At 71.6% G+C, this 57671-nt stretch carries 43 protein-coding genes, 1 tRNA gene and 1 rRNA gene (1 of these 45 running past the window's edge); 28 read left to right on the top strand and 17 right to left on the bottom strand.

Annotation, left to right across the window (positions count from 1 at the left end; translation table 11 throughout):
• From rrf to ACZ516_RS31830, 3 genes are all read left to right on the top strand, one after another.
• Window positions 1-88 (top strand): 5S ribosomal RNA (gene rrf, locus ACZ516_RS31820); the annotation flags it as partial.
• Between the two features lie 115 nt (window positions 89-203).
• Window positions 204-866: a DegT/DnrJ/EryC1/StrS family aminotransferase gene (locus tag ACZ516_RS31825; RefSeq protein ID WP_469013238.1), complete on the top strand. Its 663-nt coding sequence runs from the start codon at window positions 204-206 to the stop codon at window positions 864-866.
• A gap of 95 nt (window positions 867-961) precedes the next feature.
• A tRNA-Thr gene (locus tag ACZ516_RS31830) sits at window positions 962-1034 on the top strand.
• A gap of 68 nt (window positions 1035-1102) precedes the next feature.
• Here the strand turns inward: ACZ516_RS31830 and ACZ516_RS31835 are convergent.
• Window positions 1103-3724, bottom strand: a complete 2622-nt coding sequence (locus ACZ516_RS31835) for a SpoIIE family protein phosphatase (protein ID WP_469013065.1) — start codon at window positions 3722-3724, stop codon at window positions 1103-1105.
• Between the two features lie 334 nt (window positions 3725-4058).
• Between ACZ516_RS31835 and ACZ516_RS31840 the strand changes: the two genes are divergently transcribed.
• The 9 genes from ACZ516_RS31840 (at window position 4059) to ACZ516_RS31880 (ending at window position 18562) form a co-directional block, all read left to right on the top strand.
• A complete protein-coding gene (locus ACZ516_RS31840) occupies window positions 4059-9566 on the top strand; it encodes a HAMP domain-containing protein (RefSeq protein ID WP_361088083.1) in 5508 nt (1835 codons plus the stop codon).
• 244 nt (window positions 9567-9810) lie between these two features.
• Window positions 9811-10494 (top strand): response regulator, encoded by a 684-nt coding sequence (locus tag ACZ516_RS31845; RefSeq protein WP_358700445.1) that lies wholly within the window; start codon window positions 9811-9813, stop codon window positions 10492-10494.
• Between the two features lie 125 nt (window positions 10495-10619).
• A complete protein-coding gene (locus ACZ516_RS31850; RefSeq protein ID WP_361088087.1) occupies window positions 10620-13406 on the top strand; it encodes a DNA translocase FtsK in 2787 nt (928 codons plus the stop codon).
• Between the two features lie 243 nt (window positions 13407-13649).
• A complete protein-coding gene (locus tag ACZ516_RS31855; RefSeq protein WP_467466757.1) occupies window positions 13650-14495 on the top strand; it encodes a helix-turn-helix domain-containing protein in 846 nt (281 codons plus the stop codon).
• A 137-nt stretch (window positions 14496-14632) separates the two neighbouring features.
• Window positions 14633-16105 carry a 30S ribosomal protein S12 methylthiotransferase RimO gene (rimO, locus tag ACZ516_RS31860; RefSeq protein ID WP_358581980.1) on the top strand — a complete coding sequence of 491 codons (1473 nt, stop codon included), beginning with the start codon at window positions 14633-14635 and terminating at the stop codon, window positions 16103-16105.
• The gene (gene pgsA / locus ACZ516_RS31865) at window positions 16102-16803 is read left to right on the top strand and encodes a CDP-diacylglycerol--glycerol-3-phosphate 3-phosphatidyltransferase (protein WP_358699840.1); all 702 of its coding nucleotides are present in this window, start codon (window positions 16102-16104) and stop codon (window positions 16801-16803) included. Before rimO ends, pgsA begins: the two co-directional genes overlap by 4 nt.
• Window positions 16800-17381, top strand: coding sequence for a CinA family protein (locus ACZ516_RS31870; protein ID WP_361088091.1), 582 nt, complete (start codon window positions 16800-16802; stop codon window positions 17379-17381). The genes pgsA and ACZ516_RS31870 overlap by 4 nt, the downstream gene beginning before the upstream one ends.
• Before the next feature lie 109 nt (window positions 17382-17490).
• On the top strand, window positions 17491-17865 hold the full coding sequence (locus ACZ516_RS31875) for a helix-turn-helix domain-containing protein (RefSeq protein ID WP_358581988.1): 375 nt from the start codon (window positions 17491-17493) through the stop codon (window positions 17863-17865).
• Between the two features lie 226 nt (window positions 17866-18091).
• Window positions 18092-18562, top strand: coding sequence for a Dps family protein (locus tag ACZ516_RS31880; protein ID WP_358581991.1), 471 nt, complete (start codon window positions 18092-18094; stop codon window positions 18560-18562).
• Between the two features lie 411 nt (window positions 18563-18973).
• Here the strand turns inward: ACZ516_RS31880 and ACZ516_RS31885 are convergent, their stop codons facing one another.
• The 4 genes from ACZ516_RS31885 to ACZ516_RS31900 all read right to left on the bottom strand — a co-directional run bounded on the left by ACZ516_RS31885 (window position 18974) and on the right by ACZ516_RS31900 (window position 26978).
• On the bottom strand, window positions 18974-19807 hold the full coding sequence (locus tag ACZ516_RS31885; protein WP_469013068.1) for an SDR family NAD(P)-dependent oxidoreductase: 834 nt from the start codon (window positions 19805-19807) through the stop codon (window positions 18974-18976).
• A 118-nt stretch (window positions 19808-19925) separates the two neighbouring features.
• Complete coding sequence (locus ACZ516_RS31890; RefSeq protein ID WP_358581997.1) at window positions 19926-20726, bottom strand: Fpg/Nei family DNA glycosylase; 801 nt, start codon at window positions 20724-20726, stop codon at window positions 19926-19928.
• 397 nt (window positions 20727-21123) lie between these two features.
• Window positions 21124-25800: an ATP-dependent helicase gene (locus ACZ516_RS31895; RefSeq protein ID WP_469013071.1), complete on the bottom strand. Its 4677-nt coding sequence runs from the start codon at window positions 25798-25800 to the stop codon at window positions 21124-21126.
• Window positions 25801-25946: 146 nt separating this feature from the next.
• On the bottom strand, window positions 25947-26978 hold the full coding sequence (locus tag ACZ516_RS31900) for a hypothetical protein (protein ID WP_469013074.1): 1032 nt from the start codon (window positions 26976-26978) through the stop codon (window positions 25947-25949).
• Between the two features lie 79 nt (window positions 26979-27057).
• Here ACZ516_RS31900 and ACZ516_RS31905 point away from each other — a divergent pair, with 79 nt between their 5' ends.
• The 6 genes from ACZ516_RS31905 to ACZ516_RS31930 all read left to right on the top strand — a co-directional run bounded on the left by ACZ516_RS31905 (window position 27058) and on the right by ACZ516_RS31930 (window position 34695).
• The gene (locus ACZ516_RS31905; protein WP_358582006.1) at window positions 27058-27252 is read left to right on the top strand and encodes a DUF3046 domain-containing protein; all 195 of its coding nucleotides are present in this window, start codon (window positions 27058-27060) and stop codon (window positions 27250-27252) included.
• Between the two features lie 152 nt (window positions 27253-27404).
• Entirely contained in the window at window positions 27405-28679 is a 1275-nt protein-coding gene (locus ACZ516_RS31910; RefSeq protein WP_469013076.1) for an AI-2E family transporter, read from the top strand.
• A gap of 602 nt (window positions 28680-29281) precedes the next feature.
• The gene (gene recA / locus ACZ516_RS31915) at window positions 29282-30406 is read left to right on the top strand and encodes a recombinase RecA (RefSeq protein ID WP_361088106.1); all 1125 of its coding nucleotides are present in this window, start codon (window positions 29282-29284) and stop codon (window positions 30404-30406) included.
• A 3-nt stretch (window positions 30407-30409) separates the two neighbouring features.
• On the top strand, window positions 30410-31192 hold the full coding sequence (gene recX, locus ACZ516_RS31920; protein ID WP_469013077.1) for a recombination regulator RecX: 783 nt from the start codon (window positions 30410-30412) through the stop codon (window positions 31190-31192).
• Window positions 31193-31336: 144 nt separating this feature from the next.
• Window positions 31337-32152 (top strand): helix-turn-helix domain-containing protein, encoded by an 816-nt coding sequence (locus ACZ516_RS31925; protein ID WP_469013079.1) that lies wholly within the window; start codon window positions 31337-31339, stop codon window positions 32150-32152.
• Window positions 32149-34695 carry an FtsX-like permease family protein gene (locus tag ACZ516_RS31930; RefSeq protein ID WP_469013081.1) on the top strand — a complete coding sequence of 849 codons (2547 nt, stop codon included), beginning with the start codon at window positions 32149-32151 and terminating at the stop codon, window positions 34693-34695. Before ACZ516_RS31925 ends, ACZ516_RS31930 begins: the two co-directional genes overlap by 4 nt.
• A 70-nt stretch (window positions 34696-34765) precedes the next feature.
• On the opposite strand, the gene ACZ516_RS31935 is transcribed toward ACZ516_RS31930, so the two are convergent.
• The 8 genes from ACZ516_RS31935 to ACZ516_RS31970 all read right to left on the bottom strand — a co-directional run bounded on the left by ACZ516_RS31935 (window position 34766) and on the right by ACZ516_RS31970 (window position 41563).
• Window positions 34766-35161, bottom strand: coding sequence for a rhodanese-like domain-containing protein (locus ACZ516_RS31935; protein WP_467466755.1), 396 nt, complete (start codon window positions 35159-35161; stop codon window positions 34766-34768).
• The gene (locus ACZ516_RS31940; protein ID WP_358582018.1) at window positions 35152-35691 is read right to left on the bottom strand and encodes a cupin domain-containing protein; all 540 of its coding nucleotides are present in this window, start codon (window positions 35689-35691) and stop codon (window positions 35152-35154) included. Before ACZ516_RS31940 ends, ACZ516_RS31935 begins: the two co-directional genes overlap by 10 nt.
• 81 nt (window positions 35692-35772) lie before the next feature.
• Window positions 35773-36030: a putative leader peptide gene (locus ACZ516_RS31945; protein ID WP_469013083.1), complete on the bottom strand. Its 258-nt coding sequence runs from the start codon at window positions 36028-36030 to the stop codon at window positions 35773-35775.
• A 112-nt stretch (window positions 36031-36142) separates the two neighbouring features.
• Window positions 36143-37861, bottom strand: a complete 1719-nt coding sequence (locus ACZ516_RS31950; protein WP_469013084.1) for an FAD-dependent monooxygenase — start codon at window positions 37859-37861, stop codon at window positions 36143-36145.
• A 265-nt stretch (window positions 37862-38126) separates the two neighbouring features.
• On the bottom strand, window positions 38127-39077 hold the full coding sequence (locus ACZ516_RS31955; protein WP_358582026.1) for an amino acid ABC transporter permease: 951 nt from the start codon (window positions 39075-39077) through the stop codon (window positions 38127-38129).
• Window positions 39074-39721, bottom strand: coding sequence for an amino acid ABC transporter permease (locus ACZ516_RS31960; protein WP_361076488.1), 648 nt, complete (start codon window positions 39719-39721; stop codon window positions 39074-39076). Before ACZ516_RS31960 ends, ACZ516_RS31955 begins: the two co-directional genes overlap by 4 nt.
• A gap of 96 nt (window positions 39722-39817) precedes the next feature.
• Window positions 39818-40738: a glutamate ABC transporter substrate-binding protein gene (locus ACZ516_RS31965; RefSeq protein ID WP_358582032.1), complete on the bottom strand. Its 921-nt coding sequence runs from the start codon at window positions 40736-40738 to the stop codon at window positions 39818-39820.
• A gap of 45 nt (window positions 40739-40783) precedes the next feature.
• On the bottom strand, window positions 40784-41563 hold the full coding sequence (locus ACZ516_RS31970) for an amino acid ABC transporter ATP-binding protein (protein ID WP_358582035.1): 780 nt from the start codon (window positions 41561-41563) through the stop codon (window positions 40784-40786).
• Window positions 41564-41837: 274 nt separating this feature from the next.
• Between ACZ516_RS31970 and ACZ516_RS31975 the strand changes: the two genes are divergently transcribed.
• Both ACZ516_RS31975 and ACZ516_RS31980 read left to right on the top strand, forming a co-directional pair.
• Window positions 41838-42527, top strand: a complete 690-nt coding sequence (locus ACZ516_RS31975) for a response regulator transcription factor (RefSeq protein ID WP_358582038.1) — start codon at window positions 41838-41840, stop codon at window positions 42525-42527.
• 15 nt (window positions 42528-42542) lie between these two features.
• A complete protein-coding gene (locus tag ACZ516_RS31980; protein ID WP_358582040.1) occupies window positions 42543-43958 on the top strand; it encodes a HAMP domain-containing sensor histidine kinase in 1416 nt (471 codons plus the stop codon).
• Between the two features lie 33 nt (window positions 43959-43991).
• Here the strand turns inward: ACZ516_RS31980 and ACZ516_RS31985 are convergent, their stop codons facing one another.
• A complete protein-coding gene (locus tag ACZ516_RS31985) occupies window positions 43992-44987 on the bottom strand; it encodes a TAXI family TRAP transporter solute-binding subunit (protein ID WP_469013088.1) in 996 nt (331 codons plus the stop codon).
• A gap of 180 nt (window positions 44988-45167) precedes the next feature.
• On the opposite strand from ACZ516_RS31985, the gene miaB reads away from it, so the two are divergent.
• Together miaB and ACZ516_RS31995 are read left to right on the top strand one after the other, a co-directional pair.
• Window positions 45168-46616, top strand: coding sequence for a tRNA (N6-isopentenyl adenosine(37)-C2)-methylthiotransferase MiaB (miaB, locus tag ACZ516_RS31990; protein ID WP_469013241.1), 1449 nt, complete (start codon window positions 45168-45170; stop codon window positions 46614-46616).
• Between the two features lie 44 nt (window positions 46617-46660).
• On the top strand, window positions 46661-47383 hold the full coding sequence (locus tag ACZ516_RS31995) for a class III extradiol dioxygenase subunit B-like domain-containing protein (RefSeq protein WP_469013090.1): 723 nt from the start codon (window positions 46661-46663) through the stop codon (window positions 47381-47383).
• A 109-nt stretch (window positions 47384-47492) separates the two neighbouring features.
• On the opposite strand, the gene ACZ516_RS32000 is transcribed toward ACZ516_RS31995, so the two are convergent.
• Together ACZ516_RS32000 and ACZ516_RS32005 are read right to left on the bottom strand one after the other, a co-directional pair.
• On the bottom strand, window positions 47493-47783 hold the full coding sequence (locus ACZ516_RS32000; protein WP_358582048.1) for an antitoxin: 291 nt from the start codon (window positions 47781-47783) through the stop codon (window positions 47493-47495).
• Window positions 47784-47819: 36 nt separating this feature from the next.
• Window positions 47820-48155, bottom strand: a complete 336-nt coding sequence (locus ACZ516_RS32005) for a hypothetical protein (RefSeq protein WP_469013091.1) — start codon at window positions 48153-48155, stop codon at window positions 47820-47822.
• A 181-nt stretch (window positions 48156-48336) separates the two neighbouring features.
• Between ACZ516_RS32005 and miaA the strand changes: the two genes are divergently transcribed.
• The 6 genes from miaA to hflX all read left to right on the top strand — a co-directional run bounded on the left by miaA (window position 48337) and on the right by hflX (window position 56498).
• Window positions 48337-49275, top strand: a complete 939-nt coding sequence (gene miaA / locus ACZ516_RS32010; protein WP_361076508.1) for a tRNA (adenosine(37)-N6)-dimethylallyltransferase MiaA — start codon at window positions 48337-48339, stop codon at window positions 49273-49275.
• 107 nt (window positions 49276-49382) lie between these two features.
• A complete protein-coding gene (locus ACZ516_RS32015; RefSeq protein WP_358582067.1) occupies window positions 49383-49844 on the top strand; it encodes a hypothetical protein in 462 nt (153 codons plus the stop codon).
• Between the two features lie 96 nt (window positions 49845-49940).
• Window positions 49941-50819: a diaminopimelate epimerase gene (dapF, locus tag ACZ516_RS32020; RefSeq protein ID WP_358912388.1), complete on the top strand. Its 879-nt coding sequence runs from the start codon at window positions 49941-49943 to the stop codon at window positions 50817-50819.
• A gap of 142 nt (window positions 50820-50961) precedes the next feature.
• The gene (locus ACZ516_RS32025; protein WP_469013093.1) at window positions 50962-53115 is read left to right on the top strand and encodes a RelA/SpoT family protein; all 2154 of its coding nucleotides are present in this window, start codon (window positions 50962-50964) and stop codon (window positions 53113-53115) included.
• 120 nt (window positions 53116-53235) lie between these two features.
• Window positions 53236-54753, top strand: a complete 1518-nt coding sequence (locus tag ACZ516_RS32030) for a M1 family metallopeptidase (RefSeq protein ID WP_469013094.1) — start codon at window positions 53236-53238, stop codon at window positions 54751-54753.
• A gap of 254 nt (window positions 54754-55007) precedes the next feature.
• Entirely contained in the window at window positions 55008-56498 is a 1491-nt protein-coding gene (gene hflX / locus ACZ516_RS32035; protein WP_469013097.1) for a GTPase HflX, read from the top strand.
• 103 nt (window positions 56499-56601) lie between these two features.
• On the opposite strand, the gene ACZ516_RS32040 is transcribed toward hflX, so the two are convergent.
• A protein-coding gene (locus tag ACZ516_RS32040; protein WP_469013098.1) for a trypsin-like serine peptidase crosses the window boundary here: on the bottom strand, window positions 56602-57671 show its 3' portion. 151 nt of this gene lie beyond the right edge of the window; 1070 of the gene's 1221 nt are visible here — the last part of the coding sequence; the start codon falls outside the window, past its right edge — the gene reads right to left on this strand; the stop codon is at window positions 56602-56604.

The raw sequence follows: 57671 nt of genomic DNA on the forward strand, positions 1-57671 counted from the left end.
CGGTTACATTCCGAACCCGGAAGCTAAGCCTCACAGCGCCGATGGTACTGCAGGGGGGACCCTGTGGGAGAGTAGGACGCCGCCGAACTCCTTTTGATAGAGCTGGTCCCTGAACTTCGGTTCAGGGACCAGCTCTTTTTTGTTTCGCGTAACTTGCTGTTCACGTTGTGCGACCAACATCCGCAGACATGGGGACAGTTGGAATGTTGCGCGCCGCCGGCGTCGGTACCGGCGACGAGGTCGTCGTGCCCGCCTACGGGAACACCGAGGTGGCCGAAGCGGTGATCCTCGCCGGAGCGCTGCCGGTCTTCGCCGACATAGAGCCGGCGTCGTACTGCCTCGCCCCGGACGCCGTCGCCGCCGCGGTGACCCCGCGGACAGCCGCCGTCATCGTCGTACACCGCTTCGGCCACCAGGCCGACGTACGGCGACTTCGCGACGTGGGGCAGCGGCACGGGCTGCTCGTCCTGGAGCACGGTGAGGCGCAGGCCGCGGACGACGGCGTCGAGCGCCGGCGGGCCCACGCCGCGTACCTCAGCGGGCGGCTCAGTGGAGTCGTGACGCCGGACGGCGCGGACGGGCACAGTTACCAGCAGTACGTGGTGCGCGTGCCCGGCAACGGGCGGCCCGACCGGGACGCGTTCGCACACGCCGTACGCGCCAGGGGAGTCAACTGCTGGGTGCCCGTGAAGACGCCGGCGCACCGGCTGCCGCGGTTCCGGCGCGACGTGTGCCTGCCCGAGACGGAGCGGGCCGCGGACGAGACCCTGGCACTGCCGGTCGACGCGTCGATGACCCGGCGCGACCTCCAGCGCGTCGTCTCCGCGTGCAATGCGTTGGGCGGCCTTCTGCAGCCCGCCTTCTGACAGGAGTCAGAAGAAGGAAGCGGCGGTTCGGAGCACCCTCGTTTTCAGGTATGATCTATTCCGTTGCCGCGGGGAAAACCCCCAAAGCGCAGCAGGCCCCTATAGCTCAGTCGGTAGAGCGTCTCCATGGTAAGGAGAAGGTCAGCGGTTCGATTCCGCTTGGGGGCTCAGATAAAGAAGGCCTCCGTCCTGTGGGACGGAGGCCTTCTTTGTGTTCGGTCCTTCTGGGGACGTGTTCAGTCCTTCTGGAGACCAGGGACGCGCATCGCGAGGATCGCCATGTCGTCCGAGGGCGCGTCCGAGGCGAAGCGCTCCACCGCGCGCATGATGCGGGCCGCCACCGCGCCCGCCGTAAGGCCCGTGCAGGTCGTCAGGACATCCGCGAGGCCGTCGTCGCCGAGCATGCGGGTGCCCTCACGGCGCTCGGTGACGCCGTCCGTCACGCACAGCAGGACGTCACCGGGGTCGAGCGTCATCGTCTCCTCGTACAGTTCGAGGTCGTCCATGACGCCGAGCAGCGGCTGCGGTTCCGCGAACGGTTCGACCGTGCCGTCCTGGCGCAGACGCAGCGGCAGCGGGTGACCGGCACAGACGATCTTCAGGACCGCCGAACCGTCCTCCTGCGGCCACAGCTCGCCGTACAGCAGGGTCAGGAAGCGGCTGCGGGCGCCCTCGTCGAGGATCGCCGCGTTCAGGCGCTCCAGGACGGCGGGGCCGCCGAAGCCCTCGCGGGCGAGCAGGCGCAGGGCGTGCCGGGCCAGGCCCGTGACGGCCGCGGCCTCGGGGCCCGTGCCGCAGACGTCGCCGATCGCGAAGCCGTACGCGCCGTCGCGGATCGGGAAGAGGTCGTAGAAGTCGCCGCCGACCTCGTTGCCCTCGCCGGCCGCGCGGTAGATGACCTCGACCTCCACGCCCGGGATCTGGGGGAGGCCGGGCGGCAGCAGGCTGCGCTGGAGGGACTGGCTGATGGCCGTGCGCTCGGAGTACAGGCGGGCGTTGTCCAGGGCCAGGGCGGCTCGGCGGGAGAGATCTTCGGCCAATTCCAGGATCTCTTGGCGGAAGTGCTCGTCGGACGGCTTACCGAGAGTGAGCATGCCGATGACGCGGTTGCGCGCGACCAGGGGCAGGACCACCGTCTCGCCGCCCACCGCGGAGGCGGTGGAGAGCGTCGTACCGATGCCGGAGCCAAGCGTCGGCGATTCGCCGAGGCCCAGGCTCCGCATGGAGGTGCGCAGGGCCGCCTGATGCGCCGCCTCGGAAGGGGCGGACCAGATGCGTGCGCCCGGGGTGGGGACCGGGTCGGGCGGGGAGATCTTGGACAGCAGCGCCTTCAGCCCGTCGATGCGCTCCTCGTCCTCGTGCAGGACGTACGAGAGGTAGGGCTCGGCGGACTGGTCGGCGATGGTGTAGACGGCGCACCAGGTGGCGAGCGTGGGGACGGTCATCTGGGCCATGAGCGCCAGTGTCTGGTCGCGGTCCAGCGTGCCCGCGAGGAGGTCGGAGGCCTCGACGAGGAAGGAGAGCGAGCCGCGGCGGAGCCTCTCCAGCTCACCGAGGCGCGCGGACTCCACGGCGAGGGCGATCCGGTCGGCGGCGAACTGCAGGCGCAGGGCCTCCTCGTTCGAGTACCGGTCGGGGGCCTCGGCGGCGACGCCCAGGGAGCCGGTGAGGCGGCCCTCGACCTTGAGGGGGACCGTGACGACGGAGCGCATGCCCGTACCGCCCAGGAGCGGGACGGCGCCGGGGACGACCGTGAGGTCCTCGTGGACGGCCGGCATGCGGGCCGAGCCGTAGCGGCCGGGGCCCGCCTCGACGGGGACGCGGGCGAAGCGCTGGCGGGCCGAGGGCAGGCCGGTGGAGGCGCGGACCTCCAGCTCCGTCTCGTCGTCGGTGGCCAGGAGGAGGAACGCCGCGTCGCCGTCGAGCATGTCGCGGGCGCGTTCCACGGTGCGCTGGAGCAGGCCGTCGAGGTCGTCGGGGGCGGGGGAGCCGATGAAGATCTCGAAGGGGTCGGCGGCGTTCGGCTCGCTGCGGGTGGCCTGCTCGGGTGTCGCGCCGCGCAGCGGGGTCTGGAGCACGGCGCGCTCCTCGTCCCGGACGAGCAGGCAGACCGTGGAGGGCTCGCCGTCGTTGTCGCGGACACGCAGGTGCGAGGCGTAGACGGGGATCACGCGGCCGTGGGAGCCGCGGATGCCGTAGCTGCCCTCCCAGCGGGACAGTTGCAGGGCCTCGGCGATGCCCGTACTGGTGCCGGGGGTGTGCGGCCATGCCGCCAGGTCGTTGAGGGGCTTGCCCATGACCTGCTCGGCGGCGTAGCCGAACAGCTCCTCCGCGTCTTCGTTCCAGGCGCAGATGGCGCCCACCCGGTCGATCTGGATGACGGCGACGCGGACCCTGCCGTCGGCGAGGGGCAGCAGGTCGGCGGGGAGCGAGGGGCCGGCGGTGCGGGTGCCCACCGGGCGGTGGGGGAGGTCGAGTTGGAACCAGACCTGCTTGTTCGTGGGGGTGTAGTCGACGCCCCAGCGGGTGGCGAGCGCGGCGCAGAGCTGGAGGCCGCGGCCGCCCTCGCGGTCCGGGCCGCCCATGGTGGCGGCGGACTGCTGGAGCGGGATCTCGCGCTCGGGATAGCGGTCGGAGACCTCGATGCGCACGGCGTCCTCGCTGCGCAGGCACAGGACGTCGGCGGCCGTGCCGGCGTGCACCACCGCGTTGGTCACCAGCTCGCTGGTGAGGACCACCGCGTCGTCGACGATGTCGGAGAACCCCCAGCCCTGAAGGGTGTCGCGTACGAAGGAGCGGGCCGTGGCGACGGAACGCCCGACGGGCTCGAAGGTCGCAGCCGCACGCGCGGTGATCACAGCACTCCTCGTATGAGTATCGACGGTGTCGACTGTATCGACGCCCAGTTCTCCCGTACTCATGGTGCGGCCGCCCCTCCGATGCCCGCTTGTTCGTGTACCACCGCCCTGGCCGGGCAGGACCGGGGTGGTTGGACAGCCGGATGCAAGGTTACTTACCTTCGCCGTCCATGCTGATGCCGGTCGTCGGTGTTTCCGCCCGGAGGGTGTGCGGCCGGTGTGCGAAGCTGCCGAACTGTTATGGCCTGGTTCGGCCATGGTGAAACACTGGGCAGGCTTCATGGGGACAGCCCGAGCAGCCAAGCAGTAGGTCGACCCTTGCGGGAGGGACACAGTGGAGTCTGGCGCAGCGACGCGGGGCACTGACACGCGCGCGAAAGACGGACAGTCCCTGAACAAACAGCGCAAACCGCGTCACGGGACGACCGCCGCAGTGGACGCGGCGGCGCTCAATCGGCTGCTCGCCGCGCTGGTGGCGATGCGGGACGGCAATTTCCGGAAGCGGCTGACGGTCTCCGGCGACGACGTCATGTCGCAGATCGCCGCCGTCTTCAACGAGGTCGCCGACCGGAATCTGCACCTGACGGGGGAGCTCTCGCGGGTGCGGCGCATGGTCGGGCGTGAGGGGAAACTCACGGAACGGCTCGAGGGCGGGGCGAGCGAGGGCTCCTGGGCCGCCGCGATCGACGCGTCCAACGCCCTGGTCGACGATCTCGTACGTCCGGTCTCCGAGGTCGGCCGTGTCCTGTCCGCGGTGGCGGAGGGCGACCTGGAGCAGCGCATGGAGCTGCGGGCGCAGGGCGCGGACGGGAACGGCCATCCGCTGCGCGGGGAGTTCCTGAAGGTCGGGCGGACGGTCAACAACCTCGTCGACCAGCTGTCCACCTTCACCGACGAGGTCACGCGGGTGGCCAGCGAGGTCGGTACCGAGGGCAAGCTCGGCGGGCAGGCCAAGGTGCGCGGGATGTCCGGTTCGTGGAAGGACCTCACGGACTCGGTCAACACCATGGCGTACCGCCTGACGGCGCAGGTGCGGGACATCGCGCTGGTGACGACGGCCGTGGCGAAGGGTGACCTGTCCCGCAAGGTCACGGTGCACGTCGCCGGCGAGATGCTGGAGCTGAAGAACACCGTCAACACGATGGTGGACCAGCTCTCCTCGTTCTCCTCCGAGGTGACCCGCGTGGCCCGCGAGGTCGGCACGGAGGGCGAGCTCGGCGGCCAGGCGCAGGTGCCGGGTGTGGCGGGCGTGTGGAAGGACCTCACCGATTCGGTGAACCTGATGGCCGGCAACCTCACCGCCCAGGTTCGCGGCATCGCCGAGGTGACGACGGCGGTCGCGAACGGCGATCTGTCGCGGAAGGTCACGGTGAGCGCGCGCGGCGAGGTGGCCCAGCTCGCCGAGACGATCAACCAGATGACCGAGACCCTGCGCACGTTCGCGGACGAGGTCACGCGCGTGGCCAACGAGGTCGGTGCCGAGGGTCAGCTGGGCGGCCAGGCCAATGTGCCGGGCGCGGCGGGCACGTGGAAGGACCTGACCGACTCGGTCAACACGGTCTTCCGCAACCTCACGACCCAGGTGCGGGACATCGCGCAGGTGACGACGGCGGTGGCGAACGGCGACCTGTCGCAGAAGGTCACCGTGGACGTCGCGGGCGAGATGCTCGAGCTGAAGAACACCGTGAACACGATGGTGGACCAGCTCTCCGCCTTCGGTTCCGAGGTCACGCGGGTGGCGCGGGAGATCGGCGTCGAGGGTGAGCTGGGCGGTCAGGCGCAGGTACAGGGCGCGGCCGGCACCTGGAAGGACCTCACCGACTCGGTGAACACCGCCTTCCGCAACCTCACCGGGCAGGTGCGCAACATCGCGCAGGTGACGACGGCGGTGGCCAACGGCGACCTGTCGCAGAAGGTCACCGTCGACGTGTCCGGTGAGATGCTCCAGCTGAAGAACACCGTGAACACGATGGTGGACCAGCTGTCGTCCTTCGCCGACCAGGTCACGCGGATGGCGCGGGACGTGGGCACCGAGGGCCGTCTCGGCGGTCAGGCGCGCGTGGACGGCGTCAGCGGTACGTGGAAGGACCTCACCGACTCCGTCAACTTCATGGCGGGGAACCTGACCTCGCAGGTGCGTCAGATCGCGCAGGTGACGACGGCCGTGGCGCGCGGTGACCTGTCGCAGAAGATCGAGGTCGACGCGCGGGGCGAGATCCTGGAGCTGAAGAACACCATCAACACGATGGTCGACCAGCTCTCCGCCTTCGCCGACCAGGTGACCCGGGTGGCCCGGGAGGTGGGCACCGAGGGGCGGCTCGGCGGGCAGGCGCAGGTGCCGGGCGTCGCCGGTGTGTGGCGCGACCTGACGGACTCCGTGAACGGCATGGCCGGCAACCTCACCGCCCAGGTGCGCAACATCGCGCAGGTCGCGACGGCGGTGGCCCGCGGTGACCTGTCCCAGAAGATCGACGTGGACGCGCGCGGCGAGATCCTGGAGCTGAAGAACACCCTGAACACGATGGTCGACCAGCTCTCGGCCTTCGCGGAGCAGGTCACGCGGGTCTCCCGCGAGGTGGGTACCGACGGCATCCTGGGCGGCCAGGCCGAGGTCCAGGGCGTCTCGGGCACCTGGAAGGACCTCACGCAGTCCGTGAACGGCATGGCGAACAACCTCACCCTCCAGGTGCGGAACATCGCCGAGGTCACCACGGCCGTCGCCATGGGCGACCTCTCCAAGAAGATCACCGTCGACGCCAAGGGCGAGATCCTCGAACTCGTCACGACCGTCAACACCATGGTCGACCAGCTCTCCTCGTTCGCCGAGCAGGTCACGCGCGTGGCCCGTGAGGTGGGCACCGAGGGCCAGTTGGGCGGTCAGGCGCGGGTGCCGGGTGTCACCGGCATCTGGAAGGACCTGAGCGACAACGTCAACCTGATGGCCAACAACCTGACCAGCCAGGTCCGCAACATCTCCCAGGTCTCCGCGGCGGTCGCCAACGGCGACCTGACCAAGAAGGTCACGGTCGAGGCGCGCGGCGAGGTCGCGCAGCTCGCCGACACGGTCAACACCATGGTGACGACGCTGAGTTCGTTCGCCGACGAGGTCACGCGGGTGGCCCGTGAGGTGGGCACGGACGGCATCCTGGGCGGCCAGGCGCGGGTGCCGGGCGTCTCGGGTACGTGGAAGGACCTCACCGAGTCCGTGAACTCGATGGCGTCCAACCTGACCGGACAGGTCCGCAACATCGCGATGGTCACCACCGCGATCGCCAAGGGCGACCTCACCAAGAAGATCGACATCGACGCCCGGGGCGAGATCCTGGAGCTCAAGACCACCATCAACACCATGGTGGACCAGCTGTCGTCGTTCGCCGAGCAGGTCACCCGGGTCGCCCGCGAGGTGGGCACGGAGGGGCAGCTGGGCGGCCAGGCACGCGTGCGGGACGTCGACGGCACCTGGCGGGACCTGACCGAGTCCGTGAACGAGATGGCCGGAAACCTCACCCGTCAGGTGCGCGCCATCGCCAAGGTCGCCACCGCGGTGACCCGCGGCGACCTCAACCTGAAGATCGAGGTCGACGCGGCCGGCGAGATCCAGGTCCTCCAGGACAACATCAACACGATGATCGCGAACCTTCGCGACACCACCCTCGCCAACAAGGAACAGGACTGGCTCAAGGGCAACCTCGCGCGGATCTCGGGCCTGATGCAGGGCCGCCGCGACCTGGAGGACGTCGCCTCGCTGATCATGAGCGAGCTGACGCCGGTGGTCTCCGCGCAGCACGGCGCGTTCTTCCTGGCGATGCCCACCGACGACGGCACGGATGTCGGGGGCGCCGGCGAGGACGCGTACGAACTGCGCATGCTCGGCAGCTACGGCTACTCCATGGGGTCGATGCCGACGTCCTTCCGGCCCGGCGAGACACTGATCGGCACGGCCGCCAAGGAGCGGCGCACGATCCTCGTGGAGAACGCCCCCACCGGTTACCTGCGGATCGCCTCCGGGCTCGGTGAGGCGCCGCCCGCGCAGGTCATCGTGTTGCCGGTGCTCTTCGAGGGGACCGTCCTCGGCGTGATCGAGCTGGCCTCGTTCCAGCCCTTCACCCAGATCCAGAAAGACTTCCTCAGCCAGATCGCCGAGATGATCGCGACGAGCGTCAACACCATCAGCGTCAACACGAAGACCGAGGTGCTGCTCAAGCAGTCGCAGGAGCTGACCGAGCAACTGCGCGAGCGGTCGGCCGAGTTGGAGAACCGCCAAAAGGCGCTCCAGGACTCCAACGCGGAGCTGGAGGAGAAGGCGGAGCTGCTGGCCCGGCAGAACCGCGACATCGAGGTCAAGAACACCGAGATCGAAGAGGCCAGGCAGGTCCTGGAGGAGCGGGCCGAACAGCTCGCGGTCTCCATGCGCTACAAGTCGGAGTTCCTCGCGAACATGTCGCACGAGCTGCGCACGCCGCTCAACTCCCTGCTGATCCTCGCCAAGTTGCTCGCCGACAACGCGGACTCCAACCTCACCCCCAAGCAGGTGGAGTTCGCCGAGACGATCCACGGCGCGGGCTCCGACCTGCTCCAGCTCATCAACGACATCCTCGACCTCTCCAAGGTCGAGGCGGGCAAGATGGACGTCTCCCCGACACGCATCGCCCTTGTGCAACTCGTCGACTACGTAGAGGCCACTTTCCGGCCGCTGACCGCCGAGAAGGGACTCGACTTCTCCGTACGCGTGTCCCCCGAGCTGCCCGCCACCTTGCACACCGACGAGCAGCGTCTGCTCCAGGTGCTGCGCAACCTCCTGTCCAACGCGGTGAAGTTCACCGACACCGGAGCGGTCGAGCTGGTGATCCGGCACGCCAACAACGACGTGCCCGACGCGATCAGGGAGCAGCTCCTGGAGGCGGGCTCGCTGCGGGACGCGGGAGCCGACCTGATCGCCTTCTCCGTGACGGACACCGGCATCGGCATCGCGGCGAGCAAGATGCGGGTCATCTTCGAGGCCTTCAAGCAGGCTGACGGGACGACCAGCCGCAAGTACGGCGGCACCGGTCTCGGTCTGTCCATCAGCCGGGAGATCGCGCGCCTGCTCGGCGGTGAGATCCACGCCCAGAGCGAGCCGGGCCGCGGTTCGACCTTCACGCTCTATTTGCCCCTGCACGCCAGCGAACTGCCGCCCCAGGGCTACGCGCAGCTGACGCCCGCCCCTTCGACGGCGGAGCTGCCCGCGGCCGAGGGCGCTGTGGCGGCCGATTCCACGGCCCCGGACGAGGGCGGAGCGGCACGGCAGGAGACGCCGGCGGGTCCCGCGGCGCTCTTCCGGCGCCGCCGCCGGTCGGTGTCCCCGCCGGAGCAGCCGTCCATGACACCGGGGCAGCAGGCGGCCGGGGCGCAGGACCAGCGCCGGCCGGAGCAGTGGCCCGCCGCCCCGGCGCAGGAGGCGCAGCCCGCGCGGCGCGGCTTCCACTTCGACGGCGAGAAGGTTCTGATCGTCGACGACGACATCCGCAACGTCTTCGCGCTCACCAGCGTCCTGGAGCAGCACGGCCTCTCGGTGCTGTACGCGGAGAACGGCCGCGAGGGCATCGAAGTGCTGGAGCAGCACGATGATGTGACGGTCGTTCTGATGGACATCATGATGCCCGAGATGGACGGGTACGCGACGACGACGGCGATCCGCAGGATGCCGCAGTTCGCCGGGCTCCCGATCATCGCGCTCACGGCGAAGGCCATGAAGGGCGACCGGGAGAAGGCGATCGAGTCCGGAGCTTCCGACTACGTCACCAAGCCGGTCGATCCCGATCACCTGTTGTCGGTGATGGAGCAGTGGATGCGCGGTCAGTGACCGAGAACCGGCTTCGTCACACGGAGTTGCCGACAGAGTGTGGCCGAGGTCGTGTAGAACGACGGTATGCGGGGAACCTTCTGGTCTCCCATCGCGTTTCTGCTACGTGCACAGTGACATCGCGGTGACAGGGTGTGGCGACAGGCGGGGTGCGGCTACGATGACCGGCACAAGGACGGGCGGCGCAAGGGAGTCGTCCTCTGGGGCGGCGCCCGGTGTTTCGCCGGGGCGAGGAGGGCGGGCCATGGTGCAGAAGGCCAAGATCCTCCTGGTCGATGACCGGCCGGAGAATCTGCTGGCGCTGGAGGCCATCCTCTCTGCGCTCGATCAGACACTGGTGCGGGCATCTTCCGGGGAGGAAGCGCTCAAAGCACTACTCACGGACGACTTCGCGGTCATCCTGCTGGATGTTCAGATGCCAGGAATGGACGGTTTCGAAACCGCCGCGCACATCAAGCGGCGGGAGCGGACCCGGGACATCCCGATCATTTTCCTCACCGCCATCAACCACGGGCCGCACCACACCTTCCGGGGCTACGCGGCGGGCGCGGTGGACTACATCAGCAAGCCGTTCGACCCGTGGGTGCTGCGCGCGAAGGTCTCGGTCTTCGTCGAGCTGTACATGAAGAACTGCCAACTGCGGGAGCAGGCGGCCCTGCTGCGCCTCCAGCTCGAAGGCGGCGGCAAGTCGGCGCCCGGCGAGCCGAAGGAGCCGGCGGGCCTGCTCGCCGAGCTCTCGGCGCGGCTCGCGGCCGTCGAGGAGCAGGCCGAGGCGCTCTCCAAGCAGCTCGACGACGAGTCGGCGGACACGGCGGCGGTGGCCACCGCCGCCCATCTCGAACGCAAACTGACCGGCCTGCGGCGGGCTCTCGACGCCCTGGAACCGGGCACCGGCACCAGCACCCCCTCGGTCCCCTCGCAGAACTGACGGGCCGTGCCGCCCCGCGGACCCGGTGAACGTCCGTCAGTTCGCCGCCTCCGCAGGGGCGACACGAACGGGTGAAGCAGTGGGCACACGTGTCCGCAATGGTCGGCAGCGGTAACCTCACACCCATGGCCTCACGTCAGTCCGCAGCCAAGAAGACGCCCGCGAAGAAGGCGGTCGCGCCGACGAAGGCTCCGGTGAGGAAGGCCGCCGCCAAGCCGCCCGTGAAAAGGGCCGCGCCGAGGAAGGCGCCCGCGCGGAAGGCCCCGGCCAAGAAGGTCGCGGCGCGGAGGCCGGCTCCCGTGCCCGCCCCCAGCGCCACCAGCGGCCTGTACCGCCTGGTGCGTGCCGTGTGGCTGGGTGTCGCCCACGCGGTCGGCGCGATGTTCCGCGGCATAGGGCGCGGCGCGAAGGGACTCGACCCGGCGCACCGCAAGGACGGCCTCGCGCTGCTGCTGCTCGGCATCGCCCTGATCGTCGCCGCGGGCACCTGGTCCAACCTGCGGGGCCCGGTCGGCGAACTGGTCGAGGTCCTGGTGACCGGCGCCTTCGGCCGCCTGGACCTGCTCGTGCCGCTCCTGGTCGGCGCCATCGCCGTACGCCTCATCCGACACCCCGAGCGGCCCGAGGCCAACGGCCGCATCGTGATCGGCCTGTCCGCCCTGGTCATCGGGGTCCTCGGGCAGGTCCACGTCGCGTGCGGCGCACCGGCCCGCAGCGACGGCATGCAGGCGATAAGGGACGCCGGAGGGCTGATCGGCTGGGGTGCCGCCACGCCGCTGACCTTCACCATGGGCGACATCCTCGCGGTGCCGCTGCTGGTGCTGCTCACCGTCTTCGGACTGCTGGTCGTCACGGCCACCCCCGTCAACGCCATCCCGCAGCGGTTGCGGCTGCTCGGCGTCAAGCTCGGCGTGATCCAACCGGAACCCGGGGCGGAGGACTTCGCCGACGACGACTACGACTACGACTACGACGCCGGCTACGACGAGCAGTGGCGTCAGGCGCCGCCCGCCCGCTCCGCGCGGCGCCGCGCCCCCGCGCCCGACGCGTACGCGCCCGACCTCGCCGAGGAGGAGGCGCTCACCAAACGGCGCAGGCCGCGCAAGAGCCCCGTACACCCGGACGCCGTGGACGTGGCGGCGGCCGCCGCCGCCGATCTGGACGGTGCCGTCCTGCACGGCATGCCGCCCTCACCGCTGGTCGCGGATCTGACGCAGGGCGTCTCCGGGGAGCAGGAGGAGCGCGCGCGCACGGCTCCGGTACCGCCGGCGCGGGCCACCGGCGCCCCCGTGCCCGGCGAGCTGAAGAAGAAGCCGCAGGAGTCCGCCCGGAACCTGGGGGAGCCGGCGCGCAGTGTCGTGCCGGACCTCACCAAGTCCGCTCCCGAGACCCCGCGCGAGCTGCCGCCGCGCGCCGAGCAGCTCCAGCTCGCCGGCGACATCACGTACGCGCTGCCCTCGCTCGACCTCCTTGAGCGCGGCGGACCCGGCAAGACCCGCAGCGCCGCCAACGACGCCGTCGTGGCCTCGCTGACGAACGTGTTCACGGAGTTCAAGGTGGACGCCGTCGTCACCGGCTTCACGCGCGGCCCGACGGTCACGCGCTACGAGATCGAGCTCGGCCCCGCCGTGAAGGTCGAGAAGATCACGGCGCTGGCCAAGAACATCGCGTACGCGGTCGCCTCCCCTGACGTGCGGATCATCTCGCCGATCCCCGGCAAGTCCGCGGTCGGCATCGAGATCCCCAACACCGACCGCGAGATGGTCAACGTCGGCGACGTTCTGCGCCTCGCGGACGCCGCCGAGGACGACCACCCGATGCTGGTGGCGCTCGGCAAGGACGTCGAGGGCGGCTACGTCATGGCCAACATGGCGAAGATGCCGCACATCCTGGTCGCCGGAGCCACTGGCTCGGGCAAGTCGTCGTGCATCAACTGCCTGATCACTTCGATCATGATAAGAGCGACGCCCGAGGACGTGCGGATGGTCCTCGTCGACCCCAAGCGCGTCGAGCTCACGGCGTACGAGGGCATCCCGCACCTGATCACGCCCATCATCACCAACCCGAAGAAGGCCGCCGAGGCCCTCCAGTGGGTCGTACGCGAGATGGACCTGCGCTACGACGACCTCGCCGCCTTCGGCTACCGCCACATCGACGACTTCAACCGGGCCGTGCGCGAGGGCAAGCTCAAGACGCCCGAGGGCAGCGAGCGGGAGCTGCAGCCCTACCCGTATCTGCTGGTGATCGTGGACGAGCTGGCCGACCTGATGATGGTCGCGCCGCGCGACGTCGAGGACTCGATCGTGCGCATCACGCAGCTCGCGCGCGCGGCCGGCATCCACCTGGTGCTCGCCACACAGCGGCCCTCGGTGGACGTCGTGACCGGCCTGATCAAGGCGAACGTACCGTCCCGGCTCGCCTTCGCGACCTCTTCGCTGGCGGACAGCCGCGTCATCCTCGACCAACCGGGTGCCGAGAAACTCATCGGAAAGGGTGACGGTCTCTTCCTGCCGATGGGGGCCAACAAGCCCACCCGCATGCAGGGCGCGTTCGTCACCGAGGACGAGATCCACGCGGTGGTCCAGCACTGCAAGGACCAGATGGCGCCCGTCTTCCGCGACGACGTGACCGTCGGCAGCAAGCAGAAGAAGGAGATCGACGAGGACATCGGCGACGACCTCGACCTGCTGTGCCAGGCCGCTGAGCTGGTCGTATCCACCCAGTTCGGGTCCACGTCGATGCTCCAGCGCAAGCTGCGCGTCGGCTTCGCCAAGGCCGGCCGGCTGATGGACCTCATGGAGTCGCGCTCCATCGTGGGCCCCAGCGAGGGCTCCAAGGCGCGTGACGTCCTGGTCAAGCCCGACGAGCTGGACGGCGTGCTCGCCGTGATCCGCGGGGAGGCTCACCCGTAAGGGTCGCGAGGCAACCGTTTCCCCCGGGCATACGTCAAGTTGAGGAAGGGGACAGCACAGTGTCCCGCCATCGGGATGTCCGGCCATTCCGATGGCGTACAAAGTCCGTCCGTCCGGTTGCCCCACCCTTTCTCGGCCCCCGTAAACTGAACCTCCGGCAGGTGGCTACACGCGAAAGGCGCCCCCGTGTCCATCGGCAACTCCCCTGAAGACGACCGACCTTCGGACGACCGCCTCGACCGAATCGCCGGCCCCGCACCCGACGGCCCGGCGGACGACACCCCGGCAGGTGACCTCCGGGACGACGACCGGCCCTCGATCGGCACCGCCCTGCGCCAGGCCCGCGTCGCCGCCGGCCTGACCGTGGACGAGATCAGCACCTCCACCCGGGTGCGGATCCCCATCGTGCACGCGATCGAACAGGACGACTTCTCCCGCTGCGGCGGCGACGTGTACGCGCGCGGTCACATCAGGACGCTGGCGCGCGCCGTGGGGCTCGAACCGGCCCCGCTGCTGGCCCAGTACGACGAGGGCCACGGCGGCCGACCGCCCGCGCCCACACCCGCGGCGCCCCTCTTCGAGGCCGAGCGCATCCGCTCCGACCCGCGCCGGCCGAACTGGACCGCCGCCATGGTCGCCGCGATCGTCGCGGTGATCGGCTTCGTCGGCTTCACCGCGTTCAACGGCGGCGACGAGAGCGACGGATCGAAGTCGGTCGCCGAGGGCACCTCGGCCGGCGGCACCAAGCCCGCCCCCAAGCCCAAGGCCGCCAAGCCCGCCGACCCCAAGCCCGACCCCTCGGACAGCGCCATCGCCGGGGTGCCCCGGGACAAGGTCACCGTCAGGGTCGACGCCGCCGACGGCCGCAGCTGGATCTCGGCGAAGGACCACAGCGGCCGCACCCTCTTCGACGGCGTCCTGGAGCAGGGCCAGGCCAAGACCTTCCAGGACAAGCAGAAGATCGACCTCGTCCTCGGCGACGCCGGCGCGATCGACCTGTTCGTGAACGGCAAGCCGGTCCAGAACGAATTCGAGCCCGGCCAGGTGGAGCGCCTCACGTACACCAAGGGCGACCCGGAAGTCGGCTGACCGGCGCCGTACAGGCCCTGACCTGCACCGCGGCCGGGACCGCGGTGACCTGCGGGTGACGTGCCGAGGACCATGAGCCGACCGCCGGGTAACCCTGGCGGCGGGTGCCGAGGCGGGGACGAAGTAGTCTTGAGAGCATGCCCGAACGCCGCACCGTCGCCCTTGTCACTCTTGGCTGCGCCCGTAACGAGGTGGACTCGGAGGAGCTCGCAGGCCGCTTGGAGGCGGACGGCTGGCAGCTCGTCGAGGACGCCCAGGACGCGGATGTCGCCGTCGTCAACACCTGTGGCTTCGTCGAAGCCGCCAAGAAGGACTCCGTCGACGCCCTGCTCGAAGCCAATGACCTCAAGGGCCACGGCAAGACCCAGGCCGTCGTCGCGGTCGGCTGCATGGCCGAGCGGTACGGCAAGGAACTCGCCGACGCGCTCCCCGAGGCCGACGGTGTGCTCGGGTTCGACGACTACTCCGACATCTCCAACCGGCTGCAGACCATCCTGAGCGGCGGCAGCGTCGAGGCGCACACCCCACGCGACCGGCGCAAGCTGCTGCCGATCAGCCCCGCGGAGCGCCAGGACGCCGGGGCCGGTGTCGCCCTGCCCGGGCACGCCCCCGTGGCGGCCCCCCAGGACCTGCCCGAGGGGGTCGCGCCGGCGTCGGGGCCGCGTGCCCCGCTGCGCCGCCGCCTCGGCACCAGCCCCGTCGCCTCCGTGAAGCTGGCCTCGGGCTGCGACCGGCGCTGCTCGTTCTGCGCCATTCCGTCCTTCCGCGGCTCCTTCATCTCGCGCCGCCCCTCCGACGTCCTCGGCGAGACCCGCTGGCTCGCCGAGCAGGGCGTCAAGGAGGTCATGCTCGTCTCGGAGAACAACACCTCGTACGGCAAGGACCTCGGCGACATCCGCCTCCTGGAGACGCTGCTGCCCGAGCTGGCCGCCGTCGACGGGATCGAGCGGGTGCGGGTCAGCTACCTGCAGCCCGCCGAGATGCGGCCCGGCCTCATCGACGTCCTCACCTCGACGGAGAAGGTCGCCCCCTACTTCGACCTGTCCTTCCAGCACTCCGCGCCCGGCGTGCTGCGCGCGATGCGGCGCTTCGGTGACACCGACCGCTTCCTGGAGCTGCTGGAGACCATCCGGTCCAAGGCGCCGCAGGCCGGTGTCCGCTCCAACTTCATCGTCGGCTTCCCCGGCGAGACCGAGTCCGACCTCGCGGAGCTGGAGCGTTTCCTCACCGGCGCGCGCCTGGACGCCATCGGCGTCTTCGGCTACTCCGACGAGGAGGGCACCGAGGCGGCGACGTACGACCAGAAGCTGGACCAGGACGTCGTCGACGAGCGGCTTGCCCACATCGCCCGGCTCGCGGAGGACCTGACCTCGCAGCGCGCCGAGGAGCGGCTCGGCGAGAGCGTCGAGGTCCTCGTCGAGTCCCTGGACGAGGAAGAAGGGCCGCTGGGCCGCGCCGCGCACCAGGCCCCGGAGACGGACGGCCAGATCCGTCTGACGGGCACCACCGGTGGGGACGGCCTGCGGGTCGGCCGTATGGTCGTGGCAAAGGTCGTCGGCACGGAGGGCGTGGACTTGGTGGCTGAGTGTCTCGAGGAGGCCGGCAGATGACCGGCGTCCCGGCATCCGCGCCAGGCGGTCCCGGCACGCACGGCGCCCCGGGCGCCAAGCCGGCGCGTGGCGGGAAGCTGGGTGCTGCGGCGGTCAATCAGGCCAGCCTGTGGAACGTCGCCAACCTCCTCACCATGGTCCGGTTGCTGCTCGTCCCGGGCTTTGTGATGCTGTTGCTCGGCAACGGCGGCCATGACCCGGCCTGGCGGTCGTTCGCCTGGGCCGCCTTCGCGGTCGCCATGATCACCGATCTCTTCGACGGCCACCTGGCCCGGACGTACAACCTGGTCACGGACTTCGGGAAGATCGCGGACCCGATCGCCGACAAGGCGATCATGGGGTCCGCGCTGATCTGCCTGTCCTGGCTCGGCGACCTGCCGTGGTGGGTCACCGGGGTGATCCTGGGACGTGAGCTGGGCATCACGCTGTTGCGGTTCTGGGTGATCCGTTACGGAGTCATTCCGGCCAGCCGCGGCGGCAAGATGAAGACGCTGGCGCAGGGCACGGCGGTCGGGATGTACGTTCTCGCCCTGACGGGACCGCTCGCGACGCTGCGGTTCTGGATGATGGCGGTCGCCGTCGTGCTGACGGTGGTGACCGGACTCGACTATGTGAAGCAGGCCGTGGTGCTGCGCAGGCAGGGCATGGCCGAGGAACGTGCGGCGGAGATCGCATCCGCCCGGGAGGCCGCGAAGTGACATCCCCCGGACTCTCCGCTTCCGCGGTGACGGCGAGCAGGCTGCTGCGGCTCCTCGCCGCGCGCGGCGAGACGCTGGCGGTCGCCGAGTCGCTCACGGGGGGTCTGGTGGCCGCCGAGGTGACGGCGGCGCCCGGGGCCTCGATGGTCTTCCGGGGCTCCGTGACGGCGTACGCCACCGAGCTGAAGCGGGACGTGCTCGGCGTCGACGGCACTCTGCTGGACGAACGCGGGGCCGTGGATCCCGAGGTCGCGCGCCAGATGGCGGTCGGCGTCCGCAAGGCGCTCGGCGCCGACTGGGGCATTGCGACCACCGGTGTGGCGGGGCCCGAGCCCCAGGACGGCAAGCCCGTCGGCACCGTTTTCGTGGCGGTCGCGGGGCCCGGCCAGGACGGTGTGCGGGGTTACGCCGATGGCGGAGCCGAGGGGAAAGTCTCCGCCCTGCGGTTGAACGGAGACCGTACGGAAATCCGTATGGAGAGTGTACGGAGCGTGCTCACGCTGCTGCTCAAGCAGCTCTCGGGCGAAGCCGCCGGGAACAGAGGGGCACAGGATACGGAACAGAACGGGGGGTACTGATGTTTGCAGCCCTGAGTGAACACGACATCGCTCCCCGCACGGCCGCCGCGCGAGGCGGTACGGTGGGGCGTGAAGGATGCGGCTACGCGGTCCGAGGAGGGAGCCACCGATGATTCTGCTCCGTCGCCTGCTGGGTGACGTGCTGCGTCGGCAGCGCCAGCGCCAGGGCCGTACTCTGCGCGAAGTCTCCTCGTCCGCCCGAGTCTCGCTCGGCTATCTCTCCGAGGTGGAGCGGGGGCAGAAGGAGGCTTCCTCCGAGCTGCTTTCCGCGATCTGCGACGCGCTTGACGTACGGATGTCCGAGCTGATGCGTGAAGTGAGCGACGAACTGTCGCTCGCCGAGCTGGCTGAGTCTGCAACTGTCACGGAGCCGGTGCGTGCGCCGGTTCGCCCGATGCTCAATTCCGTCTCGGTGGCCGGTGTGCCGCCCGACCGAGTCACGATCAAGGCTCCGGCCGAGGCGGTGGACGTCGTCGCGGCGTGATGGCGTCGCCGAGCGGCTGAGCGCCCTGCTTGCGGAAGGTCCCGACCGGGTATCCGGTCGGGACCTTCGGCGTTCTCCCGGGGGTGAAACGTCCTGCGCGGTGGGACGGACGTCCTGTGTAGAAGCTCCCGAAGGGGATAGAAGACCTCTTGATCGGCCATATTGGCGTACTTATGCCATGGTTGATGAGGATTTCTCTCGATCGTCGATGAGTTGGAGGAGACAGATGTACGTCGCCAAGAGCCCGCTGTCCGACGCGGATCAGAAGACGGTCTCGGAGGCGCTGCAGGGCGCGCTGGTGGACCTGGTCGACCTCTCCCTGGTGGCCAAGCAGGTCCACTGGAACGTGATCGGCCCGCGCTTCCGCTCCGTACATCTGCAGCTCGACGAGGTCGTGGACACCGCCAGGCAGCACTCCGACACGGTGGCGGAGCGCGCCTCGACGCTGGGTGTCTCGCCCGACGGGCGGGCGGCGACCGTCGCGCAGAGCACCGGCATCGGCAAGACCCCCGAGGGTTGGATCAAGGACTCGGACGCGATCGGCGTCCTCGTGGACGCGCTCGGCGCGGTGATCACGCGGTTCCGTGAGCGGATCGACGCGACCGGTGAGGCCGACCCGGTCAGCCAGGACATCTTCATCGGCATCACGGCCGACCTGGAGAAGCACCACTGGATGTTCCAAGCGGAGAACGGCTGAGCCGGCGCTTGTGCGGGGCGGTGCCTCGGTTTGGCGCTCCGTGCGCCGCGTAGTGCTTCCGTTGCCGGTGGTACGCCCTCCCGAGGGGTGAACCAGGGCGTTTAGCGTCGATCTCGCGTCGGCGGGAGGTGGCAGCCGTGATAGCCGTGAGCGTGACAGCCGTGGCGTGGCGGATCGTGCGCTGGGTGCCTGCCCTTGGTCTCGGGGCGCTGTGGTGGTGGGGAATGCTGAGGCTCGCCTTCACGTCCGACGCGGGGGCCCTGGAGGGGGCTGCCGCGATCGGGGGGTGGGGGCTGAGCCTCCTTCCCGTCCACTGTGTGCCGGAATCCCGGGCACTGGGGCCGGCGAGGGCCCGAGCGCGGGCGCGGGCCGCGCGGCGGTCGGGGCCGACCGGGGCGCGGGAGGCGCGGGTCACCAGGGCATGGCGACGCCGCCGTTGGGGCGGAAAATCTGGCCCGTCGTGAAGGAAGAGGCGTCGGAGGCCAGGTGCAGCACGGTGTGCGCGATCTCGTCCGGTTCGCCGACGCGGCCCAGGGGCGACATCCGCGCCATGATCCCCTCGGTGTGTGCCTGGGCCCGCGCGTCGTGGCGCTCGGTCATCGGGGTGCGGATCCACCCCGGCGCGATGGCGTTGACCCGGATGCCGTGGGGGCCCACTTCTGTCGCCAGGGTCCTGGTGAGCTGGACGACGGCGGCTTTCGCCGCGCCGTAGCAGAGGAGGCCGGGGGCGCCGGTGCCCACCGCCCCCGAGGCCATGGTGATGATGCTGCCGCCTGCGGGGCTCGCGGTGACCGCGGCTGGGTTCGCTTCCGGTGCAGGGTCCCGGTTCGCGTGGATCATGGTGCGGGCTGCCGCCTGACATGCGTACAGCACGCCCTTGAAGTTGATGTTCATGACCCGGTCGAGGTCCTCGTCGCGCGTCTCCAGGACCGGGCTGCTGTGCATGATTCCGGCGATGGCCGCCATGACGTCCAGCCGGCCGTGGGGCGCGGTGGCCGCGGCGGCCGCGACGGCTCGGTCGACCTGGTCTTTGTCGGTGACGTCCAGCGGGTGCGCATGGGCTTCGCCGCCGACCTTCTTCTTGATGAGCGTCGCGGTCTGGTCGAGCCCATGGGTGTCGCGGTCGGCGCAGTGGACAGTGGCGCCCGCCTCGGCCAGGAGCAGGGCCGACGCCCGGCCGATACCGCCGGCGGCACCCGTGACGAACGCGGTGCGTCCCGTGAGGTCGTACGCCTTGAGGGGCATGACGGGACGGTACGACCGGATCTGACGGTGCGTCAACTGGGTGTGCGTGGCGCGTGTGTGTACGTGGGTGCGGGTGCGGGTGCGGGTGCGCGTGCGGGTGCGGGGGTCGGCCGTCGGGTCAGGGGGTCGGGCCCTGTTGGCAGGTCGGGCACCAGTAGGTTGGGCGGCTGCGCGTGCCGTCGCCCTGTTCCGCCACCCGGACCGGGGTGCCGCAGCGCAGGCAGGGTTGACGCGCGCGGCCGTACACGTACAGGCGGCGGCCGGGGCGGTCGTGGCCCGTGGTGGTACGGGAGGGGCGGTGGCGGTTCGCCTCCAAAAGCTTCTTGGAGAGGACGGGGAGACGGGCCGTCAGGTCCTCGGATAGCTCGCCGACGGGGAGCCAGGGAGTGACTCCCAGGAGGAAGCAGAGCTCGCTCTTGTAGACGTTGCCGATGCCGGCGAGATTCCGCTGGTCCAAGAGGGCCTCACCGAGGGCGCGTTCCGGTGTGGCCCGCAGGTTGGTCAGCGCGCGTTCGGGGTCCCAGTCCGGGCCGAGGAGGTCGGGGCCCAGGTGGCCCACGGCCTTGTCCTCGTCGGCGGTGCGGAGCAGTTCTAGGACGGGCAGGCGGTATCCGACGGCGGTGCGCTCGGCGGTGCCGAGGATGGCCCGGATCTGGTGGCCCGGGCCGCCGCGCCAGGGCTCGCCGGGGGCGTAGATCCGCCAGGCGCCGTCCATGCGGAGGTGGGAGTGCAGGGTGAGCCCGCCCTCGATCCGCGTGAGCAGGTGCTTTCCCCTCGGGGTCACGTCCAGGACGGTGCGGCCGGTGAGGTCGACCGTCGCGAGCTTGGGCACGCGCAGATCGGAGCGCGTGAGGGCGTGCCCCGCGAGGGCGCTGTGCAGCCGCCGGGCTGCCTGGTGGACGGTATCTCCTTCGGGCATGGCTCCAGGGTGGCACGGGGTGGGCGGTGCGGGGGTCTGGCTGCCCGGTTGCCTGGTCGGGCGGGGTGGGGATGTGCCAGGCCTGGCTGCTCGGCCGGGTGGGGTAGGGGTACGTCGCCTGGCTGCCCGGTTGACTGGGCAGGCGGGGTGGGGATGTGCAGGTCTGGCTGCTCGGCCTGGCGGGGTAGGGGTACGCGGGTCTGGCTGCTAGGCCGCATGGGCAGGCGGGGTGGGGATGTGCCGGTCTGGCTGCCCCGCCGGGCGGCGTAGAGGTACGCAGGCTTGGCTGCCCGGCCTCGCAGGGTGGGGAGACGCGGGCCTGGCTGCCCCGCCGGGCGGGGTGGAGCGTGCCCGGCGCCACCCCGAGCAGCACGACCAAGCCCGGTGGAAGGCGCCGTCAGGCCCGCAGTCGTAGACCCCGGGGTGTGGCCAGGAAGCCGGCTCCTTCCAGGAGGGGGGCGAAGGGGGAGGTCAGGGCGGCGGCGCCGTTGACCCGCTCCACGGTGACCGTGCCGAGGGAGCCCGCTCGGGCGGCAGCGGCCAGGGCGCCGGCGGCCGCGGGCAGCCGGGGGTCCTCCGCGGCCGGCTCCCCGGGGGAGGCGGGCCAGGCCAGCAGGGTCTTGCCGCCGCGCTCCATGTACAGCGTCAGTTCGCCGTCGACCAGGACGACGAGGGAGCCCGCCTTACGGCCCGGCTTGTGGCTCGCGCCGGTCGGCGGCTCGGGCCAGGGCAGCGCCGCGCCGTACGCGTTGGCGGGGTCGGCGGCGGCGAGGACGACGGCGGCCTGCGCGTCGGAGGAGCGCGCGCCCTCCGTGCGCTCCCGGGAGTTCGCCGTGGCCCGCAGGCGGTCCACCGCGCCGTCCATCGCGAACTGGGCCGCGCCGAGCCCTTCCACGACGTAGCCCCGCCGGGCCTGGCCGCTGTCCTCGAAGGCCGACAGGACGCGGTACGTCGCCGAGAAGCCGCCCTCCACGCCCTCGGCCGCCACCGCGCCCCGCGTGACCACGCCGTGCCGGTCCAGGAGCGAGCGGGCCAGGGCATGCGCGCGCAGCGTCGGGTCGGGCTCGCGCGGCGGGAGCAGCGACCAGCGGCCCGCCACGGTCGGCGGGCCGGTGCGGGAGGCGGTGCGCGCGGCGGCGGTCAGCGTGCCGTAGCGCCCGCGCGGGATGCCTCGTCTGGCCCGGTGGGCGGTGGCGCCCGCGGTGCGGCCCGAGCCCAGGAGCGAGCGCATCGGGGCGAGCGTGTCGTTGGTGAGCCGCCCCGACCAGGCCAGGTCCCAGAGGGCGTCGGCCAGTTGCGGGTCGGAGGACTCGGGGTGGGTGGTGGCGCGGACCTGGTCGGCGATCTGCCGGAAGAAGAGGCCGTACCCCCCGGAGAGGGTGTCCAGGACGGACTGGTGCAGCGCGGTGAGTTCCAGGGGGTGCGGGGGAGGCAGGAGCAGGGGCGCGGTGTCGGCGAGGTAGAGGGAGACCCAGCCGTCCTTTCCGGGCAGGGACCCGGCGCCGGCCCAGACCACTTCCCCGGCCGCGGTCAGTTCGTCGAGCATGGCCGGGGTGTAGCCGGAGACGCGTGCGGGCAGGACGAGCTTTTCGAGCGCGGACGCTGGGACCGTGGCCCCCTGCAACTGCTCGATGGCCCGCGCGAGGCCGTCGACGCCGCGCAGGCCGTGGCCGTTCAAGTGCTGCCACTGCGGAAGGAACTGGGCGAGTGCCGAGGGAGGCACCGGCTCCAGCTCATGGCGCAGGGCCGCCAGGGAGCGGCGGCGCAGGCGGCGCAGGACCGCGGCGTCACACCACTCCTGGCCGATGCCCGCGGGGTGGAACTCTCCCTGGACGACCCGGCCGTTCGCCGCGAGGCGTTGCAGCGCGCCGTCGGTGACCGCCGCTCCGAGACCGAAGCGCGCGGCGGCCGTGGCGGACGTGAACGGGCCGTGTGTGCGGGCGAAGCGGGCCAGGAGGTCGCCGAGGGGGTCCTTGACCGGCTCGGTGAACGCCTCGGGTACGCCCACGGGCAGGGCGGTGCCGAGGGCGTCGCGCAGGCGGCCCGCGTCCTCGATCGCCGCCCAGTGGTCGGCCCCGGCGATCCGCACGCGGATGGCGCGGCGCGCTGACGCCAGCTCGGCGGCCCACTCGGGCTCCGCGCCGCGCTCGGCCAGCTCGGCCTCCGTGAGCGGTCCGAGCAGCCGCAGCAGGTCGGCCACGCCTTCGCGGTCCTTGACCCGGCGGTCCCCCGTGCGCCATTGCAGCTCCTGCTCCAGCTCGGCCAGGACGTCCGCGTCGAGCAGCTCGCGCAGCTCGGCCTGGCCCAGCAGTTCGGCGAGCAGGTGGGAGTCCAGGGAGAGGGCCGCCGCGCGCCGCTCGGCCAGCGGGGAGTCACCCTCGTACAGGAACTGGGCGACGTACCCGAAAAGGAGGGAGCGGGCGAAGGGGGAGGGCTCGGGGGTCGTGACCTCGACGAGGCGCACGCTGCGGGACTCGATGTCACCCATCAGCTCGGTGAGGCCCGGCACGTCGAAGACGTCTTGGAGGCATTCCCTGACGGCCTCCAGGACGATGGGGAACGAACCGAACTCGCTCGCCACTTCGAGCAGTTGCGCGGCCCGCTGACGCTGCTGCCACAACGGGGTGCGCTTGCCGGGGCTGCGGCGCGGCAGCAGCAGGGCGCGGGCGGCGCACTCCCGGAAGCGGGAGGCGAACAGGGCCGAGCCGCCCACCTGGTCGGTGACGATCTGGTTGACCTCGCCCTTGTCGAAGGCGACGTCACCGGCCCCGATGGGCGCCTTCTCCGCGTCGTACTCGACGGCGGGCTCGGCGGGGTTCTGGTCGAGCAGGTCCAGGCCCATCAGGTCGGCGTCCGGCAGGCGCAGCACGATGCCGTCGTCGGCGTGCATGACCTGCGCGTCCATGCCGTACCGCTCGGTCAGGCGCGCGCCCAGGGCGAGCGCCCACGGGGCGTGCACCTGGGCCCCGAAGGGGGAGTGCACGACGACCCGCCAGTCCCCCAGCTCGTCGCGGAACCGCTCGACCACGATCGTGCGGTCGTCCGGGATGTGCCCGCAGGCCTCGCGCTGCTCCGCGAGGTACGTCAACACGTTGTCGGCGGCCCAGGAGTCGAGGCCCGCGGCGAGCAGCCGCTCGCGCGCGGCCCCCGGTGACAGGGCGCCGACCTCCCTGAGGAAGGCGCCGAGCGCGCGGCCCAGTTCGAGCGGGCGGCCCAGCTGGTCGCCCTTCCAGAAGGGCAGGCGGCCCGGGACGCCGGGGGCGGGGGAGACGAGCACACGGTCACGGGTGATGTCCTCGATGCGCCAGGAGCTGGTGCCGAGCGTGAAGACGTCACCGATCCGCGACTCGTAGACCATCTCCTCGTCCAGCTCGCCGACGCGGCCGCCGCCCTTCTTGGGGTCGGCGCCGGCGAGGAAGACCCCGAAGAGGCCGCGGTCGGGGATCGTGCCTCCGGAGGTGACCGCCAGCCGCTGGGCGCCCGGCCGTCCGGTGATCGTGCCCGCCACGCGGTCCCAGACCACGCGGGGACGCAGCTCGGCGAAGGCGTCGGAGGGATAGCGGCCCGCGAGCATGTCCAGGACGGCCGTGAACGCGGACTCCGGGAGCGAGGCGAAGGAGGCGGCCCTGCGGACCACCGTGAGGAGGTCGTCGACCTGCCAGGTGTCGAGCGCGACCATCGCCACCAGCTGCTGCGCCAGCACATCCAGCGGGTTGGCCGGAACGCGCAGCGACTCGATGGCACCGGTCCGCATCCGCTCCGTGACCACGGCGGCCTGGACGAGGTCTCCCCGGTACTTCGGGAAGACGACGCCGGTCGAGACCGCGCCCACCTGATGGCCCGCGCGGCCCACGCGCTGCAACCCGGAGGCGACGGACGGCGGCGACTCGACCTGCACGACCAGGTCGACCGCTCCCATGTCGATGCCCAGCTCCAGGCTGGACGTGGCGACCACGGCCGGCAGCCTGCCCGCCTTCAGGTCCTCCTCGACCTGCGCGCGCTGCTCCTTGGAGACCGAGCCGTGGTGGGCGCGGGCCAGGATGGGCGGGGCGCCCTTGGCGGCGCCGGACTCGGCCATCAGCTCGGCGGGCGAGTGGTCCTCGGGGAGGGCCTCGCCGGTCGCCCGCTCGTACGCGATCTCGTTGAGGCGGTTGCACAGGCGCTCCGCCAGGCGGCGGGAGTTGGCGAAGACGATTGTCGAGCGGTGTGCCTGGACCAGGTCGGTGATGCGCTCCTCGACGTGCGGCCAGATGGAGGGGCGCTCGGCCGCCGCACCCGTGCCGTCCCCGGAGTCGGCGACCGGGGAGCCGCCCAGCTCCCCCAGGTCCTCGACGGGGACGACCACCGAGAGGTCGAACTTCTTGCCGGACGGCGGCTGGACGATCTCCACCTTGCGCTTGGGGGAGAGATAGCGCGCCACCTCGTCCACCGGCCGCACGGTCGCCGACAGGCCGATGCGGCGCGCGGGCTTGGGCAGCAGCTCGTCGAGCCGCTCCAGGGACAGCGCGAGATGGGCGCCGCGCTTGGTGCCCGCGACGGCGTGCACCTCGTCGAGGATCACCGTCTCGATGCCGGTGAGCGCCTCCCTGGTGGCCGAGGTGAGCATCAGGAAGAGCGACTCGGGGGTCGTGATCAGGATGTCCGGCGGGCGGGTGGACAGGGCGCGCCGCTCGGCGGCGGGGGTGTCGCCCGAACGGATGCCCACGCGCACCTCGGGCTCGGGCATGCCCAGGCGCACGGCCTCCTGACGGATGCCGGTGAGCGGGCTGCGCAGATTGCGCTCCACGTCGACGGCGAGGGCCTTCAGCGGTGAGACGTACAGCACCCGGCAGCGCTTCTTCGGGTCCGCCGGCGGCGGGGTCGAGGCGAGCTGGTCGAGTGCGGCCAGGAACGCGGCCAGCGTCTTGCCGGAGCCGGTCGGCGCGACGACCAGCACGTCGGAACCCTCGGCGATCGCCCGCCAGGCGCCGGCCTGGGCGGAGGTGGGCGCGGAAAAGGCCCCCGTGAACCAGCCGCGGGTCGCGGGGGAGAACTCGTCGAGGGCGCCGTGGGCACCGGACGCGGAGCTGACCATGCCCCCATCGTGCACCCCGCCACTGACAACGGCGTCGACCTGCGCAAACGGTGTCGCGGGCGGGTTGCGGAATGGATCCGGAGGGGGTGGCGCCCGCGCGGCGATCACGGGGGTCCCGCTTCCCGGCACGGTGCGCAAGTCGCTCCTCAGCCGATGGACCGCCCGTGGGCCCGTAGCGTGCGCAGCGCCTCGATGGTCACGATCGGCCGGGATTCCAGGGCCGTGGTCGGCGCCCACTGCCGCCACCGGACGGGCCAGCCGCCGTCCTCCTGCTGTTCCCGCGCCAGGAAGTCCAGCGAGCGCTCCATCTCGGTGTCGGTGAACCAGGCGCGGGCGAGCGACTCGGGGACCCTCGCGAAGTCGTGCGCGAAGTGGTGCTCGCCGGGCGCGTACCCCGGCGACACGGGGTACGCGGCCAGGTCGTCGGGGTCCAGCGCGGCCAGCCGCTGCTCGCGCACGAGGCGGCCGAGGCGGTCGGCGGCGGCCTCGGCGCGCGGGCGGTCGGGTGCGCCGTCGAGGAAGGCGACGGCTGCCTGCACCTCGTACGGGTGTGACTTCTCCAGCGCTTCGACGGCGGCCCAGCAGAAGTCGGTGGCCCGGAAGAGCCAGGCGTGCCACACCTCGTTGCGGTGCAGCAACCCGACCACGGGACCGGTGGAGAGCAGCTCGCCGGGAGGATCGTCCACGACAGGCGCGAACGGCGCCGAAGGGTAGCCGCGCTGGCTGGGATGGATCGCGGGAAGAGCACCCTCCGACGTCGAAAGGGACGTCAGGCAGCGGCAGACGCGCTCCACCCGCTGCCCGCCGCAGCGCCGGATCGAGTCCAGGACCCGGAGCGCGTGTCCGGTGTGCAGCGGCTGGCTCACGGGGCCGCGCAGATCGGGTTCGAGTCCGTAGCCGTACCCCCCGTCCTCGGTGGCGTACGCGGCGAGGGCACTCTCCACGGCGTCCGCGGCCCGGTCGCCGCCGTCGTGGAAGTGGTACGTGAACCGCCGCTGCTCCAGGACACGCGCGGTGAGCCAGACGAAGCGCTCGGCGCGGGCGAGCGGCGAGGAGGCCGCCGCGGGGGAGGGCCCGGTGTCGGGGGAGGCCCCTGTGCCGAGGGACGGCACGGGGTCCAGGGACGGCACGCGGTCAAGGGAGGGCACGGGGTCGGGGGATGCTCCGGTTTCGGCCATGTCCCGACCGTAGGGCGGAATGGGCCCTCGCCGAGCCCCCTGCGCGGGGCTGCACTCTCAGGGGCGCGATACTGGAGGCATGCGGTTGACGGTCTTCTGGCAGCGGATGGCGGCCCACTTCGGAGCGGGGTACGCCGACTCCTTCGCGCGCGATCACGTGATGGCGGAACTGGGCGGCCGGACGGTCCATGAGGCGCTGGACGCCGGCTGGGAGGCCAAGGACGTCTGGCGTGCGGTCTGCGCGGCCATGGACGTACCGCCCGAAAAACGCTGACCCCAGGCGGCTCACCGAAGCGTCGGCCACGGAGGGCACGGCTGCCGCCGGGTGACGCCACGCGCGCGTGAGTACTCCTCGGGGGGTGCGCGGGCCGTCACAAGACACAGGGGCGGCGACCGATTGGCGCCGGAGTGGGCGAGACTGGCCCCGTGGCACCCACAGACGAGACCGCGCAGGTCACCCAGGACACCGCCCCGCCCGGCACGAGGCCGCCCGCTCAGCCCCCCTCCGGGGCACAGGCGGGGAGCGGCGCCCGCATGCCGCGGTGGCTGCCGCGCGCCATGGTGTTCGCCCTCGCCCTCATCGCATGCTTCCAGCTGGGCAGTTGGGCCTTCCACCAGCTGACCGGACTGCTGATCAACGTTCTGATCGCGTTCTTCCTGGCGCTGGCCGTCGAGCCGGCGGTGAGCTGGATGGCCGCGCGGGGCCTGCGCAGGGGCTTCGCCACGTTCATCGTCTTCATGAGCGTCGTGATCGCGGGCGCGGGCTTCGTGACGCTGATGGGCTCGATGCTCGCGGGCCAGATCGTGGACATGGTCGAGGACTTCCCCGACTACCTGGACAAGGTCATCAGCTGGATCAACCAGACGTTCCACACTGAGCTGTCGCGCGTCGAGGTGCAGGACAGCCTGGTCCACTCCGACTGGCTGCAGAAGTACGTCCAGAACAGCGCCAGCGGCGTCCTGGACGTCTCCGCGCAGGTTCTCGGCGGCCTCTTCCAGCTCCTGACGATCCTGCTGTTCTCGTTCTACTTCGCGGCCGACGGGCCGCGGCTGCGGCGCGCCCTGTGCTCGGTGCTGCCGCCGGCCAAGCAGGCCGAAGTGCTGCGCGCCTGGGAGATCGCGGTCGACAAGACGGGCGGCTACCTCTACTCCCGCGGCCTGATGGCCCTGATCTCCGGGATCGCCCACTACATCCTGCTCCAGGCGCTCGACGTCCCCTACGCGCCCGTGCTCGCCGTGTGGGTGGGCCTGGTCTCCCAGTTCATCCCCACGATCGGCACGTATCTGGCGGGCGCCCTGCCGATGCTGATCTCCTTCACGGTCGAACCCTGGTACGCGCTCTGGGTGCTGATCTTCGTGGTGATCTACCAGCAGTTCGAGAACTACGTGCTCCAGCCCAAGCTCACCGCCAAGAGCGTGGACATCCACCCCGCGGTCGCCTTCGGCTCGGTCATCGCGGGGACGGCGCTCCTCGGCGCGGTCGGCGCGCTCATCGCCATCCCCGCCGTCGCGACCCTGCAGGCCTTCCTTGGGGCGTACGTGAAGAGGTACGACGTCACGGACGACCCCAGGGTGCACGGCCACCGGCGCCGGGTCGGGCCACCCCTCCTCGCGCGCGTGCGGCGCGCCTTGCGCGGGCCGAACGACCCGGGGGCGGCGGCGGAGTCCGAGACCCGTCCGGAACCGGGCGGGCGACCGTAGGTCCCGCGGCCTGCGCGGGGTCTCGAAGGAGCCACCGGTGACGGGAGGAACCACTGCTCACAGGGGCAGCAGGCGGACCTCGGCGTCGTCGAGGCGGGCTGCGGGGAACGTGGCCCACCAGTGGTGATGTCGGCCGTAGACCCGTCTGCCCCTCCCGCGGGCAGCGGACCTGCTCCGGCCGCCACGAGTGCGACCACACGCCGTAGGCCGGCCTGGACGGTCAGCGGCTCACGTTCCAGCAGCAGCTGGTGGCTGAGGGTGGCCCGGTTGAGTTCGTCCCCGGTGATCACCACAGCGCTGGATTCTGCCCGGCGCACCTCGCCCGGGCCAGGGGTCGGGCTGCCTCGCGGCCCCGCACGAGTGCACCCGCCGCTGGGGCGGCGAGCCCCGCTTGACACTGAAATCGAACATCCATTCTCATGGGGTGTCCGGCGGCGATTTTCCGGGGGTGCGAGGGGGATCCCTGGCACGCTCCGGAGGATTTCGGTGAGGGATGGCCTCGAGTTATCCACAGGCTGGACGGGCGTCGAGGCGGATTGTCAGTGGCAGGCGTTAGCGTCTTTGACGTGAAGCGATCGACACAAGCAAATCGGGTGGAACCCATGGCAGGAACCGACCGCGAGAAGGCGCTCGACGCCGCGCTCGCACAGATTGAACGGCAATTCGGCAAGGGCGCAGTGATGCGCATGGGCGAGCGGCCGAACGAGCCCATCGAGGTCATCCCCACGGGATCGACCGCGCTCGACGTCGCGCTCGGCGTCGGCGGCATCCCGCGCGGCCGTGTGGTGGAGGTGTACGGACCGGAGTCCTCCGGTAAGACGACCCTCACGCTGCACGCGGTGGCGAACGCGCAGAAGGCCGGCGGCTCGGTGGCGTTCATCGACGCGGAGCACGCCCTCGACCCCGAGTACGCGAAGAAGCTCGGCGTCGACATCGACAACCTCATCCTGTCCCAGCCGGACAACGGCGAGCAGGCTCTCGAGATCGTCGACATGCTGGTCCGCTCCGGCGCCCTCGACCTCATCGTCATCGACTCCGTCGCCGCGCTGGTGCCGCGCGCGGAGATCGAGGGCGAGATGGGCGACTCGCACGTGGGTCTGCAGGCCCGTCTGATGAGCCAGGCGCTCCGGAAGATCACCAGCGCGCTCAACCAGTCCAAGACCACCGCGATCTTCATCAACCAGCTCCGCGAGAAGATCGGCGTGATGTTCGGCTCCCCGGAGACCACGACCGGTGGCCGGGCGCTGAAGTTCTACGCCTCGGTGCGCATGGACATCCGCCGTATCGAGACCCTGAAGGACGGCACGGACGCGGTGGGCAACCGCACCCGCGTCAAGGTCGTCAAGAACAAGGTCGCGCCGCCCTTCAAGCAGGCCGAGTTCGACATCCTCTACGGCCAGGGCATCAGCCGCGAGGGCGGTCTGATCGACATGGGCGTGGAGCACGGCTTCGTCCGCAAGGCCGGCGCCTGGTACACGTACGAGGGCGACCAGCTCGGCCAGGGCAAGGAGAACGCCCGCAACTTCCTGAAGGACAACCCCGACCTCGCCAACGAGATCGAGAAGAAGATCAAGGAGAAGCTGGGCGTCGGCGTGCGGCCCGAGGCCCCGGCCGTCGAGCCGGGCGTGGACGCGGCGGCTGTGACCCCGGTCGAGGACGCCGCCAAGACGGTGCCCGCGCCGGCGGCCAAGGCCACCAAGTCCAAGGCCGCGACAGCCAAGAGCTAGCCCGTGACGCGACGAACCGACTGGGCGGACCACACCGCCCCCGAAAGCCGCCCCGGCGCGGCGGGGCGGGGCCACGGGGACGGTGTGGAGCAGGACGGCGCCGGGCGGGGCGCCGACCGTGACTTCCATGAGGGGGACGGCACCGGCTTCTGGGGCGGTGACGCTCACCAGGAGGACGGCACCGGCCGGCGCGGCGGGCGCCGTCGACGCCGTGGCGGCTTCGGTGACCACCAGGACAGCGGCTCCCCTTCCTCGTCGAGGGCCGAGAAGGGGGAGCCGCCCACGGGGGACCCGGCCGAGCGGGCGCGGGCGATCTGTCTGCGCCTGCTCACCGGTACCGCTCGCACCCGCAAGCAGCTCGCCGACGCGCTGCGCAAGCGGGAGATCCCCGACGACGTGGCGGAAGAAGTCCTCTCCCGCTTCGAAGAGGTCGGTCTGATCGACGACAGCGCCTTCGCGGACGCCTGGGTGGAGTCCCGGCACCACGGCCGGGGCCTGGCCCGCCGCGCGCTCGCCAGGGAGCTGCGCACCAAGGGCGTGGAATCCACGCTGATCGACGAGGCCGTGGGACAGCTCGACGCGGAGCAGGAGGAGGCGACCGCGCGCGAGCTCGTCGCCCGCAAGCTTCGTTCCACGCGCGGCCTCGACCGGGACAAGCGGCTGCGTCGCCTTGCGGGCATGCTCGCCCGCAAGGGCTACGGCGAGGGCATGGCGCTCAGAGTGGTCCGGCAGGCCCTGGAGGAAGAGGGCGAGGACACGGAGGACTTGGGGCACGAGACGTTCTGAGCGGGCCGCTCCCACGGGGGTGGAGCGGCAACCGGAACGATCCACGTACCCCGACCAGCGCTCCGCGGGGTGGGGTTAACCCCCCTGCGGAGACGCCGGGCCACCGCAGTGCACAGGAACCTGTGCACAAGCGACTGTGTACGCATGGCACAGGCACCCGGCACCACAGACACGGCGCAGGCCCCCGACACGGCCCCCGGCGCGGACTCCGGCTCGGCCACGGACACGGCCTCCGACCGGGTTCCGATGGCTCCCGCCCCGGCCCGGGTCCCGGCGTCCGCCCCGGCCCCGGCCTCCGCCCCGGCCTCGTCGCCCGTCCCGGGGCGGCCCCCGCCCCCGGAAGAACTGTCCGACCTCCGCGTGCTCAAGGCGCTCGCACAGCCGCGGCGGCAGCAGATGCTGCACCACCTCACCGTGCATGGCCCGGCCACCTCGGCGACGCTCGCCAGGGCCCTCGGCCTCAACACCGGCGCCACCAGCTACCACCTGCGCGAGCTGGCACGCTACGGCTTCGTCGAGGAGACACCGGGCTCCGGGCACGGACGCGAGCGCTGGTGGCGGGCTCTCCCGGGCGACCGCCGCTTTCCGCCGCGGAGCCGGCAGAGCGGCGAGACACGGCTCGTCATGGACGAACTCAACCGCCACTCGTACGCCGCCGACCTCGACCTCTTCGAACAGGCGCAGCGGGACGCGGACACCGAACCGGGCGAGTGGGTCGACGCGTTCCCCTACGCACGCGGCACGATCCGGCTGACTTTCCCCGAACTCCGCGAGTTCTTCGAGGAGTACATCGCGCTGCTCAACCGCTACAAGCGGCCCGACGCCGACACCCCGGACCGCGCCCGCACGGTGCTCACCCGCTTCCTGGCCTTCCCCGCACCCGCGCCCGCACCTGCGCCAGCCGCCGCCGCCGTGCCCGCCGCCTCCCGCGACAACCGAAGAGAGACCGAACCCTCATGATGCTGCGCTACGCCTTGCAGACCGTCAGAGACCGCAAAGGCGGATTTCTGGGCGCCTTTCTCGCGCTGATGTGCGCGGCCGCACTGATCACGGCCTGCGGCACCCTTCTGGAGACCGGCCTGCGCGGCACCATCAAGACCGAGCGCTACGCCGCCGCCCCCGTGCTCGTCTCCGCCGATCAGAACGTCCACCGGACCACGGTCAAGCACAAGAAGGGCAAGACGAAGGTCAAGCACAAGGCGAAACCCCTCGCGGAACGGGCGTGGCTGCCGGCCGCCGCCATCGGGGACAGGATCGAGAAGACCCCGGGAGTCAAAAGGGTCATACCCGAACTGACCTTCCTCGCCCAGCCGTTGGCGCCCGCCGCGGCGAGAGGCGGTGACAGACCCGCGTACGGGCACGCCTGGAGTTCCGCCGCGCTCACCCCCTTCCGTCTCGTCGCGGGCGGCGCCCCGCGGGCGGCCGGTGACCTCGTCATCGACCGTGCTCTCGCCGACCGCGCGGGGCTGACGCCCGGCGACCGGCTCACCGTCCAGTCGACGCGAAGCCCCCGCAGCTACCGCGTGACGGGCATCGCCGCCCCCAAGGACGGCGTCCTCGCCCACCAGACCTCGCTCTTCTTCTCCTCCGCGGAGGCGGAGCGGCTCGCGGCGCACCCCGGCAAGGTCACCGCGTTCGGTGTCGTCCCGGCCAGGGGCACTGACGCCGCCGATCTCAAGGAGTCCCTCCAGCACGCTCTGGACGGCACGACCGCGCGGGTCAACATGGGCGACGACCGCGGCCCCGTCGAATTCCTCGACGCGGCCGGAGCCCGCGTCAAGCTCGTCAGCATGGGCGGTGCCATGGGCGGCACGTCCCTGCTGGTCGCCGTCCTCGTGGTCGTCGGCACCTTCGCCCTCTCCGTCCAGCAGCGCCACCGCGAACTCGCCCTGCTGCGTGCCGTCGCCGCGACGCCGAAGCAGATCCGCAGGCTTCTCGGGCGCGAGGCGCTGCTCATCGGAGCCGTGGCGGGCGTCATCGGATCGCTCGCCGGGCTTCCGCTCGGCGGCTGGCTGTACCTGCGGTTCGTGGAGACGGGGACCGTGCCCGCCACCCTCGAACACACCGTCAGCGTCCTGCCGCCCTTCGCCGCCATCGGCGCGACCCTGCTCGGCGCCTGGGCCGCCGCCCGCGTCGCCGGGCGCCGGATCGTCCGCATCCGGCCCGCCGAAGCCCTCGCCGAGGCCCGCACCGAGCCGGCACGGCCGGCCTGGAGCCGGATCATCGCCGGTCTGCTCCTGCTCGTCGGCGGCACCGTCCTGGTCGTCGTGCTGAGCATGCTGCGCACCGAGGCCGCCTCGACTCCCGTGACCTTCCTTGCCGTCGTCGTCTTCGCCTGCGCCATCGCGCTCCTCGGCCCGTTCGCCGTCCGGGCGGCCGCCGCCCTGCTGCGCGGTCCCCTCCGGCTGACGGGCCCCGCGGGCAAGCTCGCGCACGCCAACCTGCGCGGCAACGCGGCCCGGCTGGCCGCCGCCGTCACCCCGCTCGCCCTCCTCACCGGCATGACCTGCACCGTCCTCTTCATCCAGCCCACCCTGGACACCGCGGCCGGCGCCGAGGCCCGCGAGGGCACCCGCGCGAACTGGGTGCTCGCCGCGCAGGGGCCGGGCATCCCGGCGCAGGCCGCGCGGGAACTTCGTAGGACCGAAGGCGTCGAGGCCGTCACCGAGGTCGTCCGCACCACCGTGCGCGTGGGGCTCGACAAGTACCCGGCCCAGGGCGTCACGCCCGAAGGCCTCCGGAGGACCTGGGATCCCGACGTCACCGCCGGCTCCCTGCAGGGCTTCGGCGAGGGCAGCGCCGCCGTCAGCGAACTGGCCGCCGACCGCCTGGGACTGAAGCCGGGCAGCAGGCTCAAGTTCACGCTCGGAGACGGCACGAAGGCCGAACTGACCGTCCGCGCCGTGTACGCCCGCGGGCTCGGGTTCGGCGATCTGACCATGGCGCACGACCTGGTCGCCCGCCACGTCGACAACCCGCTCGCCATCACGGCCCTCGTCAAGAGCGACCGTACGCGGGAACAACTCGCGGGAGCCGTGCGGAAGTTCCCGGGGATCGACGTGCTGGACCCGGCTGCCGCCGACAGCCTTCGGGCGGAGCGCCGGCAGGCCAACGCCGACGTGAACCTGATCGCCATGGGTCTCGTCCTGGCCTTCACCGCCATCGCGGTCGTCAACACCCTCGCGATGTCGGTGTCCGAGCGCGTCCGCGAGTTCGCGATGCTCCGGCTCGCGGGCGCCACGCGCCGCCAGGTGCTGCGGATGCTGCGCACGGAGGCGCTGGCGGTGCTGCTCATCGGCACGGCCCTCGGCAGCGGGGTGGCCCTCGCCGTCCTGACCGCGTTCAGCGTGGGCATGACGGGCAGTGCGGCGCCGACGGTCACACCGCTGGTGTACCTGTCCGTGATCGCGGTCGCCGGGCTGCTCGCCCTGGTGGCGACCGCGCTGCCCGGCCGCGCCGCCCTGCGGCCGCTCCCGGTCACGGTGGCGACGGCCAAGGAGTAGCGCGCCCCAGGCAGTACGCAGGGGTGGGCGCATCCGGCCGACGAGGGCCGGGTGCGCCCACCCGTCGCGTTCACGGTGTGACCGGGAGACCCGACGCTCGCCACGCCTGGAAGCCGCCGATCAGATCGGTCGCGTGCCGCAGCCCCAGCTGCCGCAACGATGCCGCCGCGAGGCTCGACGCGTACCCCTCGTTGCAGATCACGACGGCTCGCAGGTCGTGGCCGGTGGCCTCCGGAGCGCGGTGGGAGCCCTGGGGGTCGAGGCGCCACTCCAGTTCGTTGCGTTCGACGACCAGCGCCCCGGGGATCAGCCCGTCCCGTTCCCGCAGGGCCGCGTACCTGATGTCGACGAGCAGACCACCGTCCTCGGAGAGCGCGTACGCCTCCTGGGGGGTGACCCGGTCGAGGTCGCGCCGTACGCGCTCCAGCAACGCGTCGATGCCGAGCGGCTGTTCGCTCACTGCCAGTCCTCCGGGCGCTCCACGGACTCCAGGCGGAGCACTTCGCCGGTGCGGCTGTAGCGGCGGATCCGGGGCAGGGGCGGGTAGTACGCGTGTACGGAGATGGCGTGCTCGGTGGTCGACTCGTTGAGCACCTCGTGTACGTGGTTGCGGCCGAAGGCACGGCCCTGACCGCGCGCCAGTTCTCGTTCCCGGTCGACGTCCTCGGAGAGCTCCAGGGTCTTCCAGCCGTCGGTGGGCAGACGTACGGCCAGGGAGTTCTCCTTGAGCGTGCCGGCCGCGGTGAGGAACGCGCCGACCGACTCCGCGTGATCGTGCCAGCCGGTGCCGCTGCCCGGCGGCCAGCCGATCAGCCAGGCCTCGCTGCCGCCCGGCCCCGCGAGGCGCACCCAGGTGCGGCCCTCGGGGTCCAGCGGCAGGGAGGCGATGAGCCGGGCGTCGGCCGCGCTGCGGCGTACGAAGTCGAGGAGTTCGGCGGCGGTGGGAGCCGTCGGGCGCGCGGGCGTGCGCGAGGGAGTGATGGCGGAAACAGACACGGGTACCGTCCAGGAAGTTCGCTGAAGAGCGCGCGAGCAGGCCGCGGGAAGGCGCTCAGCGCGCGGATGACAGACGCGGCATCAGCAGGACGGGAGACACACGCAGCCCGCGTAGCGGACGAGGTCCATGTGGACCCTCCGCCACAGGCGCACATCGGTGTCGGTCACGATCCGGAGTAGACCATGGAGGTGGGAGGCGGTCAACTGCTGCTCAGCATGCGGTCGCCAGGGTCCCGGCGATCGGTCACCGCCCCGCCCGCAACCACACCGGCCGCCTCGCCCGCAACGACGCCGGCCGCCCGCCCGCGACGACGCCGGGTGCCCCGCCCGCAACCACACCGGCCCCCCGCCCGCAACGACGCCAGGCGCCTCGCCCGCAACGAAGCCGGCCGCCCCGCCTCTGGCTCCGCCTCCCGCACACCGCCAACTGCCCCGCCCGCGCCACCGCCCCTCACTTCGCCGGCCGCCCCGCCCGCGCCTTGGCCCCGCTGCTCCCCTCCGCGCTCACTCGGGTCTCCCCGCCACCGTCACCGCCACCGTCCCGCTGGGCGTCGTCACCGGCGTCCGCCGCTTCACCGGCCCCGTCCTTGGCGGCGCGCCTCACCGGCTTCGCGCCGCCCACCGCCGCCTCGGCCGCCGCGTACAGCTCGGCGGGGCGCACTCCGGAGAGCGCGGTGACCAGGTGGCCGTCGGGGCGGATGAGCAGGACCGAGTGCGCGGCGGCCCCGGGGTAGCTCTCCGCGACGAGCAGTTCGGCGGGGTGCGGCAGCGCCGTGACGGCGGCGGCGAGGCGCGGCATGATCCCGGCCGTCACCCAGTGCCGCCGCTCCCACACCACGGTGCCCGGCGCGACCAGGAGGACGAGGAGCCGGCCGAACCCGAGCCGTTCCCGCAGCTGGACGAACGAGCCGTCGGGCGCCGTCACCCGCACATCGGCCACGGGCGCGCCCACCTCCGTGCCCACCGCCACCTCGGACTCCGAGGGCGCGGGCGCCAGCGGCGAGTGCGCGTACGACGAGGGCGCGCCGAGCGGCCCGCGCCCCACGTGGCCGTCCGTGAGGAGCGCGTCGTGCCCGCGCGCGGACCCGGGCACGTAGGAGCGCAGGCCCTTGCCGCCCCGCAGGACCGGCAGCGACTGGTCGGCGGCGCGCAGGCGCGCGGCCACGCCGGCCCGCCGCTCGGCCTGGTAGCTGTCGAGCAGCGCGTCGCGCTCGCCGTGGTGCCAGGCGAACGCCAGCTTCCACGCGAGGTTGTCGGCGTCCCGCAGCCCCTCGTCGAGTCCCTGCGTGCCGAGCGCGCCGAGCAGATGCGCGGCGTCCCCGGCGAGGAAGGAGCGGCCGACCCGCCACCGGCGGGCGAGGCGGTGGTGGACGAGGTGGACACCGGTGTCGAGCAGTTCGTACGGCGGTGTGGCACCCCCGCACCAGCCGGCAAGGGTCTCCCGGATCCGCTGGACGAGGGCGTCGGGGGTCACCAGCTCGCCGCGCGGCGGCAGCAGCCAGTCGAGGCGCCACACCCCGTCCGCCAGCGGGCGCCCGGTCACCTCGGCGCCCGCGCCGCGCCACGGAGGCATCCGGTGCAGCAACGCCTCACCGGGCCAGGGAAGTTCCGTACGCAGTGCTGCCACGGCGTGTCGCTCGACGGCCGTACGGCCGGGGAAGCGGATGTCGAGCAGCTTGCGCACCGTCGAGCGGGACCCGTCGCACCCCACCAGGTAACTGCCTCGCCACCACGTGTCCTTCGGCCCGCGCGTGTGGGCGGTCACTCCGGAGGAGTCCTGTTCCAGGGCGTCGAGCTTGCTCCCCACCGCCATCTCGACCAGGCGCTCGTGGGCGATGGCGTCGCGCAGCGCACCGGTCAGCACGTGCTGCGGCACGTGCAGCGGGGCGGGCACCTCGTCCCCGAAGGAGAGCTCCCGCATCACCTGCTTGCGCCGAAGGGACCGCCAATTGGTCCAGCGCGCACCCGACCGCGGATCACCGAGCGAGTGGCCCACCAGCCGTTCCACGAAGCCGGCGGTGTCCTCCCGGAGCACGACCGTCCGCGCCAGGCGCTGCTCGTCCTTGCCGGGACCGTCGTCCAGGACCACCGTGGGCACCGAGTGGCGGGCGAGGGCGAGAGCCAGGGCGAGGCCGACGGGTCCCGCGCCGACGACGATCACCGGGTCCACGGCACACACCCTCCGGCCCGTCGGGAGCCGAGGGTCCGGGCTGCTCGGAAGCGCTGGACGTACCTGTAGGAGCTGGCAGTTGGAGCCCGGTGCACGATCACAGAACGTATGCAACCCATTGCCGGTGCTTGCGTCAAGTGACGACGGCAGTGGCGTTCACCAGGAAGTAACGGCGGAGCGGCCTGCCGGGAGGGGGAGGCGGGCCCAGGGAGACGCGTGTGGGGGGCGGCTCGGTGGCCACCCCCCACACTATGTCGACGCTACGTCAGTTGGATTTCCCAACCGATCCGTTGGTGTCGTCGGTCGGGCCCTTGTCCGCCTCCGTGGCCACCGTCGGGCCGAGCGGCGTGGCCGCGTCCAGTACGGCGGGCGTCTCCGCGGGCTCCGCCGCGGCGGCCACCACGATGCCGGTCTTGGTGCGGCGCCCGCGCTTCTCGATCCAGGTGGCCAGCGAGGAGAGCGCCAGGCAGAGCCCGATGTAGATGGCACCGACGACCGCGACCGTCTGGACGAAGGGGTACGTGCCGTTCACGGGGGTGTTGTTGGCGATCAGCCGCGCCGAGTACAGCAGCTCGGGGTAGAGGATGATGTAGCCGAGCGAGGTGTCCTTGAGCGTCACCACGAGCTGGCTGATGATCGTCGGCAGCATGGAGCGCACGGCCTGCGGGAACAGGATGCCGGCCGTCACCTGCGTCTTGCTCATGCCCAGGGCGTAGGCGGCCTCCCGCTGGCCCTTCGGCACGGCGTTCACGCCCGCGCGCAGGACCTCGGCCTGGACGCAGCCGTTGTAGATCGACAGGCCGAGGACCAGCGCCCAGAACGGCGTCACGTCGCCGACGATGCCGACCCACAGGGCGAAGATCGTGATCAGCAGCGGGATCGACCGGAAGAGGTCGATGAAGATCACCGAGGCCCAGCGCACCACCCGGTGCTCGGACAGCCTGCCGACACACAGCACGACCGCGAAGGCCAGCGAGAGCACCGCGGCGAGCGCGAAGGCCTTGAGCGTGGCCAGGAGCGCTTCGAAGATGTTCTCGCGGATGCCGGAGTAATTGAAGATGTCCCACAGGGCGCCTTCGAACTCGCCCTTCTCGTTGAGCCGCAGGACGGCCCAGACGATCAGGCCGAGGACCGCCGCGGTGCCGGCGATGGAGTAGATCCGGTTGCGGACCTTGGCCTTGGGCCCGGGTGCGTCGAAGAGGACACTGGCACTCATCGGGCGACCTCCATGCGGTGCTCCAACAGCCGGAAGGCGCCGTTGATGGCGTACGTGATGATCAGGTACGCGACCGTGATCCAGACGAAGATCATGGCTATGTCGTAGCCCTCGTTGCTGAGGGTCTTGGCGACGTTGAACAGGTCGACGTTGTCGAAGCTGCCCGCGATGGCGGAGTTCTTCGTCAGGGCGATGAAGATCGACCCCATCGGGGCGACCACCGCACGGGTGGCCTGCGGGAGCACCACCACCCGCATGACCTGCGTGAAGCTCATGCCGATCGCGCGGGCCGCCTCGGCCTGGCCCATCGGCACGGTGTTGATGCCGGAGCGCAGTGCCTCGGCCACGAACGACGAGGTGTAGAACCCCAGCGCCACGACGCCGAGCACGAAGGAGTCCATGTCCGGGAAGAGGATCTTCGGGAGGATGAAGAAGGCCACCAGGAACAGCAGCGTCAGCGGGGTGTTCCGGAGGATGTTCACCCACAGGGTGCCGAAGACGCGCAGCGGCGGCACCGGGGAGACGCGGAATGCGGCGATGATCACGCCGAGCACCATGGCGATGACCCCGCTGACCGCGGTCAGCTCCACGGTGCCGATGAACCCCTCGCGGAACAGCGACAGGTTGTCGGTCAGTACGTTCATGAATTCTCCGCGAGAGGGCGGTCGGGCGGCGATGGGCTCACAGGACGCCCCGCCCCGTACGGACGTGTCGGCCGTACGAAGCGGGGCGCGGGGGTCCTACTTGGGGTCGGTGAAGGCCGGCGGGTCCTTGTACTCGGAGCCGGACTTGCCGAGGGTGGCCTCGAAGGCCTTCTTGTAGTCGCCGTTCTCCTGGTGCGCCTTGATGGCGTCCGCGACGGCCTTCTGCAGGGCCTTGTCGCCCTTCTTGAGGCCGACGCCGTAGGGCTCGTCGGAGAAGGGCTTGCCGACGACCTTGAGCTTCTTCGGGTTCTGCGCCGCGTAGCCCATCAGGATGGCGTCGTCGGTGGTGACGGCGTCGACCTGGTCGTTGAGCATCTGCGCCACGCACTCGGAGTACTTGGACAGCTCGGTCACCTTGGCGCCGTACTTCGGCTTCTTGATGTTCTGCAGCGGCGTGGAGCCGACGATGGAACAGACCTTCTTGCCGCGGACGGTCTCCGGGCCCTTGATGTCCTTCTCGTCCTTGCGGACGAGCAGGGAGGCGCCGGCGTGGTAGTACGGCCCGGCGAAGTCGATCTGCTTCTTGCGCTCGTCGTTCATCGTGTACGTGCCGATCATCAGATCGACGTCGCCCTTGGAGACCGCGGTCTCCCGGGCGCCGGAGTCGACCGTCTTGTACTCGATCTGCTTCGCCGAGAAGCCCAGGTCCGCCGCGATCATCTTCGCGATCTCGATGTCGAAGCCGGACCGCTCCTTGGTCGACTGGTCCTCGAAGCCCAGGTACGGCTGGTCGGCCTTGGCGCCGACGATCAGCTTGCCGCGCTTCTTGGCCGCCTTGAAGACGGACGAGTCGAGCGACACGTCCTTCTTGACCGTGTAGCTGAGGGCCTTGGTGTCCTTGCTGTCCGGGCCCTGCGGCTTGTCGCCGGCGGAGCCCTCCTTGCCGCCGCAGGCGGTGGCGGTCAGCGAGAGCGCGGCGACGGCCGCCGCCACGGCAACGGACTTACGGAGCTTCATGGGGAACATCCTCTGATTCGACTGGAGTTGAGACGGCGTGAAGCCTCAGTGTTTAAGGATCTTCGACAGGAAGTCCTTGGCCCGGTCGCTGCGCGGGTTGCTGAAGAACTGGTCCGGCGTGGCCTCTTCGACGATCCGGCCGTCCGCCATGAAGACGACACGGTTCGCCGCCGACCGGGCGAAGCCCATCTCGTGGGTGACGACGATCATCGTCATCCCGTCGCGGGCGAGCTGCTGCATCACCTCGAGGACCTCGTTGATCATCTCCGGGTCGAGCGCCGACGTGGGCTCGTCGAAGAGCATCACCTTGGGGTCCATCGCCAACGCGCGTGCGATGGCGACACGTTGCTGCTGACCGCCGGAGAGCTGCGCGGGGTACTTGTCGGCCTGTGAGGCGACCCCCACGCGGTCCAGCAGGGCGCGGGCCTTCGTCTCGGCCTCCGCCTTGCCGGTCCTGCGCACCTTGGTCTGGCCCAGCGTCACGTTCTCGAGCACCGTCTTGTGCGCGAAAAGGTTGAACGACTGGAAGACCATGCCCACGTCCGCACGGAGACGGGCCAGCTCCTTGCCCTCCTGGGGCAGCGGCTTGCCGTCGATCGAGATGTCTCCCGAGTCGACCGTCTCCAGGCGGTTGATGGTGCGGCACAGGGTCGACTTGCCCGACCCGGAGGGGCCGATCACCACGACGACCTCGCCGCGGGCGATGGTCAGGTCGATGTCCTGGAGGACGTGCAGAGCGCCGAAGTGCTTGTTGACGTTCTTCAGCACGACCAGGTCGTCCGCCCCGGGCGGTATGGCGTCCTTGGTCACCGATACTTCGGTCACGGCTTGTTGCTCCATCCTCCTCGGTTGGGGAGGACAGTAATCACCCAGTGCGACCAGCGTCATTACATCTGAGGGGAAATTGAGCATAACGATCCGGCCGCAACCGGACACTCCGTGTGAAGAGGGCCCACGATGTCCGTACCGGCTGGATAACGGAACGTGTCCGTGACCCGAACCCTCTTGACGCGGTCCTTATCCATCGGCGTGGATGCCTTGGTGCGCTCGCGCGAGTACCGGCCACGGTCGAACCACGGATGAATTGGAGGGGGCCCGTATGAGACTGCTTCTTGTCGAGGACGACGATCACGTGGCCGCCGCCCTGTCCGCGATCCTGGCCCGGCACGGCTTCGACGTCGTGCACGCCCGCAGCGGCGAGGAGGCGCTGCAGGCCCTGCTCCCCGCGCAGGCGCCCCCCTTCGGAGTGGTCCTCCTCGACCTCGGCCTGCCCGACCAGGACGGCTACGAGGTCTGCGGCAAGATCCGCAAGCGCGGTTCCACACCGGTGATCATGGTGACGGCGCGCTCGGACGTACGCTCCCGGATCCACGGCCTCAACCTCGGAGCCGACGACTACGTGGTGAAGCCGTACGACACCGGAGAACTCATCGCCCGCATCCACGCGGTCATCCGGCGACCCACCCCCGGCGGCGCGGCGGTACCGGGCGACAGCGAGCTGCGGCTGGGAGCCGTGCACATCGAACTGCCCACCCGGCAGGTCAGCGTGGACGGTTCGGTCGTCCAACTGACCCGCAAGGAGTTCGACCTCCTCGCCCTCCTCGCCCAGCGCCCCGGAGTGGTGTTCCGCCGCGAGCAGATCATCAGCGAAGTCTGGCGCACCAGTTGGGAAGGGACGGGACGCACCCTGGAAGTACACGTGGCGTCCCTGCGGGCCAAGCTGCACATGCCGGCGCTGATCGAGACGGTGCGCGGCGTCGGCTACCGCCTCGTCGCCCCGGCCACGTAGCAAGAGCGAGGACCGGTGCGCTCACGCCTCCTCCCGCTGCTGATCGTCCTCATGGCGGGCGTCCTGCTCGCGCTCGGCTTCCCGCTGGCCGTCAGTGTCGCGGCGGCGCAGCAGCAGAAGGTGGTCGTCGACCGGATCGACGACACGGCCCGCTTCGCCTCCCTCGCGCAGTTCGTCACCAAGCGGCCCTCGGGCTCCCGCGTCAAGGGCGACACCGACGAGCGCCGCGAGACCCTGCAGAAGGAACTCGACGACTACTACGAGGTCTACGGCATCAGGGCAGGCGTCTTCTACCGCGACGACAGCCCCATGGCCCACGCCCCCGCCACCTGGTACCTGCCCACCGAGGGAGACGTCCGCGGCGCCTTCCGGGAAGCCCTGCGCTCCCGTGGCAGCCACGACCCCGAGCAGGTGTGGCCGTGGCGGCGCGGCCGCCTCGCCGTCGCGTCCCCGGTGATCAGGGACGGGGACGTCATCGCCGTCGTCGTCACCGACTCGCCGACCGGACGCATGCGCTCCAAGACGCTGTACGGCTGGCTGCTGATCGCCGCCGGGGAGTTCGCGGCGATGCTCCTGGCCGTCGGAGCCGCCCTGCGGCTCACGGGCTGGGTGCTGCGCCCCGTGCGCGTCCTGGACGCCACCACGCACGACATAGCCACCGGACGCCTCAAATCGCGCGTCGCGGCGGCCGGCGGGCCACCGGAACTCAGGCGCCTCGCCCGCTCGTTCAACGAGATGGCGGACCACGTCGAGGACGTGCTCGAACAGCAGCGCGCCTTCGTCGCCGACGCCTCCCACCAACTGCGCAACCCCCTCTCCGCCCTGCTGCTGCGCATCGAACTGCTCGCCCTCGAACTGCCCGAGGGCAACGAGGAGATCGCCTCGGTCCGCACCGAGGGCAAGCGCCTCGCCCAGGTCCTGGACGACCTGCTCGACCTGGCGCTGGCCGAGCACGCCGCGGCGGACCTGTGCCTCATCGACATCGGTGAACTGGCCGCCGAGCGCGTCGCCTCCTGGCGCCCGCTCGCCGAGCAGCGGGGGGTACGGCTGACGGGCGAGTGCCCGGCGACCACCGGCTGGGCCGACCCGGTCGCCCTCTCCAGCGCACTGGACGCGGTGATCGACAACGCCCTGAAGTTCACCCCCGAAGGCGGACCGGTCCACGTGGCGGTCTCCTCGGGCAACGGCTCGACGACCGTCGTGGTCACCGATGGCGGCCCCGGGCTCACCGACGACGAGCTGGCCCGCGTCGGCGACCGCTTCTGGCGCAGCAACCGCCACCAGAACGTCAAGGGCTCGGGCCTCGGCCTGTCCATCTCGCGGGCCCTGCTCGCGGCGGGCGGCGGCTCCATCGCGTACGCGCGGAACGAACCGCACGGACTGAGGGTGAGCGTCAGCGTCCCCCGCAGCGAGCCGTCGACGGGCCCCTGAGGGCCGTTCCGCGGCCCTGCCGGAGCCACCCGCTCACGGCTTGACCGAGCGGTAGTAGCGGCGCGCCCCGTCGTGCAGCGGCAGGGGGTCGGTGAACAGTGCGGTGCGCAGGTCCACCAGCTGGGCCGCGTGCACCTGGTCGCCGATGTGGTCCCGGCTGTCGATGACGGTCCGGGTCAGCCCGGCGGTGAGGTCGGCGTCGGCCCGGTCGGTGGTGACCAGGAGGTTGGCCACCGCCAGGGTCGGCACGGCGGAGCCCTGCTGGGCATGCGGATAGGCGTCGGCCGGCATGGTCGCGGCCCGGTAGTAGCGCGAGGCGCCGCCCTGCTCGTGCAGCTTGTCGACGAGGTAGCCGAGTCCGACGAGGCGAATGTCCGTCTTCTTCGAAAGCACCCGCACCGAGGTCGTGGGCAGCCCGCCCGACCAGAAGAAGGCGTCGATCGAACCCCTCCGCAGCAGGTCGGGCATGGTGTCGATGCCCGCCGACACCGGCTCGATGTCCGCCCGCGGGTCGAGCCCCGCGGCGTCCAGCACCCGGTCCGCTATCAGCCGCACGCCGGAGCGGTCCTGCCCCACCGCCACCCGCTTGCCCCGCAGATCCGCCACGGAGTGGATGTCGGAACCCCGGGGCACCACGAGCTGGACGTAGTCGTCGTAGAGGCGCGCGCAGCCGCGCAGGCGGTCCGCCCCGGGCGCGCCCTCGAGGCGGTACTTCTCCACGGCGTCGGCGGCCGCGATGGTGAAGTCGGCCTCACCCGTGGCCACCCGCTCGACGTTCTGCGGCGACCCCTGGCTGTTGCGCAGATCGACGTCCACCTCCGGCATGTCCTGCGAGATCGCCGAGCGCAGGAGCTTGCCGTACCGCTCGTAGACGCCGTTGCGCACGCCCGTGCTGAACGTGATCCGGCCGCTCGGGGAGCTCTCGCCCATGGGCATCAGCCACCACACCAGCAGCCCGAACACCACGAGCGCGGCGGCCGCGCCCTGGAGGGCGCGGCGCCTGCCGATGCGGGGGAGTGCCTGGAGCATGCGCGCGATCCTGCCAGCACCCTCACCGGGATGACCAGGGGCGAGGTCACACCTCGGGGCCCTGACGGCCGCCCCGGGGGAGCCTCGGCCGCCGTCCCCGGCCACGCGCGCGTGGCGACCCCGTACCCTGGGGGCGAGATGAGCGCGAAGACTTACGAGGTGCGCACCTACGGGTGCCAGATGAACGTCCATGACTCCGAGCGGCTCTCCGGGCTGCTGGAGGACGCCGGCTACGAACGTGCGCCCGAAGGAGCCGACGGCGACGCCGACGTCGTCGTCTTCAACACGTGCGCCGTGCGGGAGAACGCCGACAACCGCCTGTACGGCAATCTCGGCCGCCTGGCCCCGATGAAGACCAAGCGGCCCGGGATGCAGATCGCCGTCGGCGGCTGTCTCGCCCAGAAGGACCGCGACACCATCGTCAAGAAGGCGCCCTGGGTCGACGTCGTCTTCGGCACGCACAACATCGGCAAGCTGCCGGTCCTCCTGGAGCGCGCCCGCGTCCAGGAAGAGGCGCAGGTCGAGATCGCGGAGTCCTTGGAGGCGTTCCCCTCGACGCTGCCCACGCGCCGCGAGAGCGCGTACGCCGCGTGGGTCTCCATCTCCGTGGGCTGCAACAACACCTGCACCTTCTGCATCGTCCCCGCCCTGCGCGGCAAGGAGAAGGACCGCAGGACCGGCGACATCCTCGCCGAGATCGATGCGCTCGTCGGCGAAGGCGTCAGCGAGATCACCCTCCTCGGGCAGAACGTGAACGCGTACGGCTCGGACATCGGCGACCGCGAGGCCTTCAGCAAGCTGCTGCGCGCCTGCGGCGGGATCGAGGGCCTGGAGCGCGTGCGCTTCACCTCCCCGCACCCCCGCGACTTCACCGACGACGTCATCGCCGCCATGGCCGAGACGCCCAACGTGATGCCGCAGCTGCACATGCCGCTGCAGTCCGGCTCCGACCCGATCCTCAAGGCGATGCGCCGCTCCTACCGCCAGGACCGCTTCCTGGGGATCATCGAGAAGGTCCGCGCGGCCATGCCGGACGCGGCCATCTCCACCGACATCATCGTGGGCTTCCCCGGCGAGACCGAGGAGGACTTCGAGCAGACCATGCACGTCGTCCGCGAGGCCCGCTTCGCCAACGCCTTCACCTTCCAGTACTCCAAGCGCCCCGGGACCCCGGCCGCGACCATGGAGGACCAGATCCCCAAGGAGGTCGTCCAGGCGCGCTACGAGCGTCTGGTGGCCCTCCAGGAGGAGATCTCCTGGGAGGAGAACAAGAAGCAGGTCGGCCGCACCCTGGACCTGATGGTCGCCGAGGGCGAGGGCCGCAAGGACGGCGCCACGCACCGCCTCTCCGGCCGCGCTCCCGACAACCGCCTGGTGCACTTCACCAAGCCGGACACCGAGGTGCGCCCCGGCGACGTCGTGACGGTCGAGATCACCTACGCCGCCCCGCACCACCTGCTCGCCGAGGGCGCCGTGCTGAACGTACGCCCCACGCGCGCGGGTGACGCGTGGCAGAAGCGCAACACCGAGGCGGCCGCGAAGCCCGCGGGCGTCATGCTGGGCCTGCCGAAGATCGGCGCCCCGGCCCCGCTGCCGGTGGCCACGGGGAGCGGCTGCGGCTGTGACTGACCTTCGGGCCGGTCGCCCACCGGGTGCGCGTTAGTCTGCGGATCATGCTTGTCGCCGCAGCCGTCTGCCCCAGCGCGCCCCTGCTCGTCCCCGCCGTCGCCGCGGGAGCCGCCCCGGAACTGGACGCCGCGCGCGCGGCGTGCACCGACGCCCTAGGGGTGCTCGCCGCGTCCCGGCCCGATCGCCTCGTCGTGGTCGGGCCCGCCGACGGACCGGGCGAAAGCGAGCCGTATCCGCAGGGCGCCCGCGGCTCCTTCCGTGGCTTCGGGGTGGACCTCGACGTACGGCTCGGGCCAGGCACCGGCGATGGTGCGCAGGCCGGGCGCGAGCTGCCGCCCTCGCTCGCCGTGGCCGCCTGGCTGCTCGCGCGCACCGGGTGGTCCACCGCCCCGCTGGCAGGCCTGGCCGTCGGGGAGACCCTCGCCGCCGAGCGCTGCCTCGCAGCGGGGGCGGAGATCGGGGCCCGGGCCGACCGGGTGGCCCTGCTGGTGATGGGCGACGCCAGCGCGTGCCGCACGCTGAAGGCCCCCGGCTATCTCGATGAGCGGGCGGCCGGTTTCGACGCGGCGGCCGGCCGCGCCCTCGGCACGGCGGACGTCGGCGCGCTGAAGGCACTGGACGCGGATCTGGCGCACGAACTGAAGGCGGCGGGCCGCGCACCCTGGCAGGTGCTCGCCGGGGCGGCCGACGGGGCGGCGCTGAGCGGAGAGCTGCTCTACGAGGACGCGCCCTACGGCGTCGGGTACCTCGTGGCCGCCTGGTCCTGAGGGCCCCGCCGGCGGCCCGCGCCGGGCCCGGACGGCCTTCCGGGGAACAGCCCCCACACGCGGCGACGGCCGCGAAGCAGGATGCTTCACGGCCGTCCGCCGATGCGGTTCAGGGAGCCGCGGGGGGTGTCGGGGGCGGGGGAGGAGTGGCGCTGCCGCCCGTGCCCCCGCCGTGCCCGTCCGTGCCGTGCGCAGGGCCGGCGAGACGGTCGACGGCGTCCTTCGCCTTTCCCGTTCCCGTGTGGATCTTGTCGCTGTACTTGCCCTTGGTCTTCGCGTCGACGACCTTCGCGGCCTTGTCCAGCCCCTGGTCGATCTTGTCCCCGTGCTGCTGTGCGAGGTCGGAGACCTTGCCCTTGGCAGGGGCCAGCTTGTCCTTCAGGCGGTCCAGGAAGCCCATGCATTCACCTTCCCTCGCCGGGAGTGCGCCGGGGTGCTACTTCCGGGCGCCCTCACCGGCTTCGTTGTCGGCCGCTTCGCCGGCCGACTGCTGCTTCGGGATGTCCACGCCGTCCGCCGCCTCGGCGGACTCCGCGGGCTTGTCCTCGCCGGCGCTCTCGGTGTCCGCATCGGTCTTGACGGCCGGCTCGGCCTTGGCCTCGGCGTCGGCAGGGCACTCGGCGGCTCCCTCGCGCTCGGCGGACCCCTCGGCCTCGGAGGACTCCCCGGCGGCCTCGGTCGCCTCGGGCGTCTGCGCGTCGGCGGACACCTCGGCCGGCGCCGCCTCCTCGCTGTCCTTGGCCTTCCGGCGGAACCTTGCAAAAACGCCCATATCTACTCCATACGTTACTCGTGTGGGCGAAACCCCGCCCCACCCGGTGCGCCCATTGCGTCGCCCGGGGCATCGGTCCTCGAAACCGGCGGCCGAGACCTCGCAACAGGCAACGACCTGGGAGGCGTGCCGTCACGTAGCTCGTTCGGGAAGACTTGCGGGTGTTTGCGAGACTGGTGCGGTGAGTAGTGCAGCTCCCGCCCCGCGGGTCATCGCCGTCGTCGGTCCCACCGCGGCAGGAAAGTCCGATCTGGGCGTTTTCCTCGCCCAGCGCCTTGGCGGCGAAGTCGTCAACGCGGACTCCATGCAGCTCTACCGGGGGATGGACATCGGCACCGCCAAGCTGACGCCCGAGGAGCGCGGTGGCGTGCCCCACCAGCTGCTCGACATCTGGGACGTCACGGAGGCGGCCAGCGTCGCCGAGTACCAGCGACTGGCCCGCGCGCAGATCGACCGCCTCCTCGCCGAGGGCCGCTGGCCGATCCTCGTCGGTGGCTCCGGGCTGTACGTCAGGGGGGCCGTCGACCGCCTGGAGTTCCCCGGCACCGACCCCGCCGTACGGGCCCGCCTGGAGGAGGAGCTCACCCTGCGCGGCCCCGGCGCCCTGCACGCCCGCCTCGCCGCCGCCGACCCCGGGGCGGCCCAGGCGATCCTGCCCGGCAACGGCCGCCGGATCGTGCGCGCCCTTGAGGTCATCGAGATCACCGGCAAGCCCTTCACCGCCAACCTCCCCGGCCACGACTCCGTGTACGACACGGTCCAGATCGGCGTCGACGTGGCGCGCCCCGAACTCGACGAACGCATCGCCACGCGCGTGGACCGCATGTGGGACGCCGGCCTGGTCGACGAGGTACGCGCGCTGGAGGCGCGGGGGCTGCGCGAGGGACGCACGGCGTCCCGGGCCCTCGGCTACCAGCAGGTGCTCGCAGCCCTCGCGGGGGAGTGCACCGAGGACGAGGCGCGCGCCGAGACCGTGCGCGCCACCAAACGCTTCGCGCGCCGTCAGGACTCGTGGTTCCGGCGCGACCCCCGGGTGCACTGGCTGAGCGGCGCCGTGGCCGACCGGGGGGAACTTCCTTCCCGTGCCCTCGCGTTGGTCGAACGACCGGTCACAGCCTGATCACGTGATGGCATCGGGACGCCCCGCGGGTCATCCGCGCACCTGACGCCGTGCCATCATCGACCATCGATCGACAGGTGGAGTCCGGAGTGGGAGGGCGCGTGGCGATGGAGGCCGGCCCTCGTGACACCGCGCATGACGGCGGAGAGCAGCTGAGTCCCGACGGTCCCGACGAGAGCGGGAGCGGCGTGACGGACGACGGACCCGGGGCGGACGAGATGTCCGCGCAGGACGAGGTCGAGGTCGAGCTGCGCCCGCAGCGGCGGCTGCGCGTCTGGCAGCTCGCGCCCATCGTGATCCTCGCCGCGGTCGGCTCCCTGATGTTCGCCTTCCCGCTGGCCTTCGAGTTCGGCGACGGCGGCGCGGTGGTCGCCATGCTCGGGCTGCTGATCAGCTGCTGCGCGGCCGGCTGGGGCATGATGGCCGCCCGCCGCGTCGGACACACCTGGCCCGGACTGCCCGAGCGGGGCTCGGGGCGCCGCCCGGACTGGCGGGTCGTCTGCGGCTACGCCCTGCTGTTCCTCGGCGCCGCTGTCCTCGCCGTGTGGCGGGTGGCCCGCCTCCGCTGACACCGGCCGGCGTCGCGCCGCTGTCGGGACCACTCCGCCGGCGCCTTCGCGGCACCGCGCGGACCGCCTGTCGTACCCACCCCGTACGATCGAGGAATGAGCACGCGGATCGCCTTCCTCAAGGGGCACGGGACCGAGAACGACTTCGTGATCATCCCGGACCCGGACAACGCCGTCGAGCTGTCCCCGGCCGCCGTGGCCGCCCTGTGCGACCGCCGCGCGGGCATCGGCGCCGACGGCGTCCTGCACGTCGTGCGCTCCGCCGCCCACCCCGAGGCCCGCCATCTCGCCGACCGCGCCGAGTGGTTCATGGACTACCGCAACGGCGACGGCTCGATCGCCGAGATGTGCGGCAATGGAGTGCGCGTCTTCGCCCGCTACCTCCAGCACGCCGGCCACGTCGGCGAGGGCGACCTGACGGTGGCCACCCGCGGCGGCGTGAAGAGCGTGCACATCGCCAAGGCGGAATCCGGCGGCGAGATCACCGTCGGGATGGGCAAGGCGCTGCTCCCCGGCGGGGACGTCACCGTCTCCGTCTCCGAGCACCGGTGGCCCGCGCTCAACGTGAACATGGGCAATCCGCACGCGGTCGCCTTCGTGGACGACCTCTCCGAAGCGGGCACCCTCTACGAAGCCCCGCTCTTCAGCCCCGCCTCCGCCTACCCGGACGGGGTGAACGTCGAATTCGTCGTCGACCGCGGCCCGCGCCACGTCGCCATGCGCGTGCACGAGCGCGGCGCGGGCGAGACCCGCTCCTGCGGCACGGGCACGTGCGCCGTGGCCGTCGCCGCGGCCCGCAGAGACGCGCTGGACCCGGCCGTCACCGGGGCCCCGGTGACGTACACCGTCGAGGTCCTCGGCGGCCGCCTGGTGATCACCGAGCACCCCGACGGCGAGATCGAGATGACCGGCCCCGCCGTCATCGTCGCCGAAGGCGAGTTCGCGTCCGAATGGCTCGAAACGGCAATCGCATGAAGTGTCGCTCGAATGGGTGATCCGTTTCACGCTCGGCGAGAGGCGGTCAGTGCCGCGTGATGGGCTCGGTAGCATCAAGCACCGGCCCGGACGGAGTACGTCACCGTCCGTTCACCGCCGGTCGACGCAGCCGGAGGTGCCCATGAGCGCGGAGGCCACGAACCCTGCCACGCCCGTCCCCCTGACGACCGGGGGGCTGCGCAGGCGCGGCCGCGCCCGTCTCGACCTGCGCAGGCTCGGCAGGGCCGCCCTGCTGGGGCCCGGCGCCCGCGACCGCCTCCCCGACGCGATCGGCCACGTGGTGGAGGCCCACCGCGCCCACTACCCCGACGCCGACCCCGACCCGCTGCGCCGGGCGTACGTCCTCGCGGAGTCCTCGCACCGCGGCCAGACGCGCAAGAGCGGCGAACCGTACATCACGCACCCCCTCGCCGTGACCCTGATCCTCGCCCAGCTCGGCGCCGAGATCACCACGCTGACCGCCTCCCTGCTCCACGACACCGTCGAGGACACGGACGTCACGCTGGACCAGGTGCGGGCCGAGTTCGGCGACGACGTCTGCTATCTCGTCGACGGCGTCACCAAACTGGAGAAGGTCGACTACGGAGCGGCGGCCGAGCCGGAGACCTTCCGCAAGATGCTCGTCGCCACCGGCAACGACGTGCGCGTCATGTCGATCAAGCTCGCCGACCGGCTGCACAACATGCGCACGCTCGGCGTCATGCGCCCCGAGAAGCAGGCCCGCATCGCCAAGGTGACCCGGGACGTGCTCATCCCGCTCGCCGAGCGCCTCGGCGTCCAGGCGCTCAAGACCGAGCTGGAGGACCTCGTCTTCGCGATCCTGCACCCGCAGGAGTACGCCGAGGTCCAGGCCCTCATCACCGCCGACGCCCAGCGCGAGGGCGACCCGCTCGGGGACATCGCGAACGAGGTGCGCGGCGTGCTGCGCGAGGCCGGCATCACGGCCGAAGTGCTCATCAGGCCGCGCCACTTCCTCTCCGTCCACCGGGTGCACCGCAAACGCGGCGAGCTGCGCGCCTCCGACTACGGCCGCCTCCTGGTGCTCGTCGGCGAGGACGCGGACTGCTACGGAGTCCTCGGCGAACTGCACACCTGCTTCACGCCCGTCGTCTCGGAGTTCAAGGACTTCATCGCCGTACCGAAGTTCAACCTCTACCAGTCGCTGCACACAGCCGTCGCCCGGCCCGACGGCGAGGTGGCCGAAGTCCTCATCCGCACGCACCAGATGCACCAGGTCGCCGAGGCGGGCGTCGTCGCCCTCCGCAACCCTTACGCGCCTGCTCCGGAGGAGCACTCCGGGGCCGACGACGAGCGCGTGGACCCGACCAGGCCCGGCTGGCTCTCCCGGCTCCTCGACTGGCAGCAGGCCGCCCCCGACCCCGACACGTTCTGGTCGACGCTGCGCGAGGACCTCGCCCAGGACCGCGAAATCACCGTCTTCCGGTCCGACGGCGGCACCCTCGGCCTGCCCGCCGGCGCCAGCTGCGTGGACGCCGCCTACGCCCAGTACGGCGAGGACGCGCACGCCTGCATCGGCGCCCGCGTCAACGGCCGCCTCGCGACGCTCAGCACGGTCCTGCGGGACGGCGACACCGTGCAGCTGCTCCTGAGTCAGGACGCCACCTCGGGCCCCTCCCGCGAGTGGCTGGAGCACGCCCGCACGCCGGCCGCGCGCATCGCCATCCGGCGCTGGCTCACCACCCACCCCGCCACCGCGGCGTCCGCCCCCGCGGCCACCCCGCCGCGCCCGCCCGAGCAGGCGCCGGCGGCCGCGCCACGCCCCGAGGCCCCCGAGGCACCCGACGCCTCCCGCCCCGCCGCCGCGACCGCCGTGGTGGACCGCGAGGGTGCCACCGTTCGGCTCGCGGGGTGTTGTACGCCGGTGCCGCCCGACGCCATCACCGCCTTCGCCGTCCGCGGCGGCGCCGTGACCGTCCACCGCGCCGGCTGCCACTCGGTGGAGCGCATGAAGGAGGTCGGGCGCGCGGAGGTGGGTGTGCGCTGGGGCGACAGCGCCGAGTGCCGCGTCACCCTCACCGCCGAATCGTTCGGCCGCGCGCACCTCCTCGCCGACCTCACCGAGGCGATCGCCCTGGAGGGCGTCGCCATCGTCTCCGCGACCGTGGAGCCACCGACCCAGCAGCGCGTACGCCACACGTACACGCTCCAACTGCCCGACGCGGCGCACCTCCCGGGGCTGATGCGGGCCATGCGGGCCGTGCCGGGCGTGTACGACGTGAGCCGCGCCCAGCACCCGGCGGCCGCCGCCCACTGACACGCGCAGGCCCGCCACCGAGGCGGCCCGGCCCATCAGGAGGGCCCCGGAGCGACACGTTCGAGTGGCATGGCGCGCGGCGTCGCACGGGGACGGGCGCGCGCTGATAGCGGTAAGTCCATGCTGCTCACCCCTCGGACCTCGGCCCCGCGGCCCAAGGCCCTTCGCACCCACCGCCTCGCCGTGGCACTGATCGCGGCGACCGCCTCCGCGGCCCTCGTCGCGGCGAGCGCGCCGTCGCCGGCCGCCCCCCTCGGCATCGGCGACCCGCTCTTCCCGCACCTGGGCAACCCCGGGTACGACGTGGAGTCGTACGACATCGACTTCACCTATCACGGTGACAACCGCAAGCCGCTGGACGCCATCACCAAGATCGACGCCCGGGTCACGGCTCCGCTGGAGCAGGTGAACCTGGACTTCACCCACGGCAAGGTGCGCTCCGTCGAGATCAACGGCCAGGCCGCCCGGTTCGACAGCTCCGGAGAGGACCTGGTCCTCACGCCGTCCGAACCGCTCTGGCCCGGCGAAGCGCTGCGCATCGCCGTCCGGCACACCAGTGACCCCGTCTCCACCAAGGAGGCCCAGAGCGGCTGGCTGCCCACCGACGACGGGCTCGCCATGGCCAATCAGGCGGACGCGGCCCACCTGGTCTTCCCCTGCAACGACCACCCGTCGGACAAGGCGGTGTTCACGTTCCGCGTGACCACCCCCAAGGGGCTCACCGCCGTCGCCAACGGCCTGCCGAGCGCCGAGCCCCGGCACACCGCGAAGACCACCACCTGGGAGTACCGCACCCACCACCCCATGGCGACCGAGCTGGCACAGGTGTCCATCGGCCGCTCCACCGTCCTGCACCGCGAGGGCCCGCACGGCCTCGTCGTACGCGATGTGGTGCCCACCAAGGACCGCAAGGTCCTGGAGCGCTGGCTGAAGAGGACACCCGGCCAGATCGACTGGATGGAGAAGAAGGTCGGCCGCTACCCCTTCGAGGCCTACGGCGTCCTGGTGGCGGGCGCCCGCACCGGCTTCGAACTGGAGACGCAGACGCTCTCGCTCTTCGAGAGGGAGCTGTTCGTCCACCCCGGGATCCCCGAGTGGTACGTCGACGCGATCATGGTGCACGAACTGGCCCACCAGTGGTTCGGCGACAGCGTCAGCCCCCGGAACTGGTCGGACGTATGGCTCAACGAGGGCCACGCCACCTGGTACGAGGCGCTCTTCGCCGAGGAGAAGGCGAAGCGGCCCCTGAAGGACCGGATGCGGGCGGCCTACGGCCGGTCGGACGCCTGGCGCGCCACCGGTGGCCCGCCCGCCAAGCCCAAGGAGCCCGCTCCGGGACAGAAGATCAGCCTCTTCAGGCCGGTCGTCTACGACGGCAGCGCCCTGGTCCTGTACGCCTTGCGCCAGGAGATCGGGCAGCGCGCCTTCGAGAGCCTGGAGCGGCAGTGGGTCCACATCCACCGCGACGGCAACGCGGAGACCGCCGACTTCATCCGGCTGGCCTCCTACCACGCCGGGCGTGACCTGCGCGGATTCTTCGACGCCTGGCTTTACGGCAAGAAGACCCCGCCGATGCCGGGTCATCCGGACTGGCACACGACGGCGCCGGAGGCGAAGGCTCCGGGGAAGGCCGGGTAGCTCCGGGAAAGGCCGGCGGACGAGAAGACGGGGGCGGGGAACCCCCGTAGGGGAAAACACGGGTGACGAGACGGGCCGTGCCGTGCGACCATCGTCAGGTCGACGACGGCACGGCACGGCCCTTCCGGTCCGGGCAGGTCACGGGAATCTCCGGGCCGTACCGGGCGTTGTCGACAGTGACGGATGACGCATCCGTCGAGGGCGGGTCCCCGGATCCGGCCGCATTCCCATCGAAGCATCGACGTAAGGATCCAATGACCTCCTCTTCTTCCCCTTCCCAGGACGCACAGCGCTTCGCGCAGAACTACCCCGAAGGTCTTCGGGCCGATGCCCTGATGGAAGAGGACGTCGCCTGGAGCCACGAGATCGACGGAGCGCGGGACGGCGACCAGCTCGACCGCTCCGAGCGCGCGGCCCTGCGCCGTGTCGCCGGCCTCTCCACCGAACTCGAGGACGTCACCGAAGTCGAGTACCGCCAGCTCCGCCTGGAGCGCGTGGTCCTCGTCGGCGTGTGGACCTCCGGGACGGTCGACGATGCGGAGAACTCCCTCGCCGAGCTCGCCGCCCTCGCGGAGACCGCGGGCGCGCTCGTCCTCGACGGCGTCATCCAGCGCCGCGACAAGCCCGACCCGGCGACCTACATCGGCTCCGGCAAGGCCCTGGAGCTGCGCGACATCGTGCTGGAGACCGGCGCCGACACGGTCGTCTGCGACGGTGAGCTGAGCCCCGGCCAGCTGATCCACCTCGAAGACGTCGTCAAGGTCAAGGTGGTCGACAGGACCGCGCTGATCCTCGACATCTTCGCCCAGCACGCCAAGTCCCGAGAGGGCAAGGCGCAGGTCGCCCTGGCGCAGATGCAGTACATGCTGCCGAGGCTCCGCGGCTGGGGTCAGTCGCTCTCCCGTCAGATGGGTGGCGGCGGCGGTGGCGGCATGGCCACCCGTGGTCCCGGTGAGACCAAGATCGAGACGGACCGGCGTCGGATCCGCGAGAAGATGGCGAAGATGCGCCGTGAGATCGTGGAGATGAAGACGGGCCGCGACGTCAAGCGGCAGGAGCGCCGGCGCAACAAGGTGCCCTCGGTCGCCATCGCCGGGTACACGAACGCCGGCAAGTCCTCGCTGCTCAACCGCCTGACGGGCGCGGGCGTCCTGGTGGAGAACTCGCTGTTCGCCACCCTCGACCCGACCGTGCGCCGGGCCGAGACGCCGAGCGGCCGGGTGTACACCCTGGCCGACACCGTCGGGTTCGTGCGGCACCTGCCGCACCACCTCGTCGAGGCGTTCCGCTCCACCATGGAGGAGGTCGGCGACTCCGACCTGATCCTGCACGTGGTGGACGGCTCGCACCCGGTGCCGGAGGAGCAGCTGGCCGCCGTGCGCGAGGTCATCCGGGACGTGGGCGCGACCGACGTCCGCGAGATCGTGGTGATCAACAAGGCGGACGCGGCGGACCCGCTGGTCCTCCAGCGCCTGCTGCGCAACGAGAAGCACGCGATCGCGGTCTCGGCCCGCACCGGCGCCGGCATCGAGGAGCTGCTCGGGCTCATCGACACCGAACTGCCGCGGCCCGAGGTCGAGATCGAGGCCCTCGTCCCGTACACGGAGGGCCAGCTCATCTCGCGTGCCCACGCCGAGGGCGAGGTGCTCTCCGAGGAGCACACCGGTGACGGCACGCTGCTCAAGGCGCGGGTGCACGAAGAGCTCGCCGCGGAGCTCGGCCCGTACGTGCCGGCCACGCACTGACGGCGGCGCACACACGGCGGCGCACACACGGCGAAGGCCCGCTCCCTTCCTCAGGGGGCGGGCCTTCGCCGTGTCGCGTGTGGCGTTCAGGCGTGCCGTACGGCTACTGGGAGCCGTACTTCTTGCTCATCATGTCGTAGACCCGCTCGGCGCCCTCGCCCAGCTGCGGTCCGGCCAGCCAGGTGTTCTCGGCCGGGCCGATGGACGTGTTCGACACGAGCTTCGTCTTGCCGCCCACCGCACGGAACCAGCCGCCGCCGGAGGAGCCGCCGGTCATGGTGCAGCCGATGCGGTACATGGTCGGCAGCGACGGCGAGAGCGAAAGGCGCCCCGGCCTGTCGACGCACTTGTGCATGATCAGACCGTTGAACGGGGGAGCGGCCGGGTAGCCCCAGGCGCCCATCGAGCCGACGCTCCGCGTCGCGGGGGCCGAGAAGTCGACGTCGAGAGCGTTGCCGACGGTCTCCTCCAGGGACTTTCCGCCCTGCTCCGGCTTGACGTGCATGACGGCGTAGTCGTGCGTCGCGCCGGCGCCGCCCGTCGGACCGCCCTCGTTGATCCACTCGTTGGAGGTCGAGACCCAGTCCGCCCAGTACTGGCCGTAGGGCGCCATCTCCTGCGAGGTCGCGCGGCCCAGCTCGGCCTCGGACTTGCCGAGGTCGTTGTACGAGGGCACGAACGCGATGTTGCGGTACCAGCCGCCGTTCCGCCCGGCGTGCACGCAGTGGCCGGCGGTCCACACGAGGTTGGACCTGCCGGGGTTGCGCGGGTCCTTCACGACCGTGCCGGAGCAGACCATCGAGCCCTCGGGGGAGTCGAAGAAGATCTTGCCGACCGGGGCGGCGTTCTCGTGGTACGGCGTCTTCTCGGCCTTGGCCGGGACCGGCGTCGGCTCGGGGTCGGTCGCGCCCTGGTCGGCGGCCGCGTCCTTCGCGGCGATCGTCTTGTCGGGGTCCTTGGCCTCCCGCATCCGCTCGGGCTTCCAGAGCCCGGCGATGACCGGGTTGACGAAGTCCTTGGACTCGCGCAGCCAGTCGTCCTTGTCCCAGTTCTTCCAGGCGCCGTTCTTCCACTTGTCCGGGTCGATGCCGTGCTTCTTCAGCTTGTCGGCGAGCTCGCCCGGCAGCTTGGAGTCGGAACCCCCGGAAGCGGCCCCCGAGTTGTCGGCGCCCT

The organism is Streptomyces sp. NPDC034037 (assembly GCF_055575715.1).

Coding starts and splice junctions, on each gene's coding strand:
- hflX (WP_469013097.1), top strand. CDS start 55,008: ATGACCTCCTCTTCTTCCCCTTCCCAGGACGCACAGCGCTTCGCGCAG.
- ACZ516_RS32005 (WP_469013091.1), bottom strand. CDS start 48,155: ATGGGCGTTTTTGCAAGGTTCCGCCGGAAGGCCAAGGACAGCGAGGAG.
- ACZ516_RS31885 (WP_469013068.1), bottom strand. CDS start 19,807: ATGCCCCTCAAGGCGTACGACCTCACGGGACGCACCGCGTTCGTCACG.
- ACZ516_RS31995 (WP_469013090.1), top strand. CDS start 46,661: ATGCTTGTCGCCGCAGCCGTCTGCCCCAGCGCGCCCCTGCTCGTCCCC.
- ACZ516_RS32000 (WP_358582048.1), bottom strand. CDS start 47,783: ATGGGCTTCCTGGACCGCCTGAAGGACAAGCTGGCCCCTGCCAAGGGC.
- pgsA (WP_358699840.1), top strand. CDS start 16,102: ATGACCGGCGTCCCGGCATCCGCGCCAGGCGGTCCCGGCACGCACGGC.
- ACZ516_RS31850 (WP_361088087.1), top strand. CDS start 10,620: ATGGCCTCACGTCAGTCCGCAGCCAAGAAGACGCCCGCGAAGAAGGCG.
- ACZ516_RS31925 (WP_469013079.1), top strand. CDS start 31,337: ATGGCACAGGCACCCGGCACCACAGACACGGCGCAGGCCCCCGACACG.
- miaB (WP_469013241.1), top strand. CDS start 45,168: ATGAACGTCCATGACTCCGAGCGGCTCTCCGGGCTGCTGGAGGACGCC.
- ACZ516_RS31905 (WP_358582006.1), top strand. CDS start 27,058: ATGCGGTTGACGGTCTTCTGGCAGCGGATGGCGGCCCACTTCGGAGCG.
- ACZ516_RS32015 (WP_358582067.1), top strand. CDS start 49,383: ATGGAGGCCGGCCCTCGTGACACCGCGCATGACGGCGGAGAGCAGCTG.
- ACZ516_RS31825 (WP_469013238.1), top strand. CDS start 204: ATGTTGCGCGCCGCCGGCGTCGGTACCGGCGACGAGGTCGTCGTGCCC.
- ACZ516_RS31900 (WP_469013074.1), bottom strand. CDS start 26,978: ATGGCCGAAACCGGAGCATCCCCCGACCCCGTGCCCTCCCTTGACCGC.
- ACZ516_RS31955 (WP_358582026.1), bottom strand. CDS start 39,077: ATGAGTGCCAGTGTCCTCTTCGACGCACCCGGGCCCAAGGCCAAGGTC.
- ACZ516_RS31965 (WP_358582032.1), bottom strand. CDS start 40,738: ATGAAGCTCCGTAAGTCCGTTGCCGTGGCGGCGGCCGTCGCCGCGCTC.
- ACZ516_RS32030 (WP_469013094.1), top strand. CDS start 53,236: ATGCTGCTCACCCCTCGGACCTCGGCCCCGCGGCCCAAGGCCCTTCGC.
- ACZ516_RS31960 (WP_361076488.1), bottom strand. CDS start 39,721: ATGAACGTACTGACCGACAACCTGTCGCTGTTCCGCGAGGGGTTCATC.
- ACZ516_RS31875 (WP_358581988.1), top strand. CDS start 17,491: ATGATTCTGCTCCGTCGCCTGCTGGGTGACGTGCTGCGTCGGCAGCGC.
- recA (WP_361088106.1), top strand. CDS start 29,282: ATGGCAGGAACCGACCGCGAGAAGGCGCTCGACGCCGCGCTCGCACAG.
- ACZ516_RS32025 (WP_469013093.1), top strand. CDS start 50,962: ATGAGCGCGGAGGCCACGAACCCTGCCACGCCCGTCCCCCTGACGACC.
- rimO (WP_358581980.1), top strand. CDS start 14,633: ATGCCCGAACGCCGCACCGTCGCCCTTGTCACTCTTGGCTGCGCCCGT.
- ACZ516_RS31895 (WP_469013071.1), bottom strand. CDS start 25,800: ATGGTCAGCTCCGCGTCCGGTGCCCACGGCGCCCTCGACGAGTTCTCC.
- ACZ516_RS31845 (WP_358700445.1), top strand. CDS start 9,811: ATGGTGCAGAAGGCCAAGATCCTCCTGGTCGATGACCGGCCGGAGAAT.
- ACZ516_RS31890 (WP_358581997.1), bottom strand. CDS start 20,726: ATGCCCGAAGGAGATACCGTCCACCAGGCAGCCCGGCGGCTGCACAGC.
- ACZ516_RS31985 (WP_469013088.1), bottom strand. CDS start 44,987: ATGCTCCAGGCACTCCCCCGCATCGGCAGGCGCCGCGCCCTCCAGGGC.
- ACZ516_RS31880 (WP_358581991.1), top strand. CDS start 18,092: ATGTACGTCGCCAAGAGCCCGCTGTCCGACGCGGATCAGAAGACGGTC.
- ACZ516_RS31975 (WP_358582038.1), top strand. CDS start 41,838: ATGAGACTGCTTCTTGTCGAGGACGACGATCACGTGGCCGCCGCCCTG.
- ACZ516_RS31930 (WP_469013081.1), top strand. CDS start 32,149: ATGATGCTGCGCTACGCCTTGCAGACCGTCAGAGACCGCAAAGGCGGA.
- dapF (WP_358912388.1), top strand. CDS start 49,941: ATGAGCACGCGGATCGCCTTCCTCAAGGGGCACGGGACCGAGAACGAC.